At 40.5% G+C, this 57,671-nt stretch carries 57 protein-coding genes (2 of these 57 only partly in view); 17 read left to right on the forward strand and 40 right to left on the reverse strand.

The window, feature by feature from the left end; translation table 11 throughout:
• Both KHB02_RS01125 and aspA read right to left on the reverse strand, forming a co-directional pair.
• On the reverse strand, positions 1–574 hold the 5' end (the start) of the coding sequence (locus KHB02_RS01125) for an amidohydrolase family protein (protein ID WP_213140512.1). The gene continues 911 nt to the left of window position 1, outside the view; 574 of the gene's 1,485 nt are visible here — the first part of the coding sequence; its start codon is at positions 572–574; its stop codon lies off the left edge, out of view.
• Between the two features lie 220 nt (positions 575–794).
• Complete coding sequence (gene aspA, locus KHB02_RS01130; RefSeq protein ID WP_213116060.1) at positions 795–2,219, reverse strand: aspartate ammonia-lyase; 1,425 nt, start codon at positions 2,217–2,219, stop codon at positions 795–797.
• Between the two features lie 431 nt (positions 2,220–2,650).
• Here aspA and KHB02_RS01135 point away from each other — a divergent pair, with 431 nt between their 5' ends.
• Entirely contained in the window at positions 2,651–5,065 is a 2,415-nt protein-coding gene (locus tag KHB02_RS01135; RefSeq protein WP_213140513.1) for a cytochrome P450, read from the forward strand.
• A 43-nt stretch (positions 5,066–5,108) separates the two neighbouring features.
• On the opposite strand, the gene KHB02_RS01140 is transcribed toward KHB02_RS01135, so the two are convergent.
• Positions 5,109–5,537, reverse strand: a complete 429-nt coding sequence (locus KHB02_RS01140; RefSeq protein ID WP_213140514.1) for a MarR family winged helix-turn-helix transcriptional regulator — start codon at positions 5,535–5,537, stop codon at positions 5,109–5,111.
• 183 nt (positions 5,538–5,720) lie between these two features.
• Here KHB02_RS01140 and KHB02_RS01145 point away from each other — a divergent pair, with 183 nt between their 5' ends.
• Positions 5,721–6,962 (forward strand): MFS transporter, encoded by a 1,242-nt coding sequence (locus KHB02_RS01145; RefSeq protein WP_213140515.1) that lies wholly within the window; start codon positions 5,721–5,723, stop codon positions 6,960–6,962.
• A gap of 52 nt (positions 6,963–7,014) precedes the next feature.
• On the opposite strand, the gene KHB02_RS01150 is transcribed toward KHB02_RS01145, so the two are convergent.
• The 7 genes from KHB02_RS01150 to KHB02_RS01180 all read right to left on the reverse strand — a co-directional run bounded on the left by KHB02_RS01150 (position 7,015) and on the right by KHB02_RS01180 (position 12,683).
• Positions 7,015–7,857, reverse strand: a complete 843-nt coding sequence (locus KHB02_RS01150; protein WP_213140516.1) for an aldo/keto reductase — start codon at positions 7,855–7,857, stop codon at positions 7,015–7,017.
• Positions 7,858–8,108: 251 nt separating this feature from the next.
• On the reverse strand, positions 8,109–8,891 hold the full coding sequence (locus KHB02_RS01155) for a sirohydrochlorin chelatase (protein WP_241113646.1): 783 nt from the start codon (positions 8,889–8,891) through the stop codon (positions 8,109–8,111).
• Between the two features lie 15 nt (positions 8,892–8,906).
• Complete coding sequence (cysC, locus tag KHB02_RS01160; RefSeq protein ID WP_213140518.1) at positions 8,907–9,506, reverse strand: adenylyl-sulfate kinase; 600 nt, start codon at positions 9,504–9,506, stop codon at positions 8,907–8,909.
• A gap of 11 nt (positions 9,507–9,517) precedes the next feature.
• Positions 9,518–10,666: a sulfate adenylyltransferase gene (gene sat / locus KHB02_RS01165; protein WP_213140519.1), complete on the reverse strand. Its 1,149-nt coding sequence runs from the start codon at positions 10,664–10,666 to the stop codon at positions 9,518–9,520.
• Positions 10,667–10,693: 27 nt separating this feature from the next.
• Positions 10,694–11,743 (reverse strand): inorganic phosphate transporter, encoded by a 1,050-nt coding sequence (locus KHB02_RS01170; RefSeq protein ID WP_213141281.1) that lies wholly within the window; start codon positions 11,741–11,743, stop codon positions 10,694–10,696.
• 34 nt (positions 11,744–11,777) lie between these two features.
• On the reverse strand, positions 11,778–12,497 hold the full coding sequence (locus KHB02_RS01175) for a phosphoadenylyl-sulfate reductase (RefSeq protein ID WP_378581378.1): 720 nt from the start codon (positions 12,495–12,497) through the stop codon (positions 11,778–11,780).
• Between the two features lie 75 nt (positions 12,498–12,572).
• Positions 12,573–12,683, reverse strand: coding sequence for a YezD family protein (locus KHB02_RS01180; RefSeq protein WP_378581377.1), 111 nt, complete (start codon positions 12,681–12,683; stop codon positions 12,573–12,575).
• A gap of 378 nt (positions 12,684–13,061) precedes the next feature.
• Between KHB02_RS01180 and KHB02_RS01185 the strand changes: the two genes are divergently transcribed.
• Complete coding sequence (locus tag KHB02_RS01185) at positions 13,062–13,931, forward strand: cation diffusion facilitator family transporter (protein ID WP_213140521.1); 870 nt, start codon at positions 13,062–13,064, stop codon at positions 13,929–13,931.
• Positions 13,932–14,003: 72 nt separating this feature from the next.
• Complete coding sequence (locus tag KHB02_RS01190; protein WP_213140522.1) at positions 14,004–14,861, forward strand: MBL fold metallo-hydrolase; 858 nt, start codon at positions 14,004–14,006, stop codon at positions 14,859–14,861.
• 191 nt (positions 14,862–15,052) lie between these two features.
• Here the strand turns inward: KHB02_RS01190 and htpG are convergent, their stop codons facing one another.
• Positions 15,053–16,933 (reverse strand): molecular chaperone HtpG, encoded by a 1,881-nt coding sequence (gene htpG, locus KHB02_RS01195; RefSeq protein WP_213140523.1) that lies wholly within the window; start codon positions 16,931–16,933, stop codon positions 15,053–15,055.
• 167 nt (positions 16,934–17,100) lie between these two features.
• Entirely contained in the window at positions 17,101–18,573 is a 1,473-nt protein-coding gene (locus KHB02_RS01200) for a PAS domain S-box protein (protein WP_241113663.1), read from the reverse strand.
• Positions 18,574–18,922: 349 nt separating this feature from the next.
• On the opposite strand from KHB02_RS01200, the gene KHB02_RS01205 reads away from it, so the two are divergent.
• Positions 18,923–19,540, forward strand: coding sequence for a YitT family protein (locus KHB02_RS01205; protein ID WP_213140525.1), 618 nt, complete (start codon positions 18,923–18,925; stop codon positions 19,538–19,540).
• Between the two features lie 48 nt (positions 19,541–19,588).
• On the opposite strand, the gene KHB02_RS01210 is transcribed toward KHB02_RS01205, so the two are convergent.
• Genes KHB02_RS01210 through KHB02_RS01235 form a run of 6 tightly spaced genes read right to left on the reverse strand, consistent with a single transcriptional unit; the run spans position 19,589 to position 23,979 of the window.
• A complete protein-coding gene (locus KHB02_RS01210) occupies positions 19,589–20,143 on the reverse strand; it encodes a hypothetical protein (protein ID WP_241113647.1) in 555 nt (184 codons plus the stop codon).
• 32 nt (positions 20,144–20,175) lie between these two features.
• Positions 20,176–20,775: an adenylyl-sulfate kinase gene (cysC, locus tag KHB02_RS01215; RefSeq protein WP_213140526.1), complete on the reverse strand. Its 600-nt coding sequence runs from the start codon at positions 20,773–20,775 to the stop codon at positions 20,176–20,178.
• Positions 20,762–21,931, reverse strand: coding sequence for a sulfate adenylyltransferase (gene sat / locus KHB02_RS01220; RefSeq protein WP_213140527.1), 1,170 nt, complete (start codon positions 21,929–21,931; stop codon positions 20,762–20,764). Before sat (KHB02_RS01220) ends, cysC (KHB02_RS01215) begins: the two co-directional genes overlap by 14 nt.
• Positions 21,932–21,960: 29 nt before the next feature.
• Positions 21,961–22,674 (reverse strand): phosphoadenylyl-sulfate reductase, encoded by a 714-nt coding sequence (locus tag KHB02_RS01225; RefSeq protein WP_213140528.1) that lies wholly within the window; start codon positions 22,672–22,674, stop codon positions 21,961–21,963.
• A 19-nt stretch (positions 22,675–22,693) separates the two neighbouring features.
• Positions 22,694–23,227 (reverse strand): histidine phosphatase family protein, encoded by a 534-nt coding sequence (locus KHB02_RS01230; protein WP_213140529.1) that lies wholly within the window; start codon positions 23,225–23,227, stop codon positions 22,694–22,696.
• Complete coding sequence (locus KHB02_RS01235) at positions 23,212–23,979, reverse strand: phosphosulfolactate synthase (RefSeq protein WP_213140530.1); 768 nt, start codon at positions 23,977–23,979, stop codon at positions 23,212–23,214. The genes KHB02_RS01230 and KHB02_RS01235 overlap by 16 nt, the downstream gene beginning before the upstream one ends.
• Positions 23,980–24,166: 187 nt before the next feature.
• Here KHB02_RS01235 and KHB02_RS01240 point away from each other — a divergent pair, with 187 nt between their 5' ends.
• From KHB02_RS01240 to KHB02_RS01250, 3 genes are all read left to right on the forward strand, one after another.
• Positions 24,167–25,393, forward strand: coding sequence for an MFS transporter (locus KHB02_RS01240; protein WP_338088249.1), 1,227 nt, complete (start codon positions 24,167–24,169; stop codon positions 25,391–25,393).
• A gap of 14 nt (positions 25,394–25,407) precedes the next feature.
• Positions 25,408–25,692 carry a hypothetical protein gene (locus tag KHB02_RS01245; protein WP_213140532.1) on the forward strand — a complete coding sequence of 95 codons (285 nt, stop codon included), beginning with the start codon at positions 25,408–25,410 and terminating at the stop codon, positions 25,690–25,692.
• 219 nt (positions 25,693–25,911) lie between these two features.
• A complete protein-coding gene (locus KHB02_RS01250) occupies positions 25,912–26,676 on the forward strand; it encodes a sulfite exporter TauE/SafE family protein (RefSeq protein ID WP_213140533.1) in 765 nt (254 codons plus the stop codon).
• 54 nt (positions 26,677–26,730) lie between these two features.
• On the opposite strand, the gene KHB02_RS01255 is transcribed toward KHB02_RS01250, so the two are convergent.
• Genes KHB02_RS01255 through KHB02_RS01270 form a run of 4 tightly spaced genes read right to left on the reverse strand, consistent with a single transcriptional unit; the run spans position 26,731 to position 30,763 of the window.
• Positions 26,731–27,834, reverse strand: coding sequence for a GerAB/ArcD/ProY family transporter (locus KHB02_RS01255; RefSeq protein WP_213140534.1), 1,104 nt, complete (start codon positions 27,832–27,834; stop codon positions 26,731–26,733).
• Complete coding sequence (locus KHB02_RS01260) at positions 27,831–28,049, reverse strand: hypothetical protein (RefSeq protein WP_241113648.1); 219 nt, start codon at positions 28,047–28,049, stop codon at positions 27,831–27,833. Before KHB02_RS01260 ends, KHB02_RS01255 begins: the two co-directional genes overlap by 4 nt.
• A gap of 3 nt (positions 28,050–28,052) precedes the next feature.
• Positions 28,053–29,207, reverse strand: a complete 1,155-nt coding sequence (locus tag KHB02_RS01265; RefSeq protein ID WP_213140535.1) for a Ger(x)C family spore germination protein — start codon at positions 29,205–29,207, stop codon at positions 28,053–28,055.
• A complete protein-coding gene (locus KHB02_RS01270; protein ID WP_241113650.1) occupies positions 29,204–30,763 on the reverse strand; it encodes a spore germination protein in 1,560 nt (519 codons plus the stop codon). Before KHB02_RS01270 ends, KHB02_RS01265 begins: the two co-directional genes overlap by 4 nt.
• A gap of 164 nt (positions 30,764–30,927) precedes the next feature.
• Here KHB02_RS01270 and KHB02_RS01275 point away from each other — a divergent pair, with 164 nt between their 5' ends.
• Positions 30,928–31,203 (forward strand): YqhV family protein, encoded by a 276-nt coding sequence (locus KHB02_RS01275; protein ID WP_213140537.1) that lies wholly within the window; start codon positions 30,928–30,930, stop codon positions 31,201–31,203.
• 114 nt (positions 31,204–31,317) lie between these two features.
• On the opposite strand, the gene odhB is transcribed toward KHB02_RS01275, so the two are convergent.
• A complete protein-coding gene (gene odhB / locus KHB02_RS01280; RefSeq protein ID WP_213140538.1) occupies positions 31,318–32,562 on the reverse strand; it encodes a 2-oxoglutarate dehydrogenase complex dihydrolipoyllysine-residue succinyltransferase in 1,245 nt (414 codons plus the stop codon).
• 50 nt (positions 32,563–32,612) lie between these two features.
• Positions 32,613–35,501: a 2-oxoglutarate dehydrogenase E1 component gene (locus KHB02_RS01285; RefSeq protein WP_213140539.1), complete on the reverse strand. Its 2,889-nt coding sequence runs from the start codon at positions 35,499–35,501 to the stop codon at positions 32,613–32,615.
• Between the two features lie 168 nt (positions 35,502–35,669).
• Here KHB02_RS01285 and KHB02_RS01290 point away from each other — a divergent pair, with 168 nt between their 5' ends.
• Positions 35,670–36,554, forward strand: a complete 885-nt coding sequence (locus tag KHB02_RS01290) for a LysR family transcriptional regulator (RefSeq protein ID WP_213140540.1) — start codon at positions 35,670–35,672, stop codon at positions 36,552–36,554.
• Between the two features lie 55 nt (positions 36,555–36,609).
• Here the strand turns inward: KHB02_RS01290 and KHB02_RS01295 are convergent, their stop codons facing one another.
• The 3 genes from KHB02_RS01295 to KHB02_RS01305 form a co-directional block, all read right to left on the reverse strand.
• Complete coding sequence (locus KHB02_RS01295; protein ID WP_213140541.1) at positions 36,610–37,635, reverse strand: patatin-like phospholipase family protein; 1,026 nt, start codon at positions 37,633–37,635, stop codon at positions 36,610–36,612.
• Between the two features lie 175 nt (positions 37,636–37,810).
• The gene (locus KHB02_RS01300) at positions 37,811–38,485 is read right to left on the reverse strand and encodes a 3-oxoacid CoA-transferase subunit B (RefSeq protein WP_213140542.1); all 675 of its coding nucleotides are present in this window, start codon (positions 38,483–38,485) and stop codon (positions 37,811–37,813) included.
• Positions 38,485–39,174 carry a CoA transferase subunit A gene (locus KHB02_RS01305; protein ID WP_213140543.1) on the reverse strand — a complete coding sequence of 230 codons (690 nt, stop codon included), beginning with the start codon at positions 39,172–39,174 and terminating at the stop codon, positions 38,485–38,487. Before KHB02_RS01305 ends, KHB02_RS01300 begins: the two co-directional genes overlap by 1 nt.
• 470 nt (positions 39,175–39,644) lie before the next feature.
• On the opposite strand from KHB02_RS01305, the gene KHB02_RS01310 reads away from it, so the two are divergent.
• A complete protein-coding gene (locus KHB02_RS01310; RefSeq protein ID WP_213140544.1) occupies positions 39,645–41,027 on the forward strand; it encodes an MFS transporter in 1,383 nt (460 codons plus the stop codon).
• A gap of 97 nt (positions 41,028–41,124) precedes the next feature.
• Here KHB02_RS01310 and KHB02_RS01315 read toward each other — a convergent pair whose 3' ends face one another.
• Complete coding sequence (locus KHB02_RS01315; protein ID WP_213140545.1) at positions 41,125–41,769, reverse strand: GntR family transcriptional regulator; 645 nt, start codon at positions 41,767–41,769, stop codon at positions 41,125–41,127.
• Between the two features lie 255 nt (positions 41,770–42,024).
• Positions 42,025–43,263, reverse strand: a complete 1,239-nt coding sequence (locus tag KHB02_RS01320) for an aminopeptidase (protein ID WP_277398137.1) — start codon at positions 43,261–43,263, stop codon at positions 42,025–42,027.
• 254 nt (positions 43,264–43,517) lie between these two features.
• Here KHB02_RS01320 and KHB02_RS01325 point away from each other — a divergent pair, with 254 nt between their 5' ends.
• The 4 genes from KHB02_RS01325 to KHB02_RS01340 are packed head-to-tail and all read left to right on the forward strand — an operon-like array spanning position 43,518 to position 46,216.
• The gene (locus tag KHB02_RS01325) at positions 43,518–44,078 is read left to right on the forward strand and encodes a tyrosine-type recombinase/integrase (RefSeq protein WP_213140546.1); all 561 of its coding nucleotides are present in this window, start codon (positions 43,518–43,520) and stop codon (positions 44,076–44,078) included.
• Between the two features lie 52 nt (positions 44,079–44,130).
• Entirely contained in the window at positions 44,131–44,631 is a 501-nt protein-coding gene (locus KHB02_RS01330; protein WP_213140547.1) for a cation:proton antiporter regulatory subunit, read from the forward strand.
• A gap of 6 nt (positions 44,632–44,637) precedes the next feature.
• On the forward strand, positions 44,638–45,894 hold the full coding sequence (locus tag KHB02_RS01335; RefSeq protein ID WP_213140548.1) for a cation:proton antiporter: 1,257 nt from the start codon (positions 44,638–44,640) through the stop codon (positions 45,892–45,894).
• Between the two features lie 16 nt (positions 45,895–45,910).
• On the forward strand, positions 45,911–46,216 hold the full coding sequence (locus KHB02_RS01340; RefSeq protein ID WP_213140549.1) for a hypothetical protein: 306 nt from the start codon (positions 45,911–45,913) through the stop codon (positions 46,214–46,216).
• Between the two features lie 35 nt (positions 46,217–46,251).
• Here KHB02_RS01340 and KHB02_RS01345 read toward each other — a convergent pair whose 3' ends face one another.
• From KHB02_RS01345 to KHB02_RS01395, 11 genes are all read right to left on the reverse strand, one after another.
• The gene (locus tag KHB02_RS01345) at positions 46,252–46,971 is read right to left on the reverse strand and encodes a LutC/YkgG family protein (protein WP_213140550.1); all 720 of its coding nucleotides are present in this window, start codon (positions 46,969–46,971) and stop codon (positions 46,252–46,254) included.
• Positions 46,972–46,975: 4 nt separating this feature from the next.
• Positions 46,976–48,400, reverse strand: a complete 1,425-nt coding sequence (locus KHB02_RS01350) for a LutB/LldF family L-lactate oxidation iron-sulfur protein (protein WP_213140551.1) — start codon at positions 48,398–48,400, stop codon at positions 46,976–46,978.
• 38 nt (positions 48,401–48,438) lie between these two features.
• Positions 48,439–49,155: a (Fe-S)-binding protein gene (locus KHB02_RS01355; protein WP_213140552.1), complete on the reverse strand. Its 717-nt coding sequence runs from the start codon at positions 49,153–49,155 to the stop codon at positions 48,439–48,441.
• 163 nt (positions 49,156–49,318) lie between these two features.
• A complete protein-coding gene (locus tag KHB02_RS01360; protein WP_213140553.1) occupies positions 49,319–49,981 on the reverse strand; it encodes a YfjL-like protein in 663 nt (220 codons plus the stop codon).
• Positions 49,982–50,077: 96 nt separating this feature from the next.
• Entirely contained in the window at positions 50,078–50,905 is an 828-nt protein-coding gene (locus KHB02_RS01365) for a GNAT family N-acetyltransferase (protein ID WP_241113652.1), read from the reverse strand.
• 29 nt (positions 50,906–50,934) lie between these two features.
• Positions 50,935–51,660 carry an amino acid ABC transporter ATP-binding protein gene (locus KHB02_RS01370; protein ID WP_213141286.1) on the reverse strand — a complete coding sequence of 242 codons (726 nt, stop codon included), beginning with the start codon at positions 51,658–51,660 and terminating at the stop codon, positions 50,935–50,937.
• A 51-nt stretch (positions 51,661–51,711) separates the two neighbouring features.
• Complete coding sequence (locus KHB02_RS01375; RefSeq protein WP_213140554.1) at positions 51,712–52,368, reverse strand: amino acid ABC transporter permease; 657 nt, start codon at positions 52,366–52,368, stop codon at positions 51,712–51,714.
• A 12-nt stretch (positions 52,369–52,380) separates the two neighbouring features.
• The gene (locus tag KHB02_RS01380; protein ID WP_213140555.1) at positions 52,381–53,169 is read right to left on the reverse strand and encodes a transporter substrate-binding domain-containing protein; all 789 of its coding nucleotides are present in this window, start codon (positions 53,167–53,169) and stop codon (positions 52,381–52,383) included.
• A 32-nt stretch (positions 53,170–53,201) separates the two neighbouring features.
• The gene (locus KHB02_RS01385; RefSeq protein ID WP_213140556.1) at positions 53,202–54,311 is read right to left on the reverse strand and encodes a mandelate racemase/muconate lactonizing enzyme family protein; all 1,110 of its coding nucleotides are present in this window, start codon (positions 54,309–54,311) and stop codon (positions 53,202–53,204) included.
• Positions 54,312–54,406: 95 nt separating this feature from the next.
• The gene (locus KHB02_RS01390; protein ID WP_213140557.1) at positions 54,407–55,744 is read right to left on the reverse strand and encodes a hypothetical protein; all 1,338 of its coding nucleotides are present in this window, start codon (positions 55,742–55,744) and stop codon (positions 54,407–54,409) included.
• A gap of 115 nt (positions 55,745–55,859) precedes the next feature.
• Entirely contained in the window at positions 55,860–56,558 is a 699-nt protein-coding gene (locus KHB02_RS01395) for a pirin family protein (protein ID WP_213140558.1), read from the reverse strand.
• A 204-nt stretch (positions 56,559–56,762) separates the two neighbouring features.
• On the opposite strand from KHB02_RS01395, the gene KHB02_RS01400 reads away from it, so the two are divergent.
• On the forward strand, positions 56,763–57,617 hold the full coding sequence (locus tag KHB02_RS01400) for a chemotaxis protein (RefSeq protein ID WP_213140559.1): 855 nt from the start codon (positions 56,763–56,765) through the stop codon (positions 57,615–57,617).
• A gap of 46 nt (positions 57,618–57,663) precedes the next feature.
• Positions 57,664–57,671, forward strand: partial view of an erythromycin esterase family protein gene (locus KHB02_RS01405; protein ID WP_213140560.1) — the 5' portion only. 1,258 nt of this gene lie beyond the right edge of the window; only the first 8 of its 1,266 coding nucleotides appear in the window; it begins with the start codon at positions 57,664–57,666; its stop codon lies off the right edge, out of view.

The raw sequence follows: 57,671 nt of genomic DNA on the forward strand, positions 1-57,671 counted from the left end.
CCGCCCGTTTTAATCCCTCTTTACCGGCTTCTTCATCCATATACAGCTTGATAGTACCATCGGGTTGTACTACCCTGGTCCCAGATTGATAGCTAGGACCAAGATAAATTCTTAACCCAAGGTTCCCCGCATGGTTTGCAGCTGCGGCTAACTCCTCATATGTTTCAGCCCATTTTTTATAAAAAACTGACGTAATTGGCATCGCCGTTGTAATCCCGTGGAGAATTAGCTGCGTGTAGGCATAAAGAGATTTAAAAGCTTCTTCTTCAGCGGTCATCACTTCATGGTGTCCATCCTTAATATATTGCGCGGACCAGAGCAAGTTTTTCTGTCTGTTTGTACTTGCCTCAAGGTGTAAAATATCATGGTCGATATCTCCTAACGCATTTAAATCAATAAAACCAGGGCTAATGACGGCATTCCCTACATCGATTAATTCATTTATTTCACCTGTGTAATTTTTACCGACATATATAATAGTGTCTTGTTCATAAACAACTTCAGCATTTTCGATGATAACATGGTCTTCCCCGTCATAGCCTATGACATACCTTCCCTTTATCTTTGTCTTCATCCACTTTCCCCTTTCTTCCTTTTACCTTTATTATAAAAAACTCTCGATGCCCCCATTTTCGGAATTATTACTCTTTTTTTAAATTTTTCTACTTTATTAAAACAGAATATACTTCAAGTTAAAAAAAGAAAGGTTGTCAACTTTTAGACAACCCCTCTTTATACATCCAAATTTAAATTTAAAAAAGCGAACAGTTCACTAACTGTTCGCTCTTTGGGTTTTAATCCCGATCTAAAAGTGCAGCTCCGGCAATCCCCGGTTTTGTCATTTCATAGATATTAAGGATTTGATCCAATTCTTCCTCAGTTAAAACATCATGCTGGAGGCACAGCTCACGTACCGATTTCCCGGTCAGGGTAGCTTCTCTTGCAATTCTTGCGGCTGCTTCATAACCAAGATGCGGATTTACAGCGGTAATAATGCCGACACTCTTTTCAACATATTCTTTTAATCTAGCTTCATTCGCCTCAATGCCAGCTAAACAGTGGTCAGTAAATGAACGGAAACCATTGTTCATGATACTGATGGATTGCAGCAGATTGAAGACTAAAACAGGCTCCATTACGTTTAACTCAAGCTGCCCTGCTTCCGATGCCAAACAAATGGTATGGTCATTGCCAATCACCTGAAAAGCAATTTGGTTAATCAGTTCCGGCATAACTGGGTTTACTTTACCCGGCATGATGGAAGATCCAGGCTGGCGTGCCGGCAGTGAAATTTCAGCCAGACCTGCCCGTGGTCCTGAAGCCATCAGGCGAAGGTCGTTAGCAATTTTCGACATATTCATCATACATACTTTTAGAGCGGCAGAAACCTCCGTATAGGCATCGGTATTCTGGGTGGCATCCACCAGGTGCTCCGCATTGACCAATGGTAACCCGCTGATTTCAGCCAACTGTTTAACCACATCTTCAATATACTGAGGGTCAGCATTTAATCCTGTTCCAACTGCAGTTGCCCCCATATTAACCTCATATAAATGATTCCGTGATTGAGAAATTCTCTTCATATCCCTTTCAAGCACACGGGAATACGCTTCAAATTCCTGCCCGAGGCGAATTGGTACTGCATCTTGAAGGTGAGTTCGGCCCATTTTGATTACTGTTTCAAATTGCTTTGCTTTTGCCTTGAAAACGCTATGCATGTACTGCATTGTCTCTAATAATTTGCTCAATAGATTTAGTGTTGCAATATGGATTGCCGTAGGGAAGGCATCATTTGTCGATTGCGACATATTAACATGGCTATTTGGGCTTAAATGCTTATAATCCCCTTTTTTGTGTCCCAGCAATTCAAGTGCGCGGTTGCCGATCACCTCATTTGCGTTCATATTCATGGATGTCCCGGCACCACCCTGAATTGGGTCAACAATAAACTCGTCATGCCACTTCCCTTCAATGATCTCCTCGGCTGCCTGAACGATTTTTTCCCCAAGTCCGCTGTATAAACGTTTGGTATTCATATTAGCAATAGCTGCTGCTTTCTTGACCATTGCTAATGCCTTAATTAATTCCTCATGGATTCGGTATCCTGTAATTGGAAAATTTTCAACGGCACGTAATGTTTGAATCCCATAATAAGCATTTTCCGGTATTTCTTTTTTTCCTAAGAAGTCTTGTTCAACCCTTGTTGTATTCGCTTCCATTTTCTTACCTCACCTTTGTATTTAGGCATTCTATTTTAATAGAATCCTATTATAAATAATAACATTTACAAAGTTATTGTATTACATTCCTGCTTTAATTTCATTCGTAAAACAAAAATTCTTTAAAAATATTATTTCAAAAAAATATCATCCAAACAACAACCACCTTTAAAAAGACTTTGTAATCTTCTTAAAAACTACTTCACTCTCTTTATAATATACGATATTATGAAATCGTTTTCAATGATTTGTTTATTTTTCAACCTTTTTAATAAATCAAAAAATGAAAAAAGTGTAGAAATTTGTCTGAATATTTACTCATCAAATGCTTTATATTAGTAATATATACATGGTATAATCTTCTAAAATATTATTTTAAAATTATTTAAAATTAAATTTCTCGAGGAGAAAGGAAGGTCGTAAAAACAAATATGTCTACTTCCGAAATTACTGCGATACCGCAGCCGAAAACGTATGGCCCACTAGGCAACATGCCTTTGATTGATAAGGAGGCCCCGACACTCTCCTTATGGAAAATTGCGGAAAAATACGGTCCGATTTTTCGCATGGAATTTTTCGGCGGATTTTCTACCGTTTTTGTTTCCGGCCATAAATGGGCCGGCGAGGTTTTGAACAGCGGAAAATTTGATAAAAGTCTGCTTGGCGGCCTCCATCAAGTCCGCGATTTCGCTGGCGATGGGCTGTTTACAGGTAAAACATCTGAGCCAAACTGGCAAAAAGCCCATAACATTCTAATGCCTTCGTTTAGTCTGTCAGCTATGAAAGGATATCACTCCATGATGGTAGACATAGCAAGCCAGCTCGTCCAAAAATGGGCCCGGTTGAATCCAAATGAGAGTATTGATGTTCCGGATGATATGACCAGACTTACGCTTGATACGATTGGCTTGTGCGGCTTTAACTATCGTTTCAACAGCTTCTACCGTGAGACGCATGACCCTTTTATTATCAATATGGTAAATGCCCTAGATGAAGCCATGCATAAAGGGACCCGCCTCCCGATTCAAGATAAATTCATGCTAAAAAAACGACAGGAATTCCAAAAGAACATCCAAGCGATGTTTTCCTTGGTAGACAAACTAATCGCTGAACGGAAGGAACACGGTGATCAAGGGGAAACAGATCTGCTTGCTCGGATGCTAAGTGCTAAAGATCCGCAAACAGGCGAAATGCTCGATGATGAAAATATACGTTACCAAATCATCACCTTCCTGATTGCCGGGCATGAAACAACCAGCGGCCTTTTGTCCTTTACGCTTTACCTGCTGTTAAAGCACCCGGAAATCCTGGAAAAAGCACGTGCGGAAGTTGACCGTGTATTGACCGGACCAGTTCCAACCTTTAAACAAGTTTTGGAGCTGAAATATATTCGGATGATTTTAAATGAATCGTTGCGGCTTTATCCGACAGCACCGCAATTTACCCTATATGCCAAGGAAGATATGGTTCTTGGAGGTAAATATAAGATAAATAAAAAGCAGACGGTTGCCATTCTCCTCCCTCAACTGCACCGCGACAAAGAAGCTTGGGGTGAAGATGCTGAAGAGTTTCGTCCTGAACGGTTTGAAGACCCGAAAAAAATACCGCATGATGCCTACAAACCTTTCGGCAATGGACAACGTGCATGTATCGGAATGCAGTTTGCCCTTCACGAGGCAACATTATTAATAGGAATGATTTTGCAAAACTTTGACTTAATTGACCATACGAACTATCAATTAAAAATTAAACAAACATTGACACTTAAGCCCGAAAACTTCACAATGAGCGTCCAGCTGCGTGATAACCGATTCGTTGAATCATTTGTATTGCCTGTTGAAGAAAAAAGCTCTTCTTTCTTACATTCAGCTAACCAACAATACGATTCTTCGATAGGAAATAATACACCATTATTTGTTCTATACGGTTCCAATATGGGGACTGCGGAAGGAATCGCAAAAGATTTGGCAACAAGTGCTCGTTTTAAAGGTTTCAAAAGTGAAATAGCTCCGCTTGACGAATACGTCGACGTACTACCGAAAGAAGGAGTTACTCTAATTGTCACTTCCTCTTATAATGGCAATCCGCCAAAAAACGCTCGTAAATTTGTCAAGTGGTTAAAAGAGTCTGACAGTGAAGTGCTCGAGGGTGTTCGTTACGCTGTTTTTGGCTGCGGAGATACGAACTGGGCGAACACTTATCAAAGTGTTCCTAATTTGATTGACGTAAAGCTTGCTGAAAAAGGTGCCAATAGAATATCTCCAAAAGGCCAAGGGGATGCAAGCAGTGATTTTGATCAGCAATTTGAAGATTGGCATGAGCAATTATGGCCAAATGTGTTCGAGGCATTAGGGCTAAAAGTTGAAAATAAATCAGAAGAAACGAACCAGGCATTGACAGTCCAATTTGTCGATGAAGTACAAACCGCGGAGCATGCTTCAGGAGGTACTGCGGTACAGACTGTGAAAACGCGCAATTCTTTTAAGACGGTTGAACGTGTTCTTAACCGCTTCGAATTAGATACAAACACACAGGTTGTCTTGAGCGGGAATCAGCAATTTGCGACCCGGCTGCCACTAGATATCCCTGTCCGGGCCAGCGACTTACTAAGTCTAAAGGTTGATTTGGAAGAAACTGTTACCCGTCCGCAGCTTCAAGAGCTGGCGGAACATACAGTATGCCCGCCTCATCAAAAAGAATTAGAAGCACTTCTAACTGAAGATGCCTATAAGGCTCACGTTGTAGATAAAGGCATTACGATGCTGGATTTACTTGAAAAATACCCAGCCTGCCAAATGCCATTTGAAAAATTTTTAGAGCTATTAGCACCTTATGAGACACACTAAAATAATTAAAAAAGAGGATGACCTGGTTGGTCCATCCTCCTTTTTATTCTTGAATGGCTGCAATATTAAATCTTGTTAAAAGTTTGCCAAATGTAGCACGTTCTTCATCGGACCAGTCCTTTGTCACTTCTCCTACCCTTATCTTCCTCGCTTGTCTCTCTTCTCTTAATTTCCTTAAACCCAATTCAGTAATTTCTAAGAAATATGCCCTTCCATCTGTTGGATCAGGAATTCGATATAGGTAGCCTTTTTGTTCTAACGCGGATGCCTGCCTGCTTATTGTGGAAATATCCAGTTGGGATTGTCCTGCTAATGTTTTTACTCCTGCTGGACCATTTGTTGCGATTTGATGTAAGAGAAGATACGCGGAACGATCAAGATTGCCAATTTTTTTATGGGAAGAGTAGGATGTGATACGGCGAATCATAATCGCCATTTCAAGTTCGATCGTTTCAAGGGATTCTTCTGACATAATTATCACCTCACAAGGTGTCATTTCTTGTTCTTATGATATCATACGAGCGCCCAAAATTATAACTTATAGGCGAATTCACTATTGACGTAGTGGAAAATGGTTGTATAATACAAATATATAGTTTCATTATACAACTATTTTTAATACTTACAAAGTAAAGAGAAAATAAGGGGGATTTAGATGTCGTCAACATCACAAACTGTTGTACCAAAAACTTCTACGATGTCTTCTATAGAAGAATCAAGTTTACTTAAGCAGCCAAAGGCCGTTTGGGCTGTCTTCTTTGCCTGCATAATTGCCTTCATGGGTCTGGGACTTGTCGACCCGATTTTACCTGCAATCGCTAACCAATTACATGCTTCCCACAGTGAGGTTACACTTCTTTTTACAAGCTATAATGCTGTAATGGCCGTTGCCATGTTAATCACCGGCATGATTTCATCGAGACTAGGCATTAAATGGACATTAATTGCCGGAATAATCATCATTGCTGTCTTTTCAGCGCTTGGCGGTTATTCAAATGGTATTTGGGCTCTTGTCGGCCTTCGCGGCGGATGGGGCCTTGGCAACGCTCTGTTTGTTGCAACTGCTTTGGCGGCGATCGTATCTCTTTCTAACAGTGGGACCGCAAAAGCCATCATCCTGTACGAAGCTGCTATTGGTTTAGGGATTTCTGTAGGTCCTTTACTTGGGGGCTGGCTTGGGGCCATTTCCTGGAGAGGTCCGTTTCTCGGTGTTGCCACACTTATGATTGTAGCCTTCGTTGGGCTTTTGATATTAATGCCGCGAACACATCAGCAGCAGAACACACAACAAAAGAAAACTTCCTTGCTTGATCCATTCCGCGCCCTAAAATATCGTTCATTATTGGTATTTGGCATTGCTGCGGCGCTTTATAACTTTGGTTTTTTCACCCTCCTTGCCTACGCTCCATTTGTAATGGGTCTTGACGAACACGGTTTGGGGTATGTATTTCTAGGCTGGGGTATTTTGCTTGCCATTACATCAGTTGTTACTGCTCCAAAGCTTCAGCAAAGGTTTGGAACGATCAATTCAATGAGCGCAATGTTAACAATATTTGCGTTAGTCCTATTGGCAATGGGTATTTGGACTTCAACCCAGTGGGTTATTATTGCTGCTGTTATTTTTGCAGGGGCTTTACTTGGGAATAATAATACTCTTATTACAACGGCAGTTATGAACTCGGCACCGGTCGAACGAGCGACTGCATCCGCTGCATATAGCTTCCTGCGCTTTATTGGCGGCGCCATTGCACCATATACGGCAGGTAAGCTTGCGGAAATTTATTCACCGTCAACACCATTTATTGTAGGTGCAGGATTTGTCCTTGTATCGGTAGTATTTATCTTAATGAACCGCCGCCATGTCAAGCACGTCGACGATGTGGAGTTAGGACATTAATTTAAACGTAAAAAAGCGAACAGTTTTGCGGCTGTTCGCTTTTTTGTGTGCTTTATTCGGTAAATCCATTCATAAAATTATCCGGATCTGGACCGACCCGCTCATCTTTGTTCAAGCTATCGATTCTTGCCATATCCTCTGTTGATAGATCAAAATCGAAAATATCGGCATTTTCAATGATACGCTGTTCCTTAATTGATTTTGGTATTGTCACTACTTTTGATTGTAAATCCCAGCGTAAAATGACCTGGGCTACTGACTTTCCATATTTACGAGCAATATCACTTAAATTAGGATCATTCAATAATTTCCCCTGTTTAAGAGGAGACCATGCTTCTAGTTGAATCCCTTCTTTTTGGCAAAAAGCAAGTAAATCCTTTTGAGTTAAGTGTGGATGATATTCCACCTGATTCACCATCGGCTTAATCTCGGCATCCTTTAATAGTTCCTCTAAGTGATGGACCTTGAAGTTGCTGACGCCGATGGCACGAACGCGGCCATCCTTATATAATTTTTCAAGGGCTTTCCAAGTGTCTTTGAATTTGTTTTTTCCTGGCCAGTGAATGAGGTATAAATCAAGGTAATCTAGTCCCAGCTTATTTAAACTAGTTTCATATGCTTGAAGTGCGGACTCGTAACCTTGATCAGAGTTCCATACCTTTGATGTGATGAATAACTCCTCACGAGAAACACCGGATTCTCTGATGCCCTGACCGACACCTTCTTCATTTTGATAAACCGCTGCAGTATCAATACTGCGGTAACCATTTTTGATAGCAGCCTTAACAGAGTCAATTACCTCTGAACCTTCCTGCACTTTAAAAACACCAAGGCCAAACCAAGGCATTTCAACACCATTATGTAATGTAGTCGTATCCTTTAAGCTTTTAACCATTGTTCTCACCTTTCTCATGGTTTTTTAGGCATATACCAACCTATTATGGCACTTATACCCAATGAAAATTCTATCTCAACAAGAAAAATCAATCCAATAAAAAGCTTATTTGGGAAGCATTTTCGTATATCTGCGAATTATGTGACGATATCAGCGAATATTTCATTTTATCTGCGAATTTCTGAATATATCTGCGGATTTTTCATTTTATCTGCGAATTTCTGAATATATCTGCGAATCCCAGAAAAAACTTATTCGTCTTCAATTGCCCGCTTAATAATGACATCTTCAATAACATGGTGCCTGCTTAATTGACCTGTTTGTATAATCGAGTACCCTTCTTTTTCTTTTTTCCGCACCTTTTGGGCCACTTCCGTTAATAGAAGTCCTGTAAACAGCAAGTAAGGAACGACAATGACCCGGCCCGCAGCATCGTTGCAGACAGTTTCCAATCCCTCATCGAACCTGGGTTCAGCGGCAGCTAAATAGCAAACAGAAACACGATTAATTCCTAGACGATTTCGGATTCCATCAACAATGTTTGCAAAATCCGCTAGTATATCCGGGTCGCTGCTCCCCCTGCCGACAAGTAAGATGCTGTCTTTAGCTGTCAGCGTCCCTGCTTCTTCATTAACAAGTTCCGCCAACCCATCAAGAATGTTCCCCTGCACCCCAAAAGGGTCCTTCACTTTTACCTTAACATGAGGATATTTCTCTCGAAGCCCTGCCAATGCATTTGGAATATCCTCTTTAATATGCCCTGCGGCAAGCAGAAAAAGAGGAACAACCGTTATTTCGGCGGCACCCCTTTCTACACAATGCTTGAAACCATCTTCAATCAGCGGCTCAGCCAGTTCCAGAAAACTCATTTCCTGAATCGGCACATCGATTCGGGCCATGATCCGCTGGATAAACGCCGTTGCCTCATCTGCCCCTTTCCTTGAGCGAGTACCGTGTCCAATGTAGAGAATTGCTTTCATGCAGGCTGCTCCTTTCACCTTTTTTCCATTCAAACGGGTACTATGTAATTTCATAGTACCCGCTTCTTGTTAAATAATATTCTTGTCTCGTAAATATCCTAACACTTGTTCCACTGCTTCTTCAACTGTCACCAAATCAGAGCGGATGATGATTTCCGGATTTTCCGGTGACTCGTATGGTGAATCAATCCCCGTAAAATCCTTAATTTCACCTTTACGAGCCTTTACATAAAGCTGTTTTGGATCACGGCGTTCGCATTCTTCAAGAGAACAATCAATGAAAACCTCTATAAATTCCCCTTCTGCAAATAACGCACGGACATTGTCCCGGTCGGAACGGAATGGTGAAATAAACGCAGTAGTGACAATCTGACCGCTGTCAACAAACAGCTTTGCCACTTCCCCGATGCGGCGGATATTTTCTGTTCTATCTTCTTCAGAAAAACCAAGATCCTTATTTAAGCCGTGACGGATATTGTCACCATCAAGAACGTATTCGTTAATTCCCTGCCGAAACAATTCGTTTGAAACTGCATTCGCAATTGTTGATTTCCCAGAACCAGATAGCCCTGTAAACCATAGTGTACAGCTTCCATGACCGTTTTGCGCACGTCTGTCTTCTTTTGTAATGGTAGCGTTATGCCATGTAATATTCGTTGATTTGCTCATTCTCCTACTCCTTATACTGTCGCTTTTTCTCTCATTCCTTCAATCAGGACTTCAACCACTTCTTTACGGCTGAAGGTTGCTGGCGGAAGAACTCCTGAGCGGAGCATCTCTCTAACTTTTGTTCCCGACAGGATTACACGATCTTCCTTGCCATGCGGGCAAGTTTTGTCAGATGCCATGCCATCGCATTTTGTGCAATAGAAGCTGTGTTCAAAGAATAATGGTTTAATACCAAGTTCCTCTTCAGTGAAATTGCTGAAAATATACTGGGCATCATAGGTTCCGTAATAGTTTCCTACCCCAGCATGGTCACGGCCGACAATAAAGTGTGTGCAACCATAATTTTTGCGGGCAAGAGCGTGGAAAATAGCTTCTCTTGGACCTGCATAGCGCATTGCAGCTGGGTGAACGCCTAACTGGACCCGTTCTTTTGGATAATAGTTTTCCAATAAAACACGATAGCTTTTCAGACGTACATCAGCTGGAACGTCATCAGATTTTGTTTCACCGACTAGCGGGTTCACGAACAAGCCATCAACGATTTCAAGGGCAGCCTTTTGAATGTACTCATGCGCACGATGAATCGGATTTCTTGTTTGGAAACCAACAACTGTTTTCCAGCCTTTCTCTTCAAAAAAGGCGCGAGTCTGCTTTGGTTCGAACCAGACATCACCGAACACGCCTTTTTCAGGTTTCTTAACAAGCACAACTTCCCCAGCCACATAGACAGGTCCTCTCTCGAATAGCCGCTTAACGCCTGGATGAGCAAGTTCTTCCGTTTTATAAACTTCTCTTGCTTCTTTGTTTAAATCCGGCTCATACCATTCGGAAACCTTAATCACACCGTAAACTTCATCGTTGTGTTTTAATTTAATTTCTTCACCGACTACCAAGGATTCCGCAATTTCATAGGATACAGGAAGAGTTACTGGAATGGACCAGATCGTATTGTCGGCTAAACGCATATTGCTGACAACAGATTCATAATCCGCTTTACCAAGAAAACCTGTTAACGGGCTGAAAACCCCCACACCAATAAGTTCAAGATCGCTTAAAGCAATCGCATCAATTTCTATTACTTTTGCTGCATTGGATAAATCATAGTTTGGATCAAAAGCTTGAATAAGTTTGCCTCCGTGAGGATTTGGTAAAAATGACATGTTTGATATCAACCCTTCTATTTGTTTTTATTTATTTGCAATATCGGTAGGCGCTCCAATCGATGCGGATGTAGTGCGTTTCATTAAGAATAGCACTCCCAAAACAGAGATAAGGACGCCTGCCATGACAATAATCGGATAAAAATTCCGAACTATCACTAATTGAATAATGGTGTATGAGAGCACCATTGAAATAACCGGTGAAACAATCCAGACCGTGAGAAGCTGTACGACAATTCCCTTTTTCAAGACTGATTTGCCGTATTTAGCAAAACCAATCCCAATGATGGAGGAAGTCGTGATTTGCGTGAGCGGAACAGGAATTCCAAACAGCGATGCAACTGTTACGATGCTGGCACCGGTACCGGATATGATACATCCCTCTTCCAAGCGAAGCTTTGTTATTTTCTTCCCATTGGTTTCAATTACTCGGTGACCGAGCAGGAATGCACCAAGCGCTACGGCCAAACCTCCCCAAAGGACGGCTGTCTCTTTAGACATTAATGATGCGGCAACAAGGGGGCCAACGGCATTGGCCACATTGTTCATCCCTGCCGAAAAGGCTTCGAACAATCCCATAAAGACGACAAGTACCGCAAGAAGAGGTCCTGCTTTTGGTTTCTCGACAAATTTTTTAATAGGTTTGATTTTTAAAAGATTAGCAGCAAGGATTGCCAGCACGAAAGCTGCAACTGGAGTTAACAGCCAAAACACCATAATCCATAGGAGCTTGCCGACAAAAACGGATTGATAGACAATCCCCGCCCCTACCACGGCGCCCACTGCTACTTCACTTGTCGAGAGCGGTATTCCAAAAATATTCGCTAAAAACAGCGACATAGCTGCTGAAGCTAACACGATTAAGGCAATAGCATTTGTAAAGGTACTGCTTGGAACGATACCGCCGCCAATCGTCTTTACGACCTCGCCGCCGCCAAGCCATGCACCAAGGAACACCGCTATTCCACAAAGGAATAAAGCCAGTTGCTTTTTGACAACGCCGGCTCCATAGGAAATTCCCATCGAAGCAGCTGCCCCGCTGGCCCCGATATTGACTGCAAAAAACAAACCTATCATTATAGCAATGATTGTGATCGTTTTGACCGCCCCCTTACGATGAGTGTAATCCACACTCGGTTTTACTGCTGCCGGTCCAGCGTCCGGCACGGGAATCGCCGTCACCGGCAACTGCTTGCGTACAAGGGAAGCAGCCGATGCTTGGATAGTTGCGGTCATGCAACTCGTTATATGGAAGGTCTTTTTCCCGAATATAGGACCACACCTCATCCCATGTCCAATGAATCAGAGGGCATATTTTAATATTTTTAAATTTTTCATCTTTGTTAACAAACTCAGTATCTTTCCTTGTCGGTGACTGTTCTCTGCGAAGACCTGAAATCCAAGCATCTCTTGCTGTAAGAGTTTCCCTAAGAGGAATGACTTTTCGGATTTGGCAGCATTGGTTAGGGTCGCGTTTCCATAACGCTGTCCCATATTGCGCAGCCTGTTCATCAAGAGTTAATGCAGGTTTCTTCTGCTCGATTTTCAATGATGGAAAACGTTCTTCGATCCTTTTGATAACATCGTAGGTTTCTAGAAAGTGAAGATCTGTATCCAAGAAAACGATGTGCGCATCAGGTTTCACCTGAGCAATCAAGTCAATCAACACAATCGCTTCGGCCCCAAAGCTCGAAGCATAAACAATTTTATTATCAGCGTAATTCTGATAAGCCCATTCCAATACTGCTTTAGCACCTTTCGTTTCATCTTGAATCGAAAAAGAATCAGAAATGGAATTCCAATTTTCATATGTCACTGCGTTTGTCATCATGCAAGCCTCCTTATTCCTTTAAAAAAAAGGCAGCCTTCAACCATTAATGGTGAAGACCGCCTCTAGTTTGTCTAGTCAGCGTGTTTTATTCGATTGAAGACGAACCTTTTCGTTTTTCTCAATTTGCACAACCTTACCGTCCTGAACAACCAGTGTAATCGATCCGAATTTGATTGATTCGAGCATCGGCCTAAGGTGTGCCGCAATTTCTTGCCATTCATCTGGTGTTTTCATCCGATTCGCCACCTTTTCCTAAAAAACTCCTCCTATTCCAGGAAAGGCATTTTACTGTTTCAATTTCTCAAAATTAATCCCACTAGACCAATAGGAATTTACATATATAGTTGATGAAATTAATCCTACTAGACACATAGGGATTTGTCAATATAAATGATGAAAATATTTTAACTATTTTTTGATTAAAGCAGATGTCTATTTTGCCCGTACTAAACTTTTTTTCCTGATATAAGAATTTTAAGTCAGGACTAAAAAGGTTTCTCTAGACCCACATAATAATAGATTGCTAAGATAATGAAGGGAATGAAAAGCTAAGGGGCAATACATATGGAAAATGAAAAGTATTTAGCACTAAAAAAAGGAGAACAAGCCGCATATATCAGTATTTTGGCATACATTTTTCTATCCATTTTAAAACTGGCAGTTGGCTATGCATCCGACTCCGAGGCACTAAAAGCCGATGGGTTAAACAACAGTACAGATGTAATCGCATCTATTGTTGTATTAATTGGGCTAAAACTTTCACAAAAGCCTGCAGATAAGGACCATCCTTATGGTCATTGGAAAGCGGAAACTGTTGCCTCCATGGTTTCTTCTTTTATCATGATGGCCGTGGGTATTGAGGTGCTATATGATGCGGTTACCACCATCATCAATGGAAAGAGTGAGTCTCCAGACCCCCTTTCTGCCGTAACCGGAATTTTTTGTGGCGCAGTCATGTATGCTGTCTATCATCATAACCATAAGCTTGCCGCAAAAATTAACAGCCAGGCGGTAATGGCTGCCGCGAAAGACAATCTCTCTGATGCCTGGGTGAGCATCGGAACTGCTGCAGGGATTATTGGCGCTCAATTCAATCTGCCATGGCTGGATCCAATTACAGCAGTAATCGTAGGACTTCTTATCTGTAATACGGCATGGGATATTTTTCGCAATGCCTCCCACAGCTTAACCGATGGTTTTGATGTGAAGGAGATGTATTCTTTTAAAAATACAATTGAAGGGATTACTGGGGTTAAAGGAATAAAGGACATCAAAGCACGGAATTATGGCAACAGCGCTGTCGTTGATGTGGTAATCCTTGTGAATTCCAATCTAAATATTCGTGAGGCACATGATGTTGCCACAAAAGTGGAAAATGCCCTAATCAAGGAACACGATGTGTTTGATGTTAATGTCCATGTGGAGCCTAACTAAGCTGTTTTTGAATAATCGTTTTAAACTGCGGAAAACTATCCCTAATTAGGAAATTGATAAGGGGATCGTTTAATGGAAAAAGAAATGTCATATGGTAGTGATTATAAAATTATTCCGGCCACTTCTATTGGCAGCGGGGTCGGGATTCAGGTTTTGCCGGATTTATTTTCTTATACCATCCAAATCGTCAATATTTGTTTTGTCGGTAACCCTGATAACGGCGAGTTTGTTTTAGTAGATGCTGGTATGACAGGGTCTGCAGACGAAATTATCGAAGCAGCAGAGGAACGGTTTGGCGAGGGGTGCCGCCCGATAGCGATTATTTTAACGCACGGTCATTTTGACCATGTTGGAGCAATAATCGAACTGGTGAATCATTGGCAGGTACCCGTATATGCTCATGAAATTGAATTGCCTTATTTGGTCGGGCAAAAGAGCTACCCTGAGCCAGACCCCAGTGTGGAAGGCGGGATGGTGGCAAAGATGTCACCGCTGTTTCCGAATGAGCCGATTAACCTCGGTAACCATGTAGAAAAACTTCCTCCTGATGGGAGCGTTCCACATCTGCCTGGTTTTCGCTGGATCCACACCCCAGGCCACACACCTGGACATGTTTCCTTTTTTAGAGATGAAGACCGTGCGTTGATTGCAGGAGATGCATTCATCAATGTGAAACAGGATTCTTTATATAAGGTCATAACCCAGGAGGAGGAAGTAAATGGTCCTCCTAGATACTTCACAACGGATTGGAGGGCCGCTTGGGACTCGGTTAAAAAGCTGGCTGAACTAAATCCTTCGACCGCGATAACAGGGCATGGTGCTCCGCTGGCAGGCGAGGCATTAACCAGCGGACTTGAGCGACTGGTAAATAATTTTGATAGCTTAGCGATTCCGGATTACGGTAAATATGTGGATGGGAATATTCATTAAGCTTGTATATGTTGAGGTTCTATAGACACTTTCCGGTTTTTCTGTGGAAATATTTGGGTTTAGAGGGTGATTAAGGACATTTTCATCTGTTTTTCGCCTCGTTTTGTCCTTGATCCCGCCTCTACTCTAAAAATGAAGAAAAATAAAAAGGATTGCCGCATCACGTATCACGGCAATCCTTTTTTCAACCATTACACCATTATTTTGCAAATATTATTCGTAAATTCAACCGGATCATCAATCGGCAGGCCTTCAATTAGTAGTGCCTGATTATACAATAGGTGCGTATACAATTTCAGCTTATCTTTGTCTCCGGCAAATGATTCTTTTAAGGATGCAAAAACCTCGTGATTTGCATTGATTTCTAGTACCTTCTCAGCTTTAATTCCCTGGTTATTCGGCATGGCGTTTAGAATTTTTTCCATCTCGATCGAGACTTCTCCATCTGTTGATAAGCAAACCGGGTGCGACTTCAGTCGTTTAGAAACACGGACATCCTTCACTTTGCCCGCCAAAGTCTCCTTCATATACTCAAACAGTTCTTTGTTATCCTGCTCTTCCGCTTCCGAATCCTGAGACTTTTCATCTGCCTCAAAGCCTAAATCACCACTAGAAACGGACTTAAACTCTTTATCTTTGTAGCTCATCAGCATTCTAATCGCGAATTCGTCAATTTCATCTGTAAAATACAGAATTTCATAGCCTTTATCTGCAACCAACTCCGTTTGCGGAAGCTTTTCGATCCGCTCATTGGAACCGCCAGTGGCGTAGAAAATATATTTTTGGTCCTCCGGCATTCTAGAAACATATTCATCTAACGTTACGAGCTTCTTCTCTTTTGAGGAATGGAACATCAATAAATCTTGCAATTCTTCTTTATGAGCGCCAAATTCGCTATAGACACCGTACTTTAACTGGCGGCCAAATGCCTGATAAAACTGCTCATATTTTTCCCGTTCATTTTTCAATAAGCTTACCAGCTCACTTTTGATTTTCTTGTTAATATTTTTCGCGATTAGCTTTAATTGACGGTCGTGCTGGAGCAGCTCACGTGAAATATTCAAAGATAAATCTTCTGAGTCGACCATTCCCTTAACGAAGCTGAAATAGTCAGGCAGGAGGTCGGCGCACTTGTTCATAATTAAAACACCGCTCGAATAAAGCTCTAGACCCTTTTCATATTCTGCAGAATAATAGTCAAACGGCATGCTTTCTGGAATATAAAGAATCGCGTTATAACGGACCGCTCCATCCACACTGATATGAATATGCTTCAGCGGTTTGTCAAAGCCGTATCGCTTTTCCGCATAAAAATTTTCATAATCCTCGGCTGTCAGTTCGTTTTTATTTTTTCGCCAAATCGGCACCATGCTGTTGATGGTTTCTTCGACTTGATAATCTTCATACTCCGTTTCGCTGCCCTCTTTAAGACGGCTTTTCGAGACATCCATTTTAATAGGGTAGCGGATAAAGTCAGAGTATTTCTTGATAATTGCTTTTAAACGATATTCCTCTAAATACTCATCATAATTTTCTTCTTCGGTATTATCTTTGATCTTTAAAATAATCTCAGTACCGACTGTTTCTTTTTCGCAAGGAACGATAGTGTAGCCCTCGGCACCCTGTGACTCCCATTTATAGGCTTCGTCGCTTCCTAATGCCTTGCTGATGACAGTTACTACGTCCGCAACCATAAACGCTGAATAAAAACCAACACCAAATTGGCCGATGATATCATAGCCATCCTTCAGTTCATTCTCGCTTTTGAACGCTAAAGATCCGCTCTTGGCAATCGTACCAAGGTTATTTTCCAATTCTTCCTTGGTCATCCCAATCCCAGTATCAATTAATCGTAAAGTTCTATTTTCCTTGTCAGCGATTACCTTTATGTAGTAATTGTCTTTATCGAATGCCAAGGAATCATCTGTTAATGCTTTGTAATAGATTTTATCGATCGCATCACTGGCATTGGAGATTAACTCACGCAGAAAAATTTCGCGATGCGTATAAATCGAATTAATCATCATGTCTAATAAACGTTTCGATTCCGCTTTAAATTGTTTTGTTTCCATACCCAATTCTCCTTCCATTTTTACCCTTTCCATCATAATTGCAGGAAGTCAATAAATCAAATGATTAGCACTCTATCACATTGAGTGCTAACAACTATTTAAATATCATAAAATCCACTTATCGTCAATAAAAAAAAACGGACGGTTTTTCCTCCGTCCGCTACCATTCACTGTATTGGCAGTAATATCTCCATCGTAGTTCCATTTTCATCACTTGAGATATTTATTGTGCCATTGTGATTTTCAATAATTTGCATGCTAATCATCAATCCTAATCCATTTCCATTATCCTTGGTTGTAAAAAATGGCTGGCCGATTCGCTCGAGATGCTCTTTCGGGATCCCGCATCCTTGGTCAATAAACCGAATCTTTATTTGGTTAGAATCTGTACATTGAACCTCTATGATGATTTCTCCGCCCTTAGGCATGGCCTCAACAGAATTTTTGAGGAAATTAATAAACATTTGCTTAAGCTGGTTTTCATCGCAATAAACTTCAGGGATTTCAGTCAGGTAAAGAATATGAATTCCTATATTTCTCATAATTGCCTGTGTATCAGCAAGCGTTTTAACATGTTCTAAAATGGTCGACAAATCACGTTTCTCAAATTTCATAGACTGCGGTTTCGCTAGCAGCAATAATTCACTGAGAATCAGTTCAATGCGGTTCACTTCTGAATTGATAATATCCAAATATCCAGAATTAAATTCACGGCCTGTATCCATTAGTTTAATAAAGCCTTTTATAGCGGTTAATGGATTTCTTATTTCATGGGCGATTCCAGCGGCAAGCTGCCCTGCTACTGTTAACTTTTCAGACTGGAGAAGCAATTTTTGCGTTCTTTTCTTCTCCATTATGTCCCGAATGATAATATGACGTGCAGGTTCGTTTTGAAAAATGGCCGGAATTGCTTTTACTTCGACTTCAATAATCGTGCCATCTAAACGGACCAGCTTTTCCACGATAAAATCAACAGCCTTGCCGTTTTCAACGTTCCTGGCCCGTTGTTTCACAATGTCAGAGTAGGGGCTGTCCAAAAAATCGTATATGCTTTTTCCAATCACTTCATTTTTATCCTTCGCACCAATTAATTCCACGGCCGTATCGTTGGCAAATAGAATTTGCTCATCTTTAACAATCGCAACGGCATCAGGTGAATGCTCAACAATATCCCGATAGGTATTCTCCCGCTGCTGAATATCTTCCATAAGCTTTTTCCGCTTTTGTTTGAGTTCCGTAATATCCTTGGCTACTGCATAAACGCCCACAATTTCACCATCGATGACAATCGGATAGTTTGTCATATTTAAATCTATTAATTTCCCGCTTTTATGAACGATTTGACAATCGAAATTCTGCAATTTGCCATCAATTGCCTTGTAAAAAAATGAAATGGCTCGATCCAGGTGCTCCAATTTCATTACTTTCATATACGTTAATTTTGAAAATTCGTCCGAATTATATCCAAAAATGAGCGCACAAGCAGGGTTTAATGGAATGAAATAACCATCTAAATCCATAGCATAAATGGCATCAGAATCGCATGCGAACAAAGACTGATAACTATTCAGGCTGCCATTTAAATGCTTTTCTAACAGGATCCGCTTTTCCTTTTTAATATCAGTTATAGAACTTTGCATCACGATCAAAAGTTCCTTTCATTATTTATAAAAAAGCCAAATTAGAAATAGTCAAATGATCCTACTTCCAATTTGGCTTGTCAAAGGTCTAGGTGTACTAGTTCATTTTCACTATTTCATATGATAATAGTCCATTAATCTTATTATAATATTAATCTTAATAATTTTGATTTTCAATCCTAATATTGCAATTTAAAACATTGGTAGATTGGGAAAACTTTGTTTTTTCACAAAATATTCCTACATATTCTTTTTTCTTCGCTCATAAAATGGACAAGAAAGGCATGTCCAGGGAGGTAAAACAGTGAATGGTATGAAGAGTATTTTTAGAGATTATTTCTTTTAAATAATGAAAAAAACAGTATTAATTTACCTATGTTTACTTTTTGGTGCAACCTTGCAAGGATTGTCAATGTCCCTGTTTTTATTTCCCCATTCCATCCCTTCCGGCGGTGCGGCAGGACTGGCCATCTTAATGAATTATTGGTTTGGTTTATCGCTTGGCTTCTCCCTATGGCTGGCCAATATTGTCTTCTTACTTTTTGCGCTAAAATATTTTGGCTATACATGGACATTTCGAACCATTCTATCAGTCGCTACAACCTCTACAGTTGTTAGCGTGATTACAACCCAAATACCACATCATCACGTTCATATGGTGTTTGATATGGTTTGCGGCAGCATCTTTTTTGGCATCGGCGTTGGCCTTTTGATTCGTGCAGGGGCATCAAGCGGCGGGATGGTCATTCCTGCGCTAATGATTGCCACCTATAAAAATTGGAGTCCAGGAAAAGTGATGATGGGCATCAATATGATGATATTTTTATTAACCGGGTTGGTGATTGATTATAAAATTGTCGTGTACGCCATTGTTTGTCAATTCTTTTCAACCAATATTATTGATTTCATTTATGAATTAAGATTTAATCGATTACTTTTCCTCTCTGCCAATTGGCGAAGACGATAAAGAGGCTGTCTTGAATTGACAGCCTCTTTTTCATCAATTTCGTTAAATCTAAAAATACCTCGATAAAAATACAAATACTCGCTTACTTAGACACATCCAGATTAAACTGTAGAACAAAGAGAATAGGAAAATTGTTATGGAAGTTTTAAAATTAAGTATAGATGAAACTGCTGGCCCTAAAACAGGAAAACGAAGAACGTAAAGCAAAAACATAATTCCAATTGAGAGACCAAATCCGCCGGCCAAAGTGATAGAAATCCAACTTTTCCACAGCTTGAATGCGATTCCCAAGGAAAGTCCTAATAATCCTGTTGTAAAAGGAAAGACAAACAACTCGCTGGGCTGGATAATAGCCAATAGGAAAACGGTAATAACATAAGACATGAACCCAATCCTCAAAGATAACTTGGAAGCAAGAACAATAGGCAGTGTAGTTAACATACTGAAGGCATAGCCAATTCCCGTAAAAAATCCAGCGGCCTGCAGGATGGCTGCGCTTCCAGCAAGGAGAGATCCTAGTACTAATTTCGTTGTATTGGAGTAATTTTGAGTCGAAATGGATTGGGGATTTTGTCCTGACATATTATTTATTCTCTTTTTCACGGTAGCCCCCAAATAAGGTAAAGGAAGACCTGTTAAAGGATCTTCCTTTCCTTTAAATATTTTAAAATTTCTTTTACCGATTCCTCAATCGACATTCGACCTGTTTCAATAATGATTTCTGGATTGTCAGGAATTTCGTATGGGGAGGAGATTCCGGTAAATTCGGGGATTTCTCCAATTCTCGCCTTCCTGTACAAACCTTTAGGGTCCCGGTCTTCACAGATTTGAATCGGGCAATTCAAGAAAATTTCAATGAACTCCCCGTTTTCAAACATATTACGAACCTGCGCCCGGTCCTCAAGAAAAGGGGAAATAAAGGCAGAAGAAACGATTTGACCACTGTCCACGAATAGTTTTGCCACTTCCCCAATTCGCCGGATATTCTCTTTCCTATCACTAACACCAAAACTTAAATCTTTATTCAAACCATGACGAATATTATCCCCATCTAATACATAACTTCTAAAGCCTGCTTTAAAAAGTGCCTGATCTACAGCATTTGCCAGCGTAGACTTTCCTGAACCTGATAAGCCAGTAAACCAAAGAACGCAGCTTTTATGTCCATTCTCCTGATGCCGGTCTGTTTTTGTGATCGTTGATTGATGCCAGGTAAGATGATTACTTTTCCCCATTTCCTACACCTTCTAGTTTGTAGACTTCCCTCATCCCCTCGATAAGGATTTCAACGACTTCTGGGCGGCTGAATTCCTTTGGAGGCTGCTCGCCATTTTTGAGCATCCCCCTGACTTTAGTACCAGATAAGATGACATGATATTGCCTGTCATGCGGGCAGGTTTTTGCAGAAGCCATGTTCTCGCATTTTTTACAATAAAAGCTATGTTCAAAAAACAGCGGCTTGATGCCAAGCTCCTCTTCGGAAAAATGTGAAAATATTTTTTGGGCATCATAAGTGCCATAGTAGTTTCCTACCCCAGCATGGTCTCTTCCGACAATAAAATGGGTGCAGCCAAAATTTTTCCGGACAAGGGCATGAAAAATCGCTTCCCGCGGTCCGGCGTAACGCATCGCTGCCGGGAAAACGGACAGGAATACCCGGTTCTTTGGATAATAATTTTCAAGTAAGGCTTGATAGCTCTTCATTCTGATTTCGCCCGGGATATCATCTGCTTTTGTCTCACCGACAAGAGGATTAAGGAACAGCCCGTCAACCGTTTCCAGCGCCGACTTTTGAATGTATTCATGAGCCCGGTGTACCGGATTACGCGTTTGGAACCCTACAACTGTTTTCCAGCCTAATTGCTGGAACATTTCCCTTGTTTGTAAGGGGTCCAAATAAAAATCCTCAAACCGGCCTTTTTCGGGCCTTTTTATAAGTGTGATCGGTCCAGCCAGATAAACAGCGGGACGTTCAAAAAGTTTTTTTACACCGGGATGGGCAAGTTCCGTTGTCTTGAATACTTTTTCAGCCTCTATCCGTTTATCTGGTGAAAACTTTTCGGTTACCTTCATGACACCATAAACCTTGTCATTATGAATGAGGTTAATGGTCTCACCGATTGTTAATTCGGCCGCTTTGGTCTGGTGGACTGCCAGAGTAATCGGCAGTGACCACGGCAGTCCCGATACAAGCCTCATATCGTGTACAACCGACTCATAGTCGGCTTTTCCCATGAAGCCTTCAATTGGACTGTAAGCACCGTTAGCGATTAATTCCAAATCGCTTAATTCCAATTTATCGAGGCCAACATAATTGAGAGAATAGTCCACTACATAATCTAGATTGATTCGATTGACTAATTTCCCGCCATGGGGAATACTCTTGTTCAACGGTTTTACCTCCCAAAATTTCTTTATCTCTAAGTTAAATGGAGTCCGCACTCCGTTTTTGATTGTCCTGCCCAGCGACCCGCCCTCTGGTCACCAGAATCACTAACCGGCTGGGTACACGGTGCGCAGCCGATACTTGGATAACCGTTATCATGTAATGGGTTATAAGGCAATTTGTTTAAGTCGATGTAAGTCAATATATCATCCCAAGTCCAATGAATAAGTGGACAAATCTTGATATTTTGGAACTTTTCATCTTTATTGATGTACTGAGTTTTGCTCCTTATAGCCGATTGTTCCCTTCTCAGCCCTGAAATCCATGCCTTTACGCCCTGCAGCGCTTCCTTTAAAGGGGCAACTTTTCTTATCTGGCAGCACAAATTTGGATTATGACGCCAAAGCTCTTCACCGTGCTCCTTTGCCTGTTCCAATAAAGTTAGCTTCGGTTCGATCATTGTGATGTTTAATGATGGGTAGCGGTCTTTCACCTGATGTATTAATTCGTACGTTTCCGCGAAATGAAGGCCCGTATCAAGGAAGATGATTTTTGCCTGTTTGCTAACTTTATGAATTAAATCGATTAACACCATTCCTTCTGCTCCAAAGCTGCAGGCGTAAACAATTTCCTCGCCATCATATTCCTGATATGCCCATTTTAAAATATCGAAATAATCCCTGCTTTTCCCGCTAATTTCTGCTATTTTTTGTTCGTCCCAATTTTCATACGTTAGTATCGAAGCCATTCCCACCCCTCCAAATTGATTATGAATCCATCGTTAACGTTACAAAGGAGTTATTTTCCAATAATACTTTGTTCATCTCATCGATATGACCATGCTTTGAAAAGGAAATCATAGCTCGAATCCAACAGCCGTGGCCAAATACTAACATGTTTTTATATTCCCGATATTTCTCCAAGAACATGGAAATGCGTTTTTCAAGGTTATGAATACTTTCACCTAACACGAGCTTGCTTGGGTTCTCTAACCAGGCTTCTCCGAATGCTTCAACTAGCATTGCCTTTGGCTGGCCTTCAAATGGGCCAAAATCCAATTCATCCAATAAGCATTCAGTTTCCGGCTGAAACCCATAATGCTGTGCTGTTTGTCGCGTTCTTTTTAAACTGCTGGCCAAAACAACTTCAAATGGAGCAAGACCATTCAACATGCCTTTGTTTTCGGCAATACCTTTGCGAAATTCCTCAGTTAACTGAGTAATTCCGATATCCCTTCTCCCTTGAAGCATATTGTTGTTATTCCATTCGGTAGGCAAATGGCGGATTAAGGTAATTTGCATTCCTGTGCCTCCAAATAAAATGTTTCACTTCTCAGACCGCAGCGCTGGGCCTCCAACATTAAAACATCCGAAAGCTTCACATTACCCAAATTTACATTAGGCCCAAGCTCCCTAATAAAGTACATTTGATGCTTTGCTGATGGCGCCTCGAAAATAATCCTATTCGGATCCAAATCTCTGACTAATTCCTGAATCAGGTCAGACTTAATCGTACCGCATGCTTCATAAATGCCGGAAGTCCCGGAATCGCGCCCTTCTGTAATAACGTATTGACAGCCGGCCTCAAGAAATTGCTTGATTTCTGCTCTCCATTCTGAAATGGGCATCTCTTTCTCGGTATCTTTTGAGCCCACCTCGGCAATCACGTTAAAATTATTTTTTAGCATATAAATCAATTCCAGCCTATGGTCAAGTGGAATATCCAAGGTCCCATTTGAAACTTCAACCCATTCAATCCCGAGTTCACATAAATAAGAGAGGTATTCCGGGATTTTGTTTTGGTAATAACATTTTTCAAATAATGTGCCGCCACAATAAGGCTTAATACCGTATTCCTTATACAGGTCCACCTTCTTCTTTAAATTGGGGGTGACATACGCAGAACCAATTCCAATTTTGGCAATGTCAATGATATGGCTGTAATCGGCCAATATATTCCTTAATTCTCCCATTGGAGTTCCAAAGTCGGCGACAGAGGTTAACCCATAAGTTCGACTGCCGGAAGTCCGTTCAGGAAGTGTTAAAAAATCCATAGGCATTACGCCTCCTCTTTTTTTCTAGGATAGATTATTCAAAAACTAGGTGAATGTGTAGATATTGGGCCTATTCCTCAGAAATTAGGCATTCGCCTTGTATAAACTTATGTCCCCAGTCAAACAATAAAAGAGCTTATTTAAACGATAGGGGTGCACTCCATTGCCAAAACAAAAACACAAAGGCATGACGATTTTTGCAATTGGTTCAATCCCGATGATTTTAGTCTTAGGAAACTCAATGTTAATCCCAATCCTCCCGAAAATGAAATCGGAGCTAGATATTTCTCAATTTCAGGTAAGTTTGGTTATATCGGTGTTTTCGATTGCAGCTGCAATTTCGATTCCGGTATTAGGGTATTTTTCTGATCGTTTTTCAAGGAAAGCGGTCATCATTCCATCCCTCATTTTATATGGTATCGGCGGGCTTTTAGCAGGTGCTTCAGCAGCGTGGTTTGGCAGCTCCTATACTTGGATTCTTGCCGGCAGGGTCATGCAAGGAATAGGCGCAGCGGGGACAGCACCAATTGCCATGGCGTTAACAGGAGATTTATTTAAGGGCGGAGAACAAAGTAAGGTATTAGGGTTAGTAGAAGCATCAAACGGTTTTGGCAAAGTTATTAGTCCAATCATCGGCTCATTATTGGCCCTCATTTTCTGGTACGCCGCCTTCTTTGCCTTTCCGATTTTCTGTTTCTTATCAGTGTTATTGACCATCTTTTTTATCAAGGAAAAGAAAACAAAAAAAGAGCCGCCGCCAGTTGGAAAATATGTAAAAGGCCTTGTTTCCGTTTTTAAAACTGAAGGACGCTGGCTTTTTGCCGCTTACTTGACTGGAGCAGTATGCTTATTTACCTTGTTTGGCATTTTATTTTACATTTCAGATATTCTTGAAAAGGACTATCAAATTGATGGAATATTAAAGGGGGCTATCTTGGCCATCCCACTTTTATTTATGACCACAACCTCTTACATCACTGGAAGTAAAATCGGTAAGAGAATGAAGCTGATGAAAGCACTGATTATTATTGGACTTCTCTTGATGACCGGCTCATTTGCATCGTTAATTTTCACTAAAAAGCTGATTCCGTTTTTTTCTGTACTTGTTATAAGCAGTATCGGAACAGGGCTTGTGCTGCCTTGCATTAACAGCTTTATTACCGGCTCAGTTCCGGCAGACAGGAGAGGATTCGTCACCTCCTTATATGGCTCCGTCCGTTTCTTAGGCGTCGCCATAGGGCCGCCTATCTTTAGTAAACTAATGGATTGGTCTCGGTCCGGAATGTTTTTAACGACGGCCGGTTTAACCCTTATTTGCGCTTTACTATGTATGGTATTGATTCATGTGGCGAAAAAAGAGTCTTCGAAGGAAAAGGAAAATGATACGCTATTTGAAAAATTGCAGTTTACGTAAGGGAGCTGAAAACAGTGCAAATATATTTTTCACCTGAAGTCATCACTCCTCATTTTCAGGTCCTAAATGTTGTCGATTCCACCAATAAAGCCGTCGGCAATGTTGCCTTCTTATTTGATGAGAAAAAACTGTTCGTATATGGAATTTTGGAAGAGGAGGGGGTCGGACTCGACTTTAAGGATCTTGTTACCCCTTATATCAAAGGGATGACAAAAGCGAAACCAGGGCTTGATATTTTCTCTTGTTTATATGTTGGCTGTAAGAAAATTAAATTGAGTGAGGAAGAAGAAGAAAAATAAATGAAAACTCACCGATTGGCGAGTCCGATAGGACGAAGACAGAGGCGTAGTTGAATTTATGCGTTAAGAAAATTTAGGGGAATTTTCTTATTAGCTAATATTTTTCGCAAAAGAGGGCCATTGTCCTCTTTTTTATTTGAATAAATGGGCTGACAAGGCATTTGACTACTTCATATTTTATTGATGAAATGCAGTTTAGAGATATTGGAGTGTTTGCCTATGAGTGTCGGCATCATTATCATGGGGCTTTTCATTGGCTTTATGGTCGGATTAACTGGGGTTGGCGGAGCTGCTCTTTTAACACCAATCCTCATTTTATTAGGAATCAGTCCTTCGATAGCGGTTGGTACAGACTTATTTTATAACTCGATTACAAAGCTATTTGGTTCCATCCAGCATTGGCGGCAGAAAACCATCAATCTAAAACTTGTTAAGTATCTTGCCATCGGCAGCATCCCCAGCGCCCTTTTAGCGGTTGGACTGCTTCATTTATTTGATTCCTTTTTCCATAACCAGGAGCAGATTATCAAGCATGCCCTTGGATATGTACTTATTTTGGTTGCAGCGGCCACCCTGTTTAAAACATTTATGAAGAAGAAAATAGAATGGAACCCTATGCAGCTAAAACCTCTGGAGGAGAAAAGGGCCTTAACCATCACAATTGGAGCGGTATTAGGCTTTATTGTCGGGTTAACCTCGATTGGTTCCGGTTCATTATTTGCCATAGCCATGCTTTACTTATACCGGATGAATTCGTCTGAACTGGTTGGAACAGATATTGCCCATGCATTTTTGTTGGTTACCGCTGCAGGTTTTATGCATGCTGGAATTGGCAATGTTGATTATTTATTAACTCTAAATTTGTTGTTAGGCTCCATCCCCGGAGTTCTAATCGGAAGCACGTTATCGTCAAAATTCCCCGCAAAACCATTACGAACAATCATGGCCTTGATGATTTTATTTAGCGGTATAAAATTAATCTAACAGCAGGATGTCCCATAAAGAAACACGGCTTTTATACCGTGTTTCTTTCCCTATTCAAGACGTATTAGCTGGTTTAGTTTCTTTCTTTTTAAGAACCGTTCTTTTCAAAAGGAGGAATAAAATAACAATGGATCCTTCCAAAAAGATTCCGAGTGAATTCCATGCATAAAAGGAAAAATGGATATGTTCCATGCTGTTTTTAAACAATAGAATCGATAAATACCCGAGTGTAAACGCAATCGGCAGAAGAAATTTATTTGTATTGGATTTATAGAAATAACTAAAACAAAAATTAATCACATACATTAGAAATGCTACTTTGCAGAAGAAAACCGGAATCCAAACTGACACAATGACTAAATCCAGCCGGTCAAGAAAATCAGTTAAGTTGATTTGCTGGACAAGTACATAGGTTGGATAGGCTGCTTCACGGACTATTTTTGTTCCTAAAACCGAGATGTTCAAAATAAGAAGTACCAAAAACAGAAACACACCTAAAGCCGTACCGGTGATAACTGCTTTTCGGGCTGCTTTTAGCGGATTAACATTTGCAATGATCAGAATGAAAAAAAACAGCTCCCCTATCCAGGAGAAGGATATAAAAACAGATTTCGTTAATGCTTTAAATGATTGCAGGCCAGGAAGCGGCTGCAAATTTCCCGCATCCAGTTCGTTGAGCAAAAGAAATGGCAGAAAAAGGACCACAATGATGAAAATAAAAAAATGGATGGCATTAATTCTTGCAATCACCTCTATTCCAGCCATGCTGATATAAATGATTACCAAGGTCGATAGAACCATTAACATATTAATAGGGGTGTTTGGCAAAAGTACGGATGCCACAAAATCAACAAGCGCCCGTAAATCACGTACAAAAACAAATAGAGCTAAAAAGAAAAATAAAATGATGATCCCTTTTTCCAATAGGCTCCCTTTCTTTCCGATGGCAAAGAGATGTTCAAATCGTTCCACCTTCCCTTTCTTTCCAAAAATCAGATAAATGATCAATATTAAAAATGGAAATGAAAGAATCGGGACAAGCCAAGCGTTCTGCCGTCCCGTATGAACGATAATTTGCGGCAGGCTGATAACGGCTGCACTCATAATAAAGTTTGCAATTAGAAAGATTAACTGAAGATTGGAGATTTTTTCCTTCATATGTTCACAACCATTCTTGACAGCCTTCCAAAGGAATCATTTAAAAATGTAGTAACACTATTTAAAGAAAGATGCAAACCCGTCAAAACAGTGCATCCGACAGTTAACATAATGAACAGGAACACCCACTTACGCTCTTTTTTATCAATAATTTTCGCCTTGAAAATAATCACAACATAAATGGTAAGAGATAACCAAACAATTGCTATATCCATATGTTAGTTCCTTTCCACATTCCCGGTATTCGTTGTTCTTTGAATATCGGCGTCCACCTTAACCGTTACCTTTAAGTGAGGCAGCATCGATTTCCAATTCTGCTTCCACTCATGCTCCCATTTTTGATGATGACGTTTAAATAAAAACCATCCGAATCCATAAATATCTATACCTTGTGTATGAGCACGTTTCAATATTGAATGGATATCATTCTTTATTTTCTCTTCCATATTTTCAATAATTTTGTTATAGGTTGCTGGGTCTTCGATTCGTAAATTTGCTTCATTTTCCACCAGATGCCCTGTTACCCTGACGGAAATGGCAAATTCAGGGTTCCCATTCACTATTTTTAAGTTTGGGTGGACACTATTTTCGTTAATATGAACTGTCATTTCCTTATTTTTCGAAACGGAAAAAGAATAGCTTTTCTTTTTCATCCGTTCGAGCAGCCATAAGATGCCGTGAGATTCCCTTTTACTTGTAAAGAAGGAAAGCTTGTCAGCCTTAAACACAGCAAATCTGCCCATTAGTACCTCTTTTCCATCGCTTTCCTTTTTTAATGTCCCAGTTGGTTCAACCATCGGAATGATCAGAGACTTTCCTTGCCGGTCTAAATTTTGCAGGACATCCATCACGGTCAAGTTCGCACCTGCTTTGGCCATTTCCCGCATCGCTTCAGCGGACGATAGTTCCATTCGCGGCTGGGCTTTTAACATTTTAACAGCCTCTCCTTTTGAAACAATTAGAAAGGTTGATAATCTTGACTGAGGCTGGGTAAAAACAGCATTAAGAATTTCCCTTATTCCTTCTTTTGCCTGATCCTCACCAATTACCAAGACCCTGCGGTGAGCAAAATAAAGCTTTCTTGATAATCTTGCCTGGATGTCTTCAACACCTTCCCTGATGTTTCGTCCGGTCCCGGTTGCGATAAGAAAAGGCCCCTCACCGCTAGTCCCGCCGCCTCCCCCGCTCGAGCCAGTTCCGCCTAAAGAGCTTGGCAAAGGTACCTGCACAGAAAAACGGTATTGCTGCTTCGGGCCCTTATCAACTCCCGTTCCAACTACAAATGCCAAATCGTTTATTTCCGTTCGATCCCAACAGCCCGTTAGTGGTATGAGAAGGAACAGGATCAATAATAAAATCCGGGCCTTCTTCATGATGGACTCCCTTCTTCGCCAGCCTTGGGAGGGCTAGGCATTAAATGATCAGCTTGTCTGATTACATCCTCTTTTACCAACTGATTTGGTCTCTCATTCATTGCCCACCATGGGACCCTGATTAAGGTATCCTTTAGAGCTTTAAATGACATTGGGGCGATAGGCCAAAAATATGGAATCCCAAATGATCGTAGTTTGCATAAATGTGTCAATATAATCAAGAATCCCAATATCACACCAAACAGCCCAAACATACCGCCGAGAATCATCAGCGGAAAGCGGAGCATCCGTACAGAAATGGACATATTGTACCTTGGAATTGTGAATGATGCGATACCGGTAAGCGCAATCATAATAACCGTTGGCGCGGAAACAATACCGGCTTCTACCGCCGCCTGCCCAATAACCAGGGCACCAAGAATCCCTACTGCCTGTCCGACAATTTGCGGAAGTCGAATTCCCGCTTCCCGCAATGCTTCAAACGCCAATTCCATAATCAGCGCTTCTACAAACATGGGAAACGGTATGGCTTCCCGGCTTGCGGCAATTGATAAAAGCAGCGAAGTGGGAATCATCTCCTGATGATAGGTGGTTACAGCGACATATATACCCGGTAATGTGATGGCAATAAACACGAAGGAAATTCTGAGCAGCCTTAAAAAAATAAAAATATGAAACCGATCGTAATAATCTTCACTTGACTGAAAAAACTGCCAAAAGGTTGCCGGCAAAATTAATACAAAAGGTGTCCCGTCAACGATGATGGCAATTCTGCCCTCAAGGAGGTTAGCAGCCACTGTATCGGGTCTCTCGGTGTTTTGAATTTGGGGAAACATGCTCCAAGCACTGTCCTCAATGAACTCTTCAATATAGCCACTTTCTAATATCCCATCGATTTTTATTCGCTCAATCCTTGAGAGGACTTCTTCCACTAATTCCGGGGGCGCCAAACCTTCCACATACAAAATGGCTAAGTTCGTTTGCGTTTCTTCCCCGACGTCTTTTGAAAGAATTTTTAATCGATTGGAGCGGATCTTATGACGGACCAGAGCCGTGTTTACCCTTAATATTTCGGTAAACCCTTCACGCGGTCCGCGGACGGCAGATTCTGTCGTGGGCTCTGAAACCCCTCTTCGTGCCCCCCCTTTAGCATCGAAAATAATCGCCTTCGTCAGCCCATCAACCAATAGTACGGTATTGGCTTTCAATACGTTGCTGACCACTTCATCCAATTTGATTGTTTCTGATACAGAACTGATCGAAATAACTCTTTCTGTCAAAAACTCTGCTGTAATCCGGTTTACTTCATGTTCTTCGATTAGTTGTTTTAACCCATGAAGTTCAATGGATTTCGTATCTACAAAGCCATCTACAAACAGCAAACAGGCATGGACGTTGCCAGCAATCAACGGACGAAAGACAACATCAGTACAATCTTGAAACAGTTCTTTTAAAATTTCTATATTATCCTTTAAATCAGCTTGAATTTCCTTATGTGTCTCATCACTTGATAGTGATTTTTCTTTAGAGGATTTCAATTTTTTTAATTTCTTCATTGGAGTCCTCCGTGTCGATAATTTTGGCCGTGGATATTTCAAAACCATTTTTAATATTACCCAGTAGTTGAAAATTATCCCTTTTGGTATTTTTAAAAACTTGTCCTTGTATACGGATTGTCTTCATATAATGAGGATGACTAACTGTTTTCAGGGGGTTACATATGTTTATTTTTATTGAAAAAGCAGTTTTGGCCATGGCTATGCTGAGGGTCTTGTCTGGCAGTATCGAAATATTTGCTGCTGTGCTGATGATAAAATTTAATTCAATTGAAAAAGCACTTATCGTTAATAGTTCCCTTGCACTGGTCGGGCCAGTGATCCTCATATTGACAACCACCATCGGCGTTCTTGGAATGGCAGGGGGAGAATTATCGATTGTAAAAATATTGTGGATCTTTTTTGGGGTAAGCTGTATTTTAATTGGGGTGAAATGGTGACTAAAAAGGGAGATTACTGGCTGCTCTGCCGCTCCTTGATGAGTAAAAAATAACCTACTCACGTTTAAGAGTAGGTTATCCTGCTATTATTCCAAAGGATTCCTCAGTAACTTTTTATCCTTCTAATAAAAGAGAGTGAGGATCTTCCAATAATTCTTTTACTGCTGCCAGGAAGCTGACAGCTTCTTTACCGTCGACAATTCGATGATCGTATGAAAGAGCGATATACATCATGGGGCGGTTTTCCATTCTTTCTGCATCAATGGCAACCGGCCTTGTTTGGATTTTATGCATGCCGAGAATACCCACTTGCGGGCTATTCAAAATCGGTGTGGACATTAATGAACCAAACACTCCGCCATTTGTAATCGTAAATGTTCCGCCTTGCAAATCATTTAAAGTAAGGGCGTTATCACGAGCTTTTTTACCAAGAGTGCTGATTTCTTGCTCGATTTCGGCAAAGTTTTTCTGGTTGGCATTACGGACAACCGGTACAACCAAACCCTCTGGGGCGGCTACGGCAATTCCAATATCATAAAACTTTTTAAGAATCAATTCATCGCCTTGAATTTCAGCATTTAACAGTGGGAATTGTTTTAAGGCTGAAACCACGGCTTTTGTAAAGAACGACATAAACCCTAGTCGAACACCATGTTTTGCAAGGAATGCATCCTTCCTCTTATTACGTAAATCCATAATGGCGGACATATCCACTTCATTAAAAGTAGTTAACATCGCAGCTGTATGCTGGACTTCCACTAAGCGCTTAGCGATCGTTTGACGGCGGCGTGACATTTTTACACGTTCTACTGGTTTATCAAACTCAACATCTATTTGTTGTGCTGGTGCCGTTTTTGGGCTTGCCTTTTCCACTTTTGGAGCTTCCGGTACTGCCGGTTTTTGCGTATGTGCTTTCACATCATCCGGACGAATTCTGCCAAGCGGGTCACTGCTGTTTACTTGGTGTAAATCAATTCCCAACTCTCTTGCCAATTTTCTTGCCGCTGGTGAAGCAATCGGACGAGCAGCTATAGATAGTTCCGGTTCAGGCTGGCTAATTGGTTGATTGGTTGTTTCTTGTGCCGGTTTTTCCGGTGCTGCTGCCGGAGCAGCCCCCTCAGCTGCATTCTCTTCGATAATGGCAATTACATCGCCTACTTCTACTGTATCGCCAGGCTCTTTTAATAGCTTAGTGATAACCCCTGAGTCTTCGGCATTTAATTCAATATTCACTTTGTCCGTTTCCAACTCTACGATACTATTCCCCTTGGTGACTTTGTCTCCAATATTAATGAGCCATTGTGAAATGGTTCCTTCTGAAATGGATTCCGCGAGCTCCGGTACTTTGATTTCAATCATGTGTCAAATCCTCCTGAGTATTTTGTTAAGTCTCTTATCACATTTCATATTTAGCGTGTGACGAACTTTTCCTCTTGTTTCTGTGTATCTACTAGACTCTCAGAATTTAATGCCTGTTGGACAATGCGTTCTTGTTCCATTTTATGAACGAGTGGATCTCCGCCTGCTGTGCTTGAACGGTATTGGCGGCCAATGTAACCGACGGACAATCTGCCTTCTGCAAGTTCAAATAAGGTTGGGGCAATATAATGCCACGCTCCCATATTCTTCGGTTCTTCCTGCACCCAAACGATTTCCTTCAAGTTGGGATAACGCTTGAAAATTGCTTCTATTTTTTCGAATGGGAATGGATACAATTGTTCAACACGAACGATGTGTATCTCATCCAAATTTCGATTTTCTTTACTTGAGTCGATTTCAACTGCCAGATCAATGGCCATCTTACCCGTTGTTAACACTAATCGTTTTACTTTATCTGTCGCTTTTCCGAGCTGCGGCTGTTCGATCACCGTTTGGAAACTGCCTTCGCTGAGAGCGGAAGCAGGAGAAGCGACCTGCGGGTGACGGAGCAGACTCTTTGGTGTCATAATTACCAATGGGCGAACAAATTCTGAACCTAAAGTGGCTGCCTGACGGCGTAAAATATGGAAATATTGGGCCGCACTTGTCAGGTTGGCAACAGTCCAGTTGTTTTCAGCTGCCAGCTGTAAGAACCGTTCAGGTCGAGCGCTGGAGTGCTCAGGGCCTTGGCCTTCATAACCGTGTGGCAGAAGAAGAATTAACCCTGATTTTTGCCCCCATTTTGCTCTTGCTGATGACACAAATTGATCGAACAAAGGTTGTGCCGTGTTAGCAAAGTCGCCATACTGCGCTTCCCACATGACAAGTGTCTCTGGTGCAAATACATTATAGCCATATTCATAGCCTACCACTGCCGCTTCTGATAGCGGGCTATTATGAACCGCAAACGAAGCGTTTGCCTGCTGAAGTTGGTGCAGTGGTGAATATGTTTCGTTTGTTTCTTCGTCATGAAGAACAATGTGTCGCTGTGCATACGTTCCACGCTCAGAATCTTGGCCCGTTAGACGGATCGGTGTACCTTCTTGTAACATCGTAGCGAAGGCCAGTACCTCTGCTACTGCCCATTCCACTTTCCCGTTCTCTTCCAATGCTGTTTCCCGGCGCTCAAGAATCCTCTTTAGCTTTGGATAAACATGGAAACCTTCCGGCCAATTCAGCAATTCCCGATTTAATTCTTGAAGAGTATCAAGCGGTACTTTTGTTTCCAGCGGTGGAATTCCTTTCGCTATAACACCCGGAACAGCTGCTTCTGCCGGTGGTTCACCCTGCTTCTTCTCTGACGCTTTGTCATACTCAGCCTGCAATAGTTCCTGCACGCTAAGATCGATTTGTTCAACTTCTTGTTGATTTAGAGTTCCGTTAACTAACAGTTGAGTAGAATACAATGCTCTTACAGTTGAATGCTTGGCGATTTTTTTGTACACCTTTGGCTGGGTAACCGCAGGATCGTCCATTTCATTGTGGCCAAATCGGCGGTAACCGACTAAATCAATCACAAAATCCTTTTGGAAACGAACACGGTATTGATAAGCAAGGCGAACAGCTGCCAGACATGCTTCTGGATCATCTGCATTCACATGGACAATCGGAATCTCAAATCCTTTTGCTAAGTCACTGGAATATCGAGTTGAACGAGAGTCGTGGCTATCTGTCGTAAAACCGACCATGTTATTCGCAATAATATGGATGGTTCCTCCTGTTCCGTATCCTTTTAATCCACCTAAATTCAAAGTTTCCGCTACAATTCCCTGGCCTGGAAAGGCTGCATCGCCATGGACCAAAATCGCAAACGCTCTTTTAACATCCTGCTCCGGATAACCAGGTTTCTTTCGTTCCTCTTGGGCGGCCCTGGCAAAACCTTCGACTACCGGATTGACAAATTCAAGATGGCTTGGATTATTCGCCAAGGTAATACGAGTGCGAACGGTACCAGTGCCTTCAACGAATCGATTGCGTCCTAAATGGTATTTCACATCCCCTGTCCAGCCCTCGCTAATGTCGACTAAATCTGCTGACGGACCTTGTTGTTTGGCGTGGGAGTGCTGAAATTCAGAGAAAATCTTGCTGTATGGTTTTTTTAACACATGTGCGAGAACACTTAAACGTCCGCGATGCGCCATCCCAATTGCAACGTTGCGGACTCCTTCTTCAACACCTTCACGCACTGCTTCATCAAGCATTGGGACAAGCATGTCTACACCTTCAATGGAAAATCTTTTTTGACCAACGAAGGTTTTGTGTAAAAATTGTTCAAATCCCTCAACTTCTGTCAAACTCTTTAACAGGTTTGTTCGTTCTTCTTTAGATAAGGAGCGTTGTAAGAAACCCGTCTCCACCATCTGAGTCAGCCAAATTCGTTCCTCCGAATCACTAACATGCGTAAACTCGTATGCAAGGGATGATGTATAGCGTTCCATTAAACGGTTCATGGCATCAAATGCGGTTTCAACATCTTCCGGTGCCTCTTCCCAAACCAATTTAGCTGGTATCGCTTTCAAATCCTGTTCACTTATTTCATGTTTTACAGGATTGAACAACTCTTGACCCTTTCGATTCTCCTCCAAAGGATTTATGTTTGCTGCCAAATGGCCATTTGTACGAATGTTTTCAAGCAGTTTAGCCGCTTTCATTACTTTCTCTATACTTGCTGAAGGAAGAGCAGATACATTTTCAACGGTTTCTTTTATTTGAATTGTTTCATAGGACAATGGTGAGCCCCATTTAATGAAAAGCTCTTTTAATTCTTGATCAACGGATTCTTCTCCGTTCGTGAACCGTTCATATTGTTCAATTACGTATCCAAGGTTCGGACCAATAAATTTTTTCCATGGATTTGGTTGGTTGTCCTTTACTCCCATTTACAATACCCCCATGATTCAGTTCTGATGTTTTATATTTAAATAGATAAATAGTAATAATTATCAATTGCCTATGGATAAGGATAATGTAATAATTGAAATAAATAAAATGCTAAAAAATTATATTTTATTATAAAAATTATTTATATCAGATAGATAGGTGGAACAATGGATTATCGCGATTGGGAAATATTGAAGGTACTATATAATCAAAAAAATCTAACGAAAACAGCTCGTCTATTATTTCTGACTCAACCTGCATTAACGAGCCGATTAAAACATATGCAAGAAGAACTGGGTGTTAAAATCGTAACCCGTGAAAGCCGTGGTGTACATTTTACCCCGCAAGGAGAATATCTTGTCCAATGTGCCGAGGAAGCACTGGCCCATTTTCAAAAAATCAAAGAAAATGTCCAAAGTATGAGTAATAACGAAAAGAATGAAGTGGCAGGTACGTTGAAATTGGGGGTATCCAATTATTTCGCGAATAATGAACTTCCTTATCTTTTAAAATTATTCAAAAATCAATATCCCCATGTGGAATTCAAAGTGATAACAGGATGGAGCAGAGACGTAACACAGCTCATTCACAATAAGGATGTTCATATCGGTTTTGTTCGAGGAGACTATGGCTGGAGGGGGTTATCGATCCATCAATTATTTGAGGAAACCATCTGCATCGCTTCTACGAAGCAGATTGATATAACGGATCTTCCTCGTCTCCCGAGAATTGATTATAGAGGGGATTACTTATTAAAATCAATAATTGATCATTGGTGGGCTGAAAATTATGCGGAAGCACCCTTTATCAGTATCGAAGTGGACCAAGTGGATACGTGTAAAGAGATGGTTATAAATGGTTTAGGCTATGGCATCTTGTCCAGCAGGGTACTTGCCGGAATTGAAGACTTATACAAAATTCCATTAACGGATCAAGAAGGAAGTCCTATCTTGCGAAGAACTTGGATGTATTACCATAAGGAATCTATGGAATGGAATGTTGTCAATGCATTCGTCCATTTCATCGAAAATTTAGATTGGAAAAATCATTAAAAAGACATGTTCAAGATAAAAAGATTCAGACTAATTTGGTCTGAATCTTTTTATCTTACGGCCGATTTGCCGGCGGTTTGTCGGCACCATCATACCATTCAAAATATTTAAGGGCGAATTCCTTTCCGGATTTCACAAGTGCTTCTTTTCTTTGGCGGTCAAGGTCAAAATCTGTTGTCTTAACGCCTAAAGTGTCGATATAGATTGTTCGTTGCCAATCATCACTATGCAGATGCTGATTTTCTTGGACCTCGAGGATTGTTTCAACCAAATTCCACATGTAGGAAAATAAATTCTCAATTTCATGGCGCGGCGGTTCGGATTGATCCCGGAAAGCAGCAATTTCTCCGGCTGAATCCAGACGAAATCCAAGCGTTTCCTTATTAAAAACATAAGGATTTATGTTTTTCCCTATTTGGTTCAGGTGATTGTTATGCTTCTCATAGTATTCCGGGACGTTATAGTATTGCTCAACATATTTCATACGGTCAAAGAGCTTAATTGGATAGTTATCTAAAACACCGCCGTCCACATAAACATCACCGCGGCTATTTGTTTTGGCTGTAAAAAACAGCGGGATTGACATCGAAATGCGGACAGCATCGGCGATACACATCCTTGGCGTGTGTTCAAAGGAAAATACTTCTCCAAAATGAGTGGATAAATTGGTGCCTACAAAATATAGGTCGCGAAATTGGTTTTTCTGCTTTAGGTTATTAACATCCTTAAAAGTGGCTTCACTATTATTGGTTTTTTCTTTAACAAGATTAGCAATCCAATTTCGAAAATAATCTCCTTTATACCAGCCATATTGATGAATCAATCGATTAGTATCTAAAACAAGCCCCCACGACTCATCCATGAAATTTCGAAAATTCATCTCGAGCAAGATTTTTTTTATTTCCGCTGTGGAAAAATTCAACCCTACAAGCAGGGCAATAATGGCACCCGCTGAGGTACCTCCCACCCTCTGAATATCCTTAAGGATCCCCTTTTCATTTAATACCTCCAAAGCCCCGACATATGCAATCCCCTTAACCCCTCCACCTTCAAATACTAGATTTTTAAAATGATAACCCATAATCGGCGCCCCCCGTAACAAAGTCATAATATTTTTAATTATAATTTGTTGGAATTGATTTTTTTGTAAAAAAATGTATATCACTAAATTATAAAAAGTGGGATTATCAACAGGAGACAAATCTATTACAAAAAAATAGGTGAGGGCTATAGCCTCACCTAAACTTGAGATACATTTAACGTTGATTAATCAATTCTTTTCTATTAAAAATTTTAAAATCATTTGCTATTTCATAGGAGGCAGGTGTAATTTTCTTTAGTTGTTCCTTTGTGATTTCATCACTCATTTCCACTAACCAAAGTTGCTGATCTCGAAATTTAAAAACGGCATACTCTGTGATAATGGTATCTACTCTTTTTTTAGCAGTAAGTGGGTACGTGCATTCACGGAGTATTTTTGGCTCTCCTTTTTGATTCAAATGTGTCATCGCTGCAATTACCCTTTTTGCCCCGACTACTAAATCCATAGCGCCGCCAACCCCAAGCACGTCTTTTCCTGGTATTGCCCAACTTGATATATCACCTTGTTCCGATACTTGCAGCGCTCCTATAACGGTTGTATCGATATGACCACCACGCATCATTCCAAAAGAAATAGAACTGTCAAAATAGGACACATGAGGCAATACTGTTACCGGAGCTTTTCCGGCATTAACTAAATCAAGGTCAATTTGATCTGGACTAGGATCCGGTCCCACCCCAAGAATCCCATTCTCCGAATGCAGCGTCACCAGACCTTGTGGAAGATAATCAGCAACTAAGGTAGGAATACCAATTCCAAGATTCACGATGCCTGATGTTAATTCTTGTGCACAACGCCATGCAATATACTCTTTCATTGATTTTCCCATTACAGCTCCTCCCTTTTAACCACAATATCTACAAAGGCAAAAGGAGTGACAATCGATTCTGGATCAAGCTCACCTATTTCAACGATTTCTCCTACTTCAACAATTGTAAGATCAGCTGCCATTGCCATGATTGGATTGAAATTTCGAGCGGACTTCCTATAAATGAGATTACCGGCCTTATCTGCTTTATAAGCCTTTATTAGGGCAACATCGGCAAACAGGGTTTGTTCAAGAACATATTCCCGCCCCTTGAAGGTCCGCGTCTCTTTCCCTATAGCGAGTTCTGTCCCAGCTGCTGTCGGAGTGTAAAAGGCAGGAACTCCTGATCCGCCTAAACGAATCGCTTCTGAAAAGGTTCCTTGTGGTAATAATTCAATTTCTATTCGGCCTTCCCGATAAGCCTGAACTACCTCTTTATTAGTAGTAAAATACGACCCAATCGCTTTCTTAATCCGATCTTGTTGAAATAAAACATTCAAATTCGTCTCTTTTGTAATATTGTTGCTAATGATGGTCAGATCCTGAAGTTCCCTTCTATCGATTACTCCTTGCAGTAAATATTCCGGTACCCCAGTTGCACCAAATCCCCCTACTAACATAGTCGCACTCTTTGGAATTTGCTTAATCGCTTCGTCTACTGATAGAAATTGAACATTCGTCTTAATCGGATTCTCCAACTCAGAATGCAAATTTCTTCCCCCTTTTCATTAACAAGACCACTCTGACTTAGAGTAGAAAAGTTTGATAATTTTAAAATTTTAGATATTTAAATTTTAAAATAATATATGATTTGAGTCAATCGGATATCTTTTAAAATAATATATGATTTTATCGAATCATATATTATTTATCTAAATCATATATTTTTTATTGACAATATTCAGAAATTTAATTATATTTTCAAATAAGAATAATATTTTTATAGTTAAAATAGAGATGAATCGGAAATGCGATTCAGAAGTACGTACTTTCGGCAGAATTAAGTGAAGGAGTTGATATATTCTAGTTTTTAACAAACTTTAACAAATAAAATTAACTGGTTAGCAGCGAGGCTGGCCCATAACATTATTTTACAGACTTTTAAGTCGGTATCAGCAATCATGCATCTAAGATTTTTTGGGCTCTGGACAAATTACTTATTTAATTGGGGGGCTAGATAATGCAAAATGCACAAAAAATTCAAGTAAGCAATGATGGTGGCGCACCTTATGAATTACAAAAGCCTAGCAAAATGGAAATCTTCGGCTATGGACTTGGAGATTTCGGCTATATTCTATTATGGACGATAGTAGGTTCGTTTTTATCGTTTTACTACACTGATGTAGCAGGTATATCGGCTGGAGTCGTTGGTACAATCATGTTATTTGCACGGATTTGGGATGGTGTTACCGATATTGCCATGGGGGTTGTTGTAGACAAAACAAAATCAAAACATGGCAAGGCACGTCCTTACTTACTTTGGATACCTATCCCTCTCGCTCTTTCAACGATATTTTTATTTACCGTTCCTGATTTCGGAATGAACGGTAAGATTGTGTATGCGCTAATCACTTACAGTTTATTTATTTTAATGTATACGATGTTAACAATTCCTTTTAAGACATTGCTTGGGTTAATCACTCAAGATCAATATTCCCGTTCACTGATTGGTGTCGTGGGCGCCCTTTTCATTCAGTTTTCCGCATTGGTTGTAAATGTTTCCACCCAGCCGCTTGCTAGTTCAATAGGCGGACAAAAGGGATGGACCATTTCAGTAACTTTATTCAGCATCCTATCAGTCATTATGCTTTTTTTCACATTTCGCTTAACAAAGGAAAGAGTCGGAGATACAGGTACCTTTAATAAACAAAAGAAAGCTCCTTTTTCCATCACAATGAAAGCGTTATTAAAAAATAAATATTGGAGATTGGTAACTGCCTTTTGTATTATTTATTACATTCTTCTAGGTCTCGGAGGCTCTGAGCTTTATTATGCTTCTTATGTTCTTGGCAGCCCGTCATATTTTTCCATCATCAGTATGGTCAAAACAATACCAGGTCTAATAATTCTTTTCCTAATAAGTCCATTCATCAAACGCTTCGGGAAGCGAAATACTGCCATTTTGGGTGCAGCATTTGTTGTCTTGTCTGCTTTGATAAAATTTATTGACCCTTATAGTTTAACTTTCTTTTTGACTGGCAGCATGTTTTACGGTATTGCCAAAGGGCTTTTTTCAGCAACAGTTTATGCAATGATTAATGACACCGCAGAGTATGGAGAATGGAAATCCGGAATACGTACAACTGGTCTTGTAAATAGCAGTGCAAGTTTCGGGATGAAAATAGGGACAGGTGTTGGAGCAGCCATGGTTGGCTGGTTACTAGCCTTTGGAGGATATGTTGGGAAGGCTGCAGAACAATCAGCATCGGCACTTCAAATGATTTTCGTTCTAAATATTCATCTTCCCCTTATTATTGGTGTATTTCTACTCATTATCTTATCGATGTATAAATTGGATAAGCTTTATCCAGAGATTATTGCTGATCTTCAAAAGCGTACATAAAAGTGCTTAAAGTAATAAAAAAAAGTCCCCACGATTGGGGACTTTTTTCTTACTTCACTTATACTTAAATTACTTTTTACTCCAATTTAAGAACCTGCTAAATATCCATCGACCTTACAATTTCAGTTATTTTAGGAATTACCTCGAGTAAATGATTTTTAGTCAGTTGTTCAGCTAATTCTCCATCGCGCTCAGAAATCGCCTTCAAAATTTCTTTATGTTCATTAAGAGATTTTTGCGTTGTCTCTTTATCCTGATAGTAAATTGGATACCTTGCCGCTAAACTAGTTATATCTTTAATCATTTTAACGAGCATTTGATTATTACAATGACTATATATGGAATTATGAAAGGTTTCGTTTATATGAAAATACCCTTCTAAATTTTCCTCTTCACAAATTCCGATTGACTCCTCTATGATAAGTTCCAATTCTTTTATATGAGCATTTGAGATGTGTTCAACAGCAAGTTTTGTTGCTAATGATTCAAGATTGGCGCGAATTTCAAAGATTTGCCTTACTTCATCTTCCGTTAAGCTAGTCACTGTTGGCCCTGCATGGGGATGCAATTTAACATATCCTTTTTGGGCTAGTCTCTGCATAACCTCGCGTACTGGAATTTCACTCACATTAAATTCTTTCGCGATTTGTGAAATGACTAATCTTGAACCAGGGCGAAAGACTCCCTTAACAATTTTCTCATGTAATTGTATATATACTTTATCGGTCTTTGTCATAGACATTGTCTTTGCCCTCGCGTTCTATAATAAATACTCGTTTTCAATATTAGAAAAATACTTGTTTTCACAACTATTATACAAAAATTTGTACAAAAGTAATATAGATGTAATCGGAGATTTACAAAGATTAATGAACCAATTAAGACGACTTATTTACTGTTATTTGTTATGTGGTAAGGAGTTTGGATGAAAGTATAAAAGTCCAACAGGCAGCAGCTGTTGTAAAACCGCTTTTCCTATTGGACTTTTTTAACATTTTTAGATAGCCCAATCACCATTTCGGAAGATTGGTACGACGGTACCGTCTTGTTTGATGCCGTCTATATTCATTTGGTTAGAGCCTATCATGAAGTCCACATGAACAGTTGATGTATTCATCCCGTTTTGCTGCAGCTCTTCCTGGCTCATTTTTGTTCCGCCTTCAATCGTCGTCGGGTAGGCCGAACCGATTGCCAAGTGGTTCGAAGCATTCTCATCAAATAGAGTATTAAAGAAAATAATCCCAGATTGAGAAATCGGTGATGGATCTGGCACAAGAGCGACTTCACCCAGACCTGTTCCGCCTTCGTTGTCGAATACCAGCTTCTTGATGGCATCTTCACCTTTTTCAGCATTGATATCGACAATTTTCCCGTCTTTAAAATGGACTTCAATTCCTTCAATTAACGTCCCCGCATAACTTAATGGTTTAGAACTGCGAACTACCCCATCCATGCGGCGTGTATCAGGAGCCGTGAACACTTCCTCCGTTGGCATGTTGGCGATAAATTCTTCTCCTTTTGGGTTTTGGCTTCCCGCACATGCCCAAATATGGTTTTTCGGCAGGCCGAGCGTTAAATCGGTGCCAGGTGCCGTATAGTGAAGTGAATCAAATTGGATTTCATTTAATTTATCAGCTTTTTCATTCAATTTGTCTTTATGCCGGTCCCAGGCAGCTATCGGGTCTTCTTCGTATACACGGCAGGTTTTAAAAATTTGATCCCAGAGGGCATCAACCTGTTCCTCAGGGGTAGCCAAATCAGGGAATACCTTGGCCGCCCATCCTGCTCCGGCAGCAGCAGCAACTGTCCATTTTAAATCATCGTTCTGGGTCGCCTTACGTTGGGCATGGAAGGCCTTACCAGCAACCTTTTGATACTCCGCAACTTTAGCTGGGTCTACTTCATTCAACAAGCCCGGATCACTTGAAAGAATGGAAAGACGGCTGACACGGTGGTTTAATACGTGGTCCTCAGATTCCTGAATTTCATAGTCAGGAATGCTGGTCAATACTTCCACCGGTTGATGCAAGTAATGTTCTTTTGTAATTTCGTCATCAGACCATTTGATAATTACCTTTTCAGCCCCCAGGGCATAAGCCTCTTTCGTGATGTGGCGGGCTAAAGGCGCCTGATCAACGTTTATGGTCATTTTCACCCAATCACCTGGTTGAACATTGATCCCTTTCGCCACTAAAAGCTTTGCATACTTATGTAAGTTCTCTTCAAAATTAGGCAGCACTATATATTTACCTCCAGAAAATTTTTTGTTTCGATATTATAGTAGCATAATTGGGAGAAAAAGATGCAACTAGGGACTGTGCAGCTGTTGGCACGCGGGCATTTAATGATGTTTGCTTATCAGGTTTTTATTTTATTTAAAATATCTGCAAACTAACCAAAACTATAGTGGTTTTATAAGCTGAATTTTTGAATGTTACATAATATCATGATACAATATGATTATGTAACATGGATTAAGGAGCGTTTAGCATGGAATATGTTGAAGCATTAAGGGATGTTAAGCAAATCAACGCAATTAAGAAATATTTGAAAAAGTATTCCGAGCGTGACTATCTTCTCTTTGTATTTGGCATTAATACTGGGTTGAAAATTACCGAAATGCTGGAAATAAGGGTAAACGATGTTTTAGAGAATGATCACACAGCGAAGAATTTTTATCAGTATTCACACCTCGATACCATGAAGGAGGTTTACCTTAACCAAAAGGTCAAAAAAGCCCTCCTCCATTTTGTCCAAACCAACCAACTGGACCCGGAAGACTACTTATTCAAATCCAATAAAACAGAAAAGCCTATCACTCGCCAACAAGCCTATCGAATCATTCATCAGGCTGCTGAAGCCATTGGTATTGAGGGGAAAATCGGGACCAATTCAATGAGAAAAACATTTGGATATCATGCGTATAGACGCGGGGTGGCCATCTCCCTTTTGCAAAAACATTTTAATCATTCAACCCCATCTGAAACTCTAAAATATCTTGGCATCTCTAAAGAGGAGAAAATTAAAACTGAAATTGATGTAAATTTATAATGTCAAACCCGCTTAATCCATGAAACAAATTTTTAAGAGGAGGAATCAAAAAATGAACGTTCGCGAAATTGAACTCCCGGGAATTGGGAAAAAATTTGAAGTCATCACCAAAAGCAAGGATAAAATTGTGGTGATTATTCACGATGACGGCAGAAGGGATATTTATTATTTTGATCAAGATGATTACGAGGAGGCAATCGCCAGCACAACATTTGATGATGCCGAAGCCCGGCAGATTGCTGCAATCATTGGCGGAATGACGTATGCGCCAAAGGCATTGGAAACGATTGAAATGGCCTTTGATGAATTGGTTATAGAATGGTTTAAAGTGCAAGACGGGTCGGAAGCAGCGGACCAAACGATCGGGCAGCTCAATATCCGTCAATCCTATGAAGTCAATATCGTCGCTATCATAAAACAAAAGAATCACAAAGAAATTCATACCCCTGGACCTGAAACACTTTTAGAGGAAGGTGATACCGTGATCGTATCCGGACAGCGGAAGCAAGTAAAAATGTTCGTAAAAGAAGTTCTCACAAGAAGGGAAGGGTGATACTAGATGACTAACACTTTACTTTTTGAAGTCGGAACAGCTCTGGTCTTGGTTGCCTTAACCGCCTTCCTGGCAAACAAATTAAAATTCTCCTTCATCCCATTTCTCATCCTTTTAGGGATGGCACTTGGCCCCCATGCCCCTGAAATTGGTATATTTGATTTCACATTTATTGAGAGTGCAGAAATCATCGAGTTCTTCGGGCGCATTGGTGTTTTGTTTTTATTATTTTATTTAGGAATTGAGTTCTCAGTCGGAAAATTAATACGCTCTGGGCGTTCTATAGTTGTCGGCGGGACCATTTATGTAGCGATGAATTTTTTCCTTGGCCTGATTTACGGGTTCGCTACAGGATTCCCGATTATGGAAACGTTAATCGTTGCCGGACTCTTAAGCGTTTCTTCAACTGCCATTGTGGCAAAAGTGGTTGTTGATTTAAAAAGAACAGCCAATTCCGAAACAGAATTGATTCTAGGGATCATTCTTTTTGATGATATATTCCTGGCGTTATTCCTCTCTGTCATGTCGGGCCTCTTGTTAGGCGGCTCAACTACTATATTTGGTACCATCATATCGGTTCTCATTTCTCTCGGTTACATGCTGCTATTTTTCGTTATCGCCCGTAAAGGTACCCCGGTTCTAAACAAACTGTTAGATATTAAATCGAATGAAATCTTTATCCTCGTCATCTTTGCGTTGCTGTTTTTTGTAGCAGGATTTTCTGAAAAACTCCATGTCGCTGAAGCGATCGGCGCTTTATTATTAGGTTTAGCCCTTTCAGAAACAAAACACCGGGAACGAATCGAGCATTTGGTTATTCCCTTTAGAGACTTCTTTGGAGCCATCTTTTTCTTCAGTTTTGGGTTAAGCATTGACCCATTTAGCTTAGGCGGGGCCATATGGCTTGCTCTAGGTGCCGTGATTCTCACAATCATTAGCAACTTTGTAGCTGGAATGATTTCCGGGAGAAAAGCAGGTTTATCACACAAAGCTTCCTCCAATATCGGATTGACAATCGTTTCAAGAGGCGAGTTTTCGATCATTGTTGCTAATTTGGGACTTGCCGGAGGGCTGATGCCTATTCTCAAACCCTTTACCGCAGTATACGTTTTAATTTTGGCAATCCTCGGACCGTTGCTGGCAAAGGAATCTAAGAATATATACAAATTTTTGAACAAGATATTCAAATGGGAGAACAAGGCAAAGAAACGGCTCACCCCTGTCCCACAAAAGTCAGTAGAGGATCAAAACAATACCTTTTAAAGGAGGCCTCATAAAAGTGGGCATCGAGTTAGCAATTGCATTGTTAACATATGTCTTATTGGTTGTCATGGCTTATCTTGTCTTTGTCTTATCTAGTGAGAAGGAGGAACGCGGCTCTCTCATTATTAACCAGGCCTATAACTATGCGTTTTCCATATTATCCTTCGGCATTCTTATCGTCATTGCCCTGGCCAAACTGCCAAACGTCACGTTGGATAACCAGACTACCAATTATTTAATTTTGGCTAGTAAGTTTATTTCGGTTATCACGCTAGGCGGAAGTGTGTTTATACTAACCAAAAAGTATAAAAGCCCAAAATAAAAATCTGCCCACACACTGGGGCAGATTTTTTACTATCAGATGTCATTAATAACAATATAAGTTGCTTTCACCGGTCCATGCACCCCAACCACGAGGTTCAGTTCAATATCCGCCGAGTTGCTTGGTCCAGTGATAAAATTGATGCATGACGCGACGCGGCCCGTTTTATCGTGGATTTGCCGCATTTTTTGAGCGGCCTGCGTCATTCTTGGTACTAACGAGCTTTTTGGAATAAGGACTACCGATGCGGCAGGTAAAAAGCTTACTGTCCTCCCCTTATTCTCGTCACTAAATAAGACAGCTGTACCAGATTCAGCAAGCGTGACCTCACTGATTGTGATGCCAATATTGGCGTTTTCCGCTTTTGAAATGTTCTCTGCTCCTTTTGCAGGATCCCATTCAAAGACATCAATATTTTGTGATTGCCATTCTGACTTCATTAGGGAATTAAGACCCCATTCCGCAAATCGCTCATCTTTCCAAGTTACTATTGGACCTCCGCCAAAATCAGCTACCACTCCATTGAGGGTGGAGCCCAAATTGATAAGATCAGTGGTATAAATCGTTGTATGAATCCTTTTACACTGCTCTTTTAACACTTCTAATAATTCATCCTGAGAAGCGTCTTTTAACACCTCATCCTGCGGACGGAATTTCCATTGAGGGCGCTCAACGGGTGTGGTAATTCTTGAACGCCCAAGCTGTCCGGCAATTTTATTTAAAAATGCATCGCGATTTTGGATTGTACCAGTCATCGTTCTATTTGCCCCCCTTCTCGCGATTTTTAAACCAATCTCTGAATCTCTCTTTATTCGGTGCTGGGAATTCACGAATCTCTGTCCAGGCCTTCAATGGTCCGGGTCCCTTTGAGATTTTGTCCCCTACTGTAAATGGATTCATCGCCGTTGGTGCAATTTTCGAGCCAATTTTATATAAAGTCGGTGACGCTGCTCCTAAACCGAAAGCCTTCATGGCTAGCTTTTCCGAAATAGGTGCTTTGCCTTCCCTTTCCACGATCACTTCACGATGTTTATGAAGCAGGTTATGCAGCGGAATTTTTACAGGACAAACCTCTGTGCAGGCACCGCAAAGTGTCGATGCGTAAGGCAGTTCTTTGTATTCGTCATAACCGCCAAGTAATGGAGACAACACGGCCCCTATCGGTCCGGAATAGATAGAACCGTATGAATGTCCTCCGACATGACGATAAACTGGACATACGTTAACACAGGCCGCACAGCGAATACATTGCAGGACGGATTGGAATTCTCCGCCTAGAATATTGGAACGGCCGTTGTCCACGATTACCAGATGAAACTCTTCAGGACCATCCACATCCATTTCTTCGCGAGGTCCAGTCAACACAGTAATGTAACTAGTTAGTTTCTGCCCGACCGCACTCCTTGTTAATAAAGAAACGAGCACTTCCATTTCCTCGAAGGTAGGAACAATCCTTTCCATTCCCATCACGGTTATTTGCGTTTTTGGCAATGCCGTAACTAAATCCGCATTGCCTTCATTCGTAACTAGAGTAATCGAGCCTGTTTCTGCCACCGCAAAATTACAGCCGGTGATACCAATATCAGCAGAGAGGTATTCCTGGCGCAGCATTTGCCGGGCGTGTCCAGCCAATTCTACTGGTTCAGAGGATTTATTATAACCAAGTTTTTTTTCAAAAACTTCACGGATTTCCTCTCTATTCTTATGTAGAGCAGGAGCAACGATATGGGAAGGGGGATCGTGATCATCCACTTGGAGAATGTATTCGCCAAGGTCTGTTTCAATAACCTCGCAGCCTTCTTCCTCCAACGCCTGATTTAAGCTGATTTCTTCGGTCACCATTGATTTTGATTTCACGATCTTTTTAGCATTTTTCCGTTTAGCCACTCCGCGAATATATTCAACGGCTTCTTCCTTCGTCTGGGCAAAAAAGACATGACCGCCCCGCTTTGCCACATTTTCACTTAATTGCTCCAAATAATAATCCAAATGCTCTAGAACATGCTGGCGAATTTCTTCGCCGTGTGAGCGCCATTCTTCCCAGTTCCCCAGCTCCTCAGCCGCCAGGCGTCTCTTCAGGCCCATTCCGTCCTGGGCACTTGAAACCGCACCGCGCATAAAGTCATTATGGATTCCCTTATCGACACGTTCTTTAAATTGCTCATTGCCAATTTTCATAGCCATCCTAAAATCCCCCATTTCTATCAATCTTGCAACAACTATTAACGGCTATTCAATACCTCGGCAATATGCAAAACCTTAACTGGTTTTCCTTTTCTATCGATACGGCCGCCGATATTCATGAGGCAGCCGGCATCTGCGCCAATCAAATAGTCCGCACCCGTTTCTTCGACGTGGCATACTTTTTCATCGACCATTTGCTCAGAGATTTGTGCCATTTTCACAGAAAAGGTCCCCCCAAAGCCACAGCATTGTTCCTTGCCAGGCAATTCAGTAAAGTTTAAACCTTTTACATGTTTTAATAGAGTCATAGGGGCTTCCTTTACTCCTAGCAATCTCGTCATATGGCAGGAGGTATGATAGGTGGCATTCCCTTCAAATGTGGCCCCGACATCCTCAACCTTTAAAACATCTACAATGAATTGAGTAAGTTCATAGGTTTTCTCCGCCAATTTCCTAGCTTTCGGTTCCCAAACAGGGTCGCCTTTAAAAATATGAGGATATTCCTTAAACATAAACGCGCAAGAACCGGAGGGCGATACGACATATTCAGCGTCCTCAAACGCTTCGATCATCCGTTTCATGGCTTCCTTCGATTCTTTTACATACCCGCTATTATATGACGGCTGTCCGCAGCAGACTTGTGATTCTGGAAAATCTATCTCGCAGCCAAGCTTCTCGAGCAGTTCAACCGAAGATTTCCCTACATTGCCCTGAAACATATCAACCAAACAGGTTGCAAATAGACTCACTCTCATTGTTGTATGCCATCCCCTTTGTCCGAAAAATTTGTTAAAAATCGGATCTGTTTTTGTTTTATTATAATATATTTCAGTTTATTTTGAATTGTTATATAGGAAATTATTAACCTAATGACGAAAAAGCTGCCTAAACAAAACCGTGGCAGCTCTAATAGTTCTATTATTTTTGAACAATTTCCCCTTTTTCAGTGATAAAAATAGCCTTTCGGTTATTGTGATCTTCCGTTTGAAAGAAGATTCTCGTAAGAACAGGTAAATGAATTGACTGGAGATAGGTTGCAAGCTTTTTAATATTTTCCATATAGATTTGTTGTTCTTCGGGAGTTTTTAAAAACCAATCTTCTGGCAGATTGATGATCATGACACTTTGATAGCCCATATCATAATGAAGGGACCTGTATGTTGGTATATGTGGACCTGCGTCCTCACTTAATTGACGGTCGATGATAAAACTGGATTGCTCTAGATGTGGAAACAGTTGGAGAATATATTCTTTGATGGGTTTAGCTTCAGGAGAATTCCACAAAACCGCGGGATACAAATCTGCATATCCCGAATTTGAATCGTGTGAAACAGCTACCTCAAAAACTAACTCAGGATTGCGGTTAGGTGCGGCCTTTGCATAATAGCCAGAACCAAGGCTATTATATTGCATACTTTTAATAGAAAAATCCATTTGATATTTTGCATCCAAATAAGAAAGCATTTCCTGCTTTTGCTGGTATTTCCCCCAAGGAGTTCCATTAAAAATCGAATAAATGTAAAGTCCTAATACTACAACCAAGCCGAAAAAAATAGTTATAAAGATCTTCCGAGACTTCATAAATTATCACTCCCTTTTTACCATTTTATTCGAGGCTGATTTCCTTAACAATAAAAAAAAGAAGACCCGACGAGTAGCCGGGTTTCAACTGTGCTTTTATCTTTCAATCGCCTTTTGCAATACATAATAATAAAGAGATGATTGATCACTTTTCTTTAAGGCTGTTGCCATCCAGCCATTATTAAAGTAGTGGGTGAATACCTCCCGCGTCCGCATCCTCCATTCTAAGGCGAGAGACATCCGCTGAATTTTAATTTCCTGGATATTACCCGGAACTGGAACATATAAAAGCTCTGCATTATTTCCGTTATCAAGGTGAACGGACTCTGGCACAGGAAATCCCAGCTCGTCATAGATTACATTTATCAATCGTAGAACGTCACCAGTTTCATTCACATCAGGGGCCACTTCAGCCTTTTCTTCGGCAATACGCCACTCCACTAGAAACCGGTCGGACGGCATTCCGGCATTAAGAACGTCGGGCATATCCCCATAGCAATTTTCAATATATTTCTTACAAGCCCCGCCTAACTTGCTTAAATTCAAATATCCGTTTACGGTTTCAAGCGGATCATATGTCCACTCAATATGCTTGTAGCCTTTTTCCAAGGCGACTTCCCGCTGCTTTCGTTTTAATTTTTCGCCAATCCCGATTCTTCTATAATCAGGATGAATCCCCATACTATGTGAGCATAAATAGACGCTCGAGCCATTAAAGCCTGGAAAGCTGTATTGGAAACCGATTAGTTTTTCATTCAGGAAAGCTCCAATGACCAGCCCTCCGTTTTTTACTACTGCAACGTAATGGTTGACAGGCACGGGATCATCATCTGCCCAAACAATGCGTTCAAGGTTGGTGACTAAAGCTAGTTCCTCGGGAGAAGTAATTGTTCGTAAAGAGATGTTTTCTATTATTTCTTTCAAAATTATTCCTGCTTTCTTATAAACAATGATTATACGACCCTTTTTAAGAAGCTTTTTAACCGATCACTTCTTGGATTGGTGAAGAGTTCGGCCGGCGGACCTTGCTCCTCAATCACACCGTTACTCATATAAATTACTCTATCCGCAACCTCTTTGGCAAACATCATCTCATGCGTTACGACAACCATGGTCATGCCTTCCTCTGCTAGCTGTTTCATAACGTTCAGAACCTCACTGACAAGTTCTGGGTCAAGGGCAGAGGTTGGTTCATCAAATAACATGATTTTCGGATTTATGGCAAGTGCACGTGCTATGGCTACCCGCTGCTGTTGTCCACCCGATAACTTGCGGGGGTAGACATCTTTTTTGTCTTTCAGTCCCACTTTATCTAAAAGGGTTAAGGCTGATTCAATTGCTTCCGCCTTTGATTTTTTCAAGGCGTGCATCGGTGCTTCAATGACATTTTCCAAGACAGTCAAATGCGGGAATAGATTAAATTGTTGAAAAACCATCCCTACCTCATGACGTCGGATTTGCTGGATAACTCTTGGCGTATAATTTAGCTCAATTCCGTCAATGACAATTTTCCCGCTGGTTAATGTTTCGAGTCCATTCAGGCAGCGAAGAAGGGTGCTTTTTCCAGATCCGCTGGAACCGATTAGGGAAACTACTTCTCCGGGATAAACCTGCAAATCTATTCCTTTTAATACTTCCAACTGGTTAAAACTCTTATGGACATTTTCAATTTGAATAATAGGATGAAGATGATCCTTTACTTTATTTGACACCCACAAGCCCTCCCTTCTTTAATGTTCGCTGATGGACATTTTAAATTCTATCTTGCTTAGGAAAAATGATAAGATCGTTGTCATAATTAAGTATAGCAGAGCTGCGGAAATATAAAATTCGATAAAGGCATAGTTTGTTGAGGCGAACCTTTGTGAAGTCATCATCAACTCTGAAACGGTGACAAGGGAGGCTAGTGATGAATCTTTTAATAGTGTAATAGATTCATTGCCGATTGCCGGAATGCTGACTCGAAATGCCTGTGGAAAAATAATTCTGCGCATAATCGTCGGATAGCTTAACCCCAACGATTGGGCCGCTTCCATTTGCCCCTTCGGGATTGAGAGAATACCGCCCCTTAAAATTTCCGCAATATACGCACCGGCATTGATTCCGAGCGCCAAGACGGCTGCAGGGAATGGCGCTAATTCAACCCCTATTTGCGGCAAACCGAAATAAACCAGAAATAATTGAACTAATAAAGGCGTTCCACGCAGTGTCCAAATATAAAAGTTAGCAAACAATGAAAATGGCTTAAATTTTGAGATCTTCATGATGACAATGACAATTCCCATTACCAATCCTAAAGCGATGGAAAAAATGAAGATTTCAAGTGTCGTCACAGATGCTTTTAGCAGAAATGGAACGTATTGCTCCACTAGAGAAAAATCTAACATTTTTTCAGCCCCTTATCGGATGTCTTTTCCGAACCACTTTTTGCTGATGGCTTCAAAGCTTCCGTCTTTTTGCATATCAGCTATTACCTTATTGATTTCTTTACGAAGTTCATGATCTTCCTTGCGAATGGTCATACCAGCCTTCTCCGTATTCAATAAGCCATCAATAGCCTTAAAGGAATACTTTTGATCAATAATGATTTTAGCACCGACACCTTGGTCCGTTGCTACGCCATTAAGCCTTCCTGCTGCCAGGTCCTCAAAAGCAAGAAAGTCATTTTTATATAATTTGACATCTGCTCCATTCTTAGTAGCCATTTCTGCAGCTGTAGTCGAAATCGTTACACCGATTGCTTTGCCTTTCATATCTTTTGCTGTTTTAATAGAAGAATTGTTTGGAACAAAGAGCTGGTTTCCGGTCGTGAAATAATTGTCGCTAAATGAAACCTTCTTCTTTCTTTCTTCCGTAATAGCCATATCAGAAATGATAATATCAAACTTTTTACCTATTAATGCAGGAATCATACTATCCCAAGGAGTGGCTACAAGGACGGGTTTCACACCAAGTCTTTTGGCAACTTCATTAGCGATTTCCACATCAAATCCTTCTAACTCATTGCTTTTGTTGATGTAGTTATACGGAGGATACGCTCCTTCAATGGCAACATGAATTTCACCTTTATCCTTTATCGCCTTAAGGGTACCGCCATCTGCCGAACCGTTGGTCTCTTTACTGCCTCCGCACGCTGCCATAATCATCATTAAAAAAATTAAACCCATTCCTAGTACATACTTTTTCATTTGTAGTTCACTCCTTTATATTAGTTTTAAAATTAAGATACCGTCTCTTTTTTAATCATTAATTCCTGGAGCGTATTCTCATTAACTTCGATGCCCAGTCCCGGTTTGCCACTTAAATGAACGAATGGGATTTGATATTCCAGGTTGCCAATGTCCTTACTAAAAAGTAATGGCCCGGTTAATTCTGTACTGGTAATATTTTTTCTGGCAATGGCGGTATGATAGCCGGCCGCAGAACCGATAGAGGATTCGACCATCGAACCAATCTGGCAGGAGATTCCTGCAGATTCTGCGGTTTTTGCAATATGAATGGCTGGATAGATCCCGCCTGTTTTCATTAATTTAATATTGATTTTATCTGCAGCACCTTTTTTAATAATTTCGATCACATCTGAACCGCCATGAACTGTCTCATCAGCCATAATCGGAATAACCGTTTTCTTTCGCAATTCCGCGAGCCCATCAAAATCTCCCATTTTAATCGGCTGCTCCAGCCATGAAATACGAAGCGGGTCAAGTAATGGCAGGACTTGAGCTGCTGTCGCATAATCATTCCAGCCCTGATTAACATCAACACGAATTGGGACGCCGTATCCAACTGCTTTACGGACAGCCTTTATTCGTTCAACATCTTTAAAAGCCTCCGTTCCAACCTTTAATTTTAAGGAGCGGTATCCTCTTTCGACGGCTAGTTTTGCTTTTTCCGCCATTACCTCTGGCTCCTCGATACTTAACACTTTAGGAAAAGTAAGCTCGTCATGGTATTTTCCGCCAATAAGATCATAAACCGGCTTCGCTAAATACTTCCCCATCAGATCATAACAAGCTATATCAACTGCTGCCTTGGCTGCCGGGTTGGCATAGATGCGACTGTCCATAATATGGTGAATTTTTTCAATTTCAAATGGGTTCTCCCCCATCACAGCAGGCAATAATTGGTGCTTTAATACCTCAATTGCGCTAAAGAAAGATTCCCCTGTCACATGCTCATCAGGAACTCCTTCCCCATATCCTGTTAAACCATCATCCGTTTCCAGCTTTACAATGACAGAAGGCATATAGTCATAAGTTTCATATGAAATAATAAAAGGTGTTTCTAAAGGCAGGTGAATGCCAATGATGTCTGCTTTAATGATTTTCATGTTGATCTCCCCTTCACGTTAGCGACAAGTGTCGTTTCACTGTCGCTAATTGGATGTTTTTATAATATACTGAAAAATCCTAAAAATCAATCGTTTTATTGGTTTAATATAAAATAGTTTTTTAGTTTCTCAGAGATGTTATAAAGCGCACGCGGACGGCCTTGATCATATGGCTGCTCCTCCCCTGTAATGTGTATAAAATCATGATCAAGAAATCTTTTTATAAACCTCTCTGCTGAACGCCTGCTTACCGCTAAGTAATCGGCCAATTCCTGCGCTGAAAATGAACGAAATTGGTTAAGCCTAATAAAATCAAAAAACCTTAGCAAATTTTTAGAGGTCATTTTAAGCTCATCGGCTAATAATTGAATATCGTGATCTTCATTTTTTAAAATATATTGTTTTTCATTTTCAAATAAGGGACCTATTAATTTTTTGTCTTCGTCCAGCAGGAAAATAGTTGTCTTTTCTGTTGAATGTTTTTCAGTAAAGTATAATGCCCCTTTTGCATGGTTTTCCGCATCTTTCATGGTATAACCGTAGCCGATACCAATTTGCATTGAGGATTTAATTTTCTCTTCTAGTTCAAAAACTTTTTGCAAATGTTCCTTCTGAACTTCCTCTAAGGATCCTCGATTAGTATAAATAAGAAACGGCTGATAGTGATCTAATGAAACCTTTGCATTTAATTGTCGTGCCATTTCGTTTAAATATTGCAGCATTTGGAGCCGGAATACCTGATCATCCTGAGGGTCTGGCTGATTTACTTTCAATGAAATGACAGCAATTTGCGAATCCTTGGTTTTCTTCAGTTTAGTCAATGTAATGGCTTTTTCCAGACTCTCTTTTAAGGCTTGCTTGGGCTGGACCATATTAATGGTCGGAACACCGAAATTCTGAAGCTCTTTATAAACAGCATGTATACTTGTTAAAGCAAACTGTGTTTTTTTTGCAAAATAAAGGTCTTTGTGAAACCGGACAAACTGTGAAATATCAAAAGCAGACTTCTCTTTTTCTAACTGATAGATCCACGGGTAATCCTTTACATAAAGAGGACCATTTGAAATCTTTATTTCTTTTAAGACATTGTCCAGGAAGTCCTTTTTGGGCAAGTCAATTGAAATCTTTTCAAGCGAAATTTTCTCATGAAGGTAAACCGAAAATAAGGATAAGGAAACCATAAACTCGTTAAATGTAGAGTACGTTGCCAATATCCGAGATTCGTTTATTTTTTCCTGTCCGTAATAATAGGCAATAACTCCTGATAATAGCAAGATATCAGTCTCTATCCCCGCCTTTTCAATCAAATGATCGATTTCCCACGGAGAGTCATACGTGTAGTTGATAAATTCGACATCAGGAAATAAGTCGTAGAATTCGGAAATAGCATCAATAAATAAATTTGAACCAATTACACCAATAACGTCCAACATAACACTCCTTCCTAATTTATTTAATTTCGAGTATATCATGTAACAAGAAAAGTGTAACCAAGTATTTACATATTAAATAGTTTTGCCAATGCCAATGAAAAAAGACTGAGCAGACTCAGTCTTTTTTCATCTCAATCAATAATAGATGGGATGTTTCATTTGCTTTAATTTGAATATCTTCCTCAACAATTTCCATGGCATCTCTCGTATTTAAAGAAAGATCATTGATTGTTGAACTTCCTTCGATTTGCACCAAATAGGCTTGTCTTCCTGCACTAACTGGAAAACTGATTTCTTTGCCTGCTTCAAGTTCCAATGAATAGATGTTTGCATCCTGGTTTATTTTGATTGGGGCGTCCCCTTCCTTACTTGAAACCATATGAAGCCACTGGTTGTGCCGATCTTCCCAATTAAATCGGTAATCACCATAATTCGGCTCATACCCCGCCCTATCTGGGAGAATCCAGATTTGCAAAAATCGTAATGTCTCGCTGCCAAGATTATGCTCGCTATGGAAGACACCTGTCCCCGCACTCATATATTGGACATGGCCGCGTGTAACCGTATTTTTGTTTCCCATACTGTCTCCATGTGTAAGATCTCCATTCACCACATAAGAAACAATCTCCATTTCTTTATGGGGATGAAGATTAAATCCAGTACCGGGTGCGACCAAATCGTCATTGATGACTCTCAACTGCCCGAAATGGATATTTTTCGGATTATAGTACTCTGCAAATGAGAAATGGAAAATACTATTTAGCCAGCCTAAATTACTTCGTCCCATTTTTTCGTTATCTAATTTTCTGAGCATGTCATTGGTCCTCCTTCATTGCCTCTATTAAAACCTCAATTTAAATCATTTCGAATTCGAGATAATTCTAGTACTTTTCCTTGTGTTTGTCAAACTCGCCAAAATCCCCACTTGATTTAAAATGAACGGTTATAAAGGCCTTCTTATTTTGAAAAAAACTAAATATATTGTCTTATAACCTTCATTAAAGGGGTGTGGACTTTCGTGAAAAAAATAGCTGTTGCCATTATTCATGGGATTGGCAGACAAGACAAGGACTTTGCTTCAGGCATGATTGGCATGCTAAAAAAGAATTTTGCCAAGAAAATAGGAAATTTGGTCACAGACCCTTCTTCCCAGCTGATATTCCAGCCCATTCAATGGTCAGAGGTATTAGAGAACAGAGAGGAAGAACTTTATGAGAAAATCGTTTTGAACCACAAGTTGGATTATCAAAAACTTCGTCATTTTCTTATTCATTATATGGGAGATGTCATCGCCTATCAGCCTGTGGAGTCAGCAAAGCATAATTACGAAAGAGTCCATGAAAAAATTGCCGAAAATCTTCGTGAGCTTGCTAATAATGCCGGCGGGAATGCCCCATTATGCGTGATTTCCCATAGTTTAGGGTCGGTCATCACGAGTAATTATTTCTATGATTTGCAGTATAAAGAAAATGACGGCACTGTAGATGGGAGTCAATTTTCACCTTTAGAAAATGGGGACACTATTACCCTTTTTTATACCTTAGGAACGACCCTTCCATTATGGAGTCTGCGTTATTTTAACTTTGACCAGCCCATCAAAATCCCTTCGCCCAAACTGAAGGAATTCTATCCCGGCTTAAACGGTGAATGGATCAATTTTTATGATAAAGACGATATTCTAGGCTATCCATTACGGCCGATCAATGACATTTATAAAAATGCGGTTACTGAGGATAGGCAGGTAAACGTAGGAAATATTTTAACAAGCTGGAACCCTTTGTGCCATATGAGTTATTTTAGAGACAAGGATGTAATTGAAGGGATTGCGGATGGGTTGGTTCGGACGTGGAGGCATATAAATAAACCAAACTGAAAAAAATAAAAATGCTTCTTACAAAAAGCAACTGGAGTATGAAATCATGAATGA

This window comes from Neobacillus citreus, from assembly GCF_018343545.2.
Lineage (GTDB): Bacteria > Bacillota > Bacilli > Bacillales > Cytobacillaceae > Neobacillus > Neobacillus citreus.

Bases quoted from the DNA above. Each gene is read 5' to 3' on its own strand.
- KHB02_RS01345 (WP_213140550.1), bottom strand. From the start codon at position 46,971: ATGACTGGTACAATCCAAAATCGCGATGCATTTTTAAATAAAATTGCC.
- KHB02_RS01155 (WP_241113646.1), bottom strand. From the start codon at position 8,891: ATGAAATTACATAGTACCCGTTTGAATGGAAAAAAGGTGAAAGGAGCA.
- KHB02_RS01260 (WP_241113648.1), bottom strand. From the start codon at position 28,049: ATGGATATAGCAATTGTTTGGTTATCTCTTACCATTTATGTTGTGATT.
- KHB02_RS01300 (WP_213140542.1), bottom strand. From the start codon at position 38,485: ATGGGAAAATCAATGAAAGAGTATATTGCATGGCGTTGTGCACAAGAA.
- KHB02_RS01390 (WP_213140557.1), bottom strand. From the start codon at position 55,744: ATGTTGGACGTTATTGGTGTAATTGGTTCAAATTTATTTATTGATGCT.
- KHB02_RS01315 (WP_213140545.1), bottom strand. From the start codon at position 41,769: ATGTCTATGACAAAGACCGATAAAGTATATATACAATTACATGAGAAA.
- KHB02_RS01380 (WP_213140555.1), bottom strand. From the start codon at position 53,169: ATGAAAAAGTATGTACTAGGAATGGGTTTAATTTTTTTAATGATGATT.
- KHB02_RS01230 (WP_213140529.1), bottom strand. From the start codon at position 23,227: ATGCAAATTACCTTAATCCGCCATTTGCCTACCGAATGGAATAACAAC.
- KHB02_RS01335 (WP_213140548.1), top strand. From the start codon at position 44,638: ATGACTAACACTTTACTTTTTGAAGTCGGAACAGCTCTGGTCTTGGTT.
- KHB02_RS01235 (WP_213140530.1), bottom strand. From the start codon at position 23,979: ATGGATTTTTTAACACTTCCTGAACGGACTTCCGGCAGTCGAACTTAT.
- KHB02_RS01175 (WP_378581378.1), bottom strand. From the start codon at position 12,497: ATGATGACAAACGCAGTGACATATGAAAATTGGAATTCCATTTCTGAT.
- KHB02_RS01330 (WP_213140547.1), top strand. From the start codon at position 44,131: ATGAACGTTCGCGAAATTGAACTCCCGGGAATTGGGAAAAAATTTGAA.
- KHB02_RS01310 (WP_213140544.1), top strand. From the start codon at position 39,645: ATGCAAAATGCACAAAAAATTCAAGTAAGCAATGATGGTGGCGCACCT.
- KHB02_RS01140 (WP_213140514.1), bottom strand. From the start codon at position 5,537: ATGTCAGAAGAATCCCTTGAAACGATCGAACTTGAAATGGCGATTATG.
- KHB02_RS01350 (WP_213140551.1), bottom strand. From the start codon at position 48,400: ATGGCTATGAAAATTGGCAATGAGCAATTTAAAGAACGTGTCGATAAG.
- KHB02_RS01385 (WP_213140556.1), bottom strand. From the start codon at position 54,311: ATGAAAATCATTAAAGCAGACATCATTGGCATTCACCTGCCTTTAGAA.
- KHB02_RS01265 (WP_213140535.1), bottom strand. From the start codon at position 29,207: ATGAAGAAGGCCCGGATTTTATTATTGATCCTGTTCCTTCTCATACCA.
- KHB02_RS01255 (WP_213140534.1), bottom strand. From the start codon at position 27,834: ATGAAGGAAAAAATCTCCAATCTTCAGTTAATCTTTCTAATTGCAAAC.
- KHB02_RS01250 (WP_213140533.1), top strand. From the start codon at position 25,912: ATGAGTGTCGGCATCATTATCATGGGGCTTTTCATTGGCTTTATGGTC.
- KHB02_RS01205 (WP_213140525.1), top strand. From the start codon at position 18,923: ATGAAAAAAACAGTATTAATTTACCTATGTTTACTTTTTGGTGCAACC.
- KHB02_RS01275 (WP_213140537.1), top strand. From the start codon at position 30,928: ATGTTTATTTTTATTGAAAAAGCAGTTTTGGCCATGGCTATGCTGAGG.
- KHB02_RS01285 (WP_213140539.1), bottom strand. From the start codon at position 35,501: ATGGGAGTAAAGGACAACCAACCAAATCCATGGAAAAAATTTATTGGT.
- sat (WP_213140519.1), bottom strand. From the start codon at position 10,666: ATGTCATTTTTACCAAATCCTCACGGAGGCAAACTTATTCAAGCTTTT.
- KHB02_RS01290 (WP_213140540.1), top strand. From the start codon at position 35,670: ATGGATTATCGCGATTGGGAAATATTGAAGGTACTATATAATCAAAAA.
- cysC (WP_213140518.1), bottom strand. From the start codon at position 9,506: ATGAGCAAATCAACGAATATTACATGGCATAACGCTACCATTACAAAA.
- KHB02_RS01270 (WP_241113650.1), bottom strand. From the start codon at position 30,763: ATGAAGAAATTAAAAAAATTGAAATCCTCTAAAGAAAAATCACTATCA.
- KHB02_RS01185 (WP_213140521.1), top strand. From the start codon at position 13,062: ATGGAAAATGAAAAGTATTTAGCACTAAAAAAAGGAGAACAAGCCGCA.
- KHB02_RS01145 (WP_213140515.1), top strand. From the start codon at position 5,721: ATGTCGTCAACATCACAAACTGTTGTACCAAAAACTTCTACGATGTCT.
- KHB02_RS01240 (WP_338088249.1), top strand. From the start codon at position 24,167: ATGACGATTTTTGCAATTGGTTCAATCCCGATGATTTTAGTCTTAGGA.
- KHB02_RS01170 (WP_213141281.1), bottom strand. From the start codon at position 11,743: ATGATAGGTTTGTTTTTTGCAGTCAATATCGGGGCCAGCGGGGCAGCT.
- KHB02_RS01325 (WP_213140546.1), top strand. From the start codon at position 43,518: ATGGAATATGTTGAAGCATTAAGGGATGTTAAGCAAATCAACGCAATT.
- KHB02_RS01135 (WP_213140513.1), top strand. From the start codon at position 2,651: ATGTCTACTTCCGAAATTACTGCGATACCGCAGCCGAAAACGTATGGC.
- aspA (WP_213116060.1), bottom strand. From the start codon at position 2,219: ATGGAAGCGAATACAACAAGGGTTGAACAAGACTTCTTAGGAAAAAAA.
- KHB02_RS01225 (WP_213140528.1), bottom strand. From the start codon at position 22,674: ATGGCTTCGATACTAACGTATGAAAATTGGGACGAACAAAAAATAGCA.
- htpG (WP_213140523.1), bottom strand. From the start codon at position 16,933: ATGGAAACAAAACAATTTAAAGCGGAATCGAAACGTTTATTAGACATG.
- KHB02_RS01375 (WP_213140554.1), bottom strand. From the start codon at position 52,368: ATGTTAGATTTTTCTCTAGTGGAGCAATACGTTCCATTTCTGCTAAAA.
- KHB02_RS01200 (WP_241113663.1), bottom strand. From the start codon at position 18,573: ATGCAAAGTTCTATAACTGATATTAAAAAGGAAAAGCGGATCCTGTTA.
- KHB02_RS01355 (WP_213140552.1), bottom strand. From the start codon at position 49,155: ATGAGAGTGAGTCTATTTGCAACCTGTTTGGTTGATATGTTTCAGGGC.
- KHB02_RS01295 (WP_213140541.1), bottom strand. From the start codon at position 37,635: ATGGGTTATCATTTTAAAAATCTAGTATTTGAAGGTGGAGGGGTTAAG.
- KHB02_RS01395 (WP_213140558.1), bottom strand. From the start codon at position 56,558: ATGCTCAGAAAATTAGATAACGAAAAAATGGGACGAAGTAATTTAGGC.
- KHB02_RS01180 (WP_378581377.1), bottom strand. From the start codon at position 12,683: ATGCTCGAATCAATCAAATTCGGATCGATTACACTGGTTGTTCAGGAC.
- KHB02_RS01360 (WP_213140553.1), bottom strand. From the start codon at position 49,981: ATGAAGTCTCGGAAGATCTTTATAACTATTTTTTTCGGCTTGGTTGTA.
- KHB02_RS01190 (WP_213140522.1), top strand. From the start codon at position 14,004: ATGGAAAAAGAAATGTCATATGGTAGTGATTATAAAATTATTCCGGCC.
- KHB02_RS01150 (WP_213140516.1), bottom strand. From the start codon at position 7,857: ATGGTTAAAAGCTTAAAGGATACGACTACATTACATAATGGTGTTGAA.
- cysC (WP_213140526.1), bottom strand. From the start codon at position 20,775: ATGGGGAAAAGTAATCATCTTACCTGGCATCAATCAACGATCACAAAA.
- odhB (WP_213140538.1), bottom strand. From the start codon at position 32,562: ATGATTGAAATCAAAGTACCGGAGCTCGCGGAATCCATTTCAGAAGGA.